This window comes from Amycolatopsis sp. H20-H5, assembly GCF_035828755.1.
In the GTDB taxonomy this organism is placed as follows: domain Bacteria; phylum Actinomycetota; class Actinomycetes; order Mycobacteriales; family Pseudonocardiaceae; genus Amycolatopsis.
Genome location: NZ_JAYMZS010000066.1, coordinates 1 through 49,223 on the forward strand (window position 1 = coordinate 1; position 49,223 = coordinate 49,223).

General features: G+C 68.9%; 40 protein-coding genes, 1 tRNA gene, 1 rRNA gene and 2 pseudogenes. 23 read left to right on the top strand and 21 right to left on the bottom strand.

Features of this window, described 5'->3' with window-relative positions; all coding sequences use genetic code 11:
• Positions 1 to 480 (top strand): annotated as a pseudogene (locus QMK34_RS29445) (pyridine nucleotide-disulfide oxidoreductase); the annotation flags it as partial.
• Here QMK34_RS29445 and QMK34_RS29450 read toward each other — a convergent pair.
• Positions 481 to 2,220 carry a hypothetical protein gene (locus QMK34_RS29450; protein WP_326417766.1) on the bottom strand — a complete coding sequence of 580 codons (1,740 nt, stop codon included), beginning with the start codon at positions 2,218 to 2,220 and terminating at the stop codon, positions 481 to 483.
• 256 nt (positions 2,221 to 2,476) lie between these two features.
• On the opposite strand from QMK34_RS29450, the gene QMK34_RS29455 reads away from it, so the two are divergent.
• From QMK34_RS29455 to QMK34_RS29465, 3 genes are all read left to right on the top strand, one after another.
• A complete protein-coding gene (locus QMK34_RS29455; protein WP_326417767.1) occupies positions 2,477 to 2,995 on the top strand; it encodes a DUF3145 domain-containing protein in 519 nt (172 codons plus the stop codon).
• A gap of 61 nt (positions 2,996 to 3,056) precedes the next feature.
• The gene (locus QMK34_RS29460) at positions 3,057 to 3,650 is read left to right on the top strand and encodes a hypothetical protein (RefSeq protein WP_326417768.1); all 594 of its coding nucleotides are present in this window, start codon (positions 3,057 to 3,059) and stop codon (positions 3,648 to 3,650) included.
• A 68-nt stretch (positions 3,651 to 3,718) separates the two neighbouring features.
• Positions 3,719 to 6,067, top strand: a complete 2,349-nt coding sequence (locus tag QMK34_RS29465) for an HAD-IC family P-type ATPase (protein ID WP_326417769.1) — start codon at positions 3,719 to 3,721, stop codon at positions 6,065 to 6,067.
• A gap of 68 nt (positions 6,068 to 6,135) precedes the next feature.
• Here QMK34_RS29465 and QMK34_RS29470 read toward each other — a convergent pair whose 3' ends face one another.
• From QMK34_RS29470 to QMK34_RS29490, 5 genes are all read right to left on the bottom strand, one after another.
• Complete coding sequence (locus QMK34_RS29470) at positions 6,136 to 7,386, bottom strand: beta-ketoacyl-[acyl-carrier-protein] synthase family protein (protein ID WP_326417770.1); 1,251 nt, start codon at positions 7,384 to 7,386, stop codon at positions 6,136 to 6,138.
• 30 nt (positions 7,387 to 7,416) lie between these two features.
• Complete coding sequence (locus QMK34_RS29475; protein ID WP_004559006.1) at positions 7,417 to 7,662, bottom strand: acyl carrier protein; 246 nt, start codon at positions 7,660 to 7,662, stop codon at positions 7,417 to 7,419.
• Between the two features lie 83 nt (positions 7,663 to 7,745).
• A complete protein-coding gene (locus QMK34_RS29480) occupies positions 7,746 to 8,729 on the bottom strand; it encodes a beta-ketoacyl-ACP synthase III (protein WP_326417771.1) in 984 nt (327 codons plus the stop codon).
• The gene (locus QMK34_RS29485; protein ID WP_326417772.1) at positions 8,726 to 9,649 is read right to left on the bottom strand and encodes an ACP S-malonyltransferase; all 924 of its coding nucleotides are present in this window, start codon (positions 9,647 to 9,649) and stop codon (positions 8,726 to 8,728) included. The genes QMK34_RS29480 and QMK34_RS29485 overlap by 4 nt, the downstream gene beginning before the upstream one ends.
• A 641-nt stretch (positions 9,650 to 10,290) precedes the next feature.
• Positions 10,291 to 11,505 (bottom strand): PucR family transcriptional regulator, encoded by a 1,215-nt coding sequence (locus tag QMK34_RS29490; protein WP_326417773.1) that lies wholly within the window; start codon positions 11,503 to 11,505, stop codon positions 10,291 to 10,293.
• Between the two features lie 155 nt (positions 11,506 to 11,660).
• Between QMK34_RS29490 and QMK34_RS29495 the strand changes: the two genes are divergently transcribed.
• The 4 genes from QMK34_RS29495 (at position 11,661) to QMK34_RS29510 (ending at position 15,717) form a co-directional block, all read left to right on the top strand.
• Positions 11,661 to 12,572 (top strand): ABC transporter ATP-binding protein, encoded by a 912-nt coding sequence (locus QMK34_RS29495; protein WP_326417774.1) that lies wholly within the window; start codon positions 11,661 to 11,663, stop codon positions 12,570 to 12,572.
• Between the two features lie 29 nt (positions 12,573 to 12,601).
• On the top strand, positions 12,602 to 13,789 hold the full coding sequence (locus tag QMK34_RS29500) for an ABC transporter permease (protein WP_326417800.1): 1,188 nt from the start codon (positions 12,602 to 12,604) through the stop codon (positions 13,787 to 13,789).
• 312 nt (positions 13,790 to 14,101) lie between these two features.
• The gene (locus tag QMK34_RS29505) at positions 14,102 to 14,881 is read left to right on the top strand and encodes a mechanosensitive ion channel family protein (protein WP_326417775.1); all 780 of its coding nucleotides are present in this window, start codon (positions 14,102 to 14,104) and stop codon (positions 14,879 to 14,881) included.
• Between the two features lie 194 nt (positions 14,882 to 15,075).
• Positions 15,076 to 15,717, top strand: a complete 642-nt coding sequence (locus QMK34_RS29510) for a nicotinamide mononucleotide transporter family protein (protein WP_326417776.1) — start codon at positions 15,076 to 15,078, stop codon at positions 15,715 to 15,717.
• On the opposite strand, the gene QMK34_RS29515 is transcribed toward QMK34_RS29510, so the two are convergent.
• The 3 genes from QMK34_RS29515 to aceE form a co-directional block, all read right to left on the bottom strand.
• On the bottom strand, positions 15,698 to 17,314 hold the full coding sequence (locus tag QMK34_RS29515; protein WP_326417801.1) for an L-lactate permease: 1,617 nt from the start codon (positions 17,312 to 17,314) through the stop codon (positions 15,698 to 15,700). The two genes, QMK34_RS29510 and QMK34_RS29515, sit on opposite strands and share 20 nt — an antisense overlap.
• Before the next feature lie 445 nt (positions 17,315 to 17,759).
• Positions 17,760 to 18,971 (bottom strand): alpha-hydroxy acid oxidase, encoded by a 1,212-nt coding sequence (locus tag QMK34_RS29520; protein ID WP_326417777.1) that lies wholly within the window; start codon positions 18,969 to 18,971, stop codon positions 17,760 to 17,762.
• 137 nt (positions 18,972 to 19,108) lie between these two features.
• A complete protein-coding gene (gene aceE, locus QMK34_RS29525; protein WP_326417778.1) occupies positions 19,109 to 21,904 on the bottom strand; it encodes a pyruvate dehydrogenase (acetyl-transferring), homodimeric type in 2,796 nt (931 codons plus the stop codon).
• 417 nt (positions 21,905 to 22,321) lie between these two features.
• Here aceE and QMK34_RS29530 point away from each other — a divergent pair, with 417 nt between their 5' ends.
• The 3 genes from QMK34_RS29530 to QMK34_RS29540 all read left to right on the top strand — a co-directional run bounded on the left by QMK34_RS29530 (position 22,322) and on the right by QMK34_RS29540 (position 23,402).
• Positions 22,322 to 22,750 carry a DUF3052 domain-containing protein gene (locus QMK34_RS29530; RefSeq protein ID WP_326417802.1) on the top strand — a complete coding sequence of 143 codons (429 nt, stop codon included), beginning with the start codon at positions 22,322 to 22,324 and terminating at the stop codon, positions 22,748 to 22,750.
• A 71-nt stretch (positions 22,751 to 22,821) separates the two neighbouring features.
• On the top strand, positions 22,822 to 23,283 hold the full coding sequence (locus QMK34_RS29535; RefSeq protein WP_326417779.1) for a peroxiredoxin: 462 nt from the start codon (positions 22,822 to 22,824) through the stop codon (positions 23,281 to 23,283).
• A 47-nt stretch (positions 23,284 to 23,330) separates the two neighbouring features.
• Positions 23,331 to 23,402: transfer RNA gene (locus tag QMK34_RS29540), tRNA-Val, on the top strand.
• Positions 23,403 to 23,563: 161 nt separating this feature from the next.
• Here the strand turns inward: QMK34_RS29540 and QMK34_RS29545 are convergent.
• Positions 23,564 to 24,109: a carboxymuconolactone decarboxylase family protein gene (locus QMK34_RS29545; protein ID WP_326417803.1), complete on the bottom strand. Its 546-nt coding sequence runs from the start codon at positions 24,107 to 24,109 to the stop codon at positions 23,564 to 23,566.
• A gap of 43 nt (positions 24,110 to 24,152) precedes the next feature.
• Between QMK34_RS29545 and QMK34_RS29550 the strand changes: the two genes are divergently transcribed.
• The 3 genes from QMK34_RS29550 to QMK34_RS29560 are packed head-to-tail and all read left to right on the top strand — an operon-like array spanning position 24,153 to position 26,415.
• Positions 24,153 to 24,644 (top strand): MarR family winged helix-turn-helix transcriptional regulator, encoded by a 492-nt coding sequence (locus tag QMK34_RS29550; protein ID WP_326417780.1) that lies wholly within the window; start codon positions 24,153 to 24,155, stop codon positions 24,642 to 24,644.
• 58 nt (positions 24,645 to 24,702) lie between these two features.
• Positions 24,703 to 25,227 (top strand): hypothetical protein, encoded by a 525-nt coding sequence (locus tag QMK34_RS29555; protein ID WP_326417781.1) that lies wholly within the window; start codon positions 24,703 to 24,705, stop codon positions 25,225 to 25,227.
• Positions 25,228 to 25,275: 48 nt separating this feature from the next.
• Positions 25,276 to 26,415, top strand: a complete 1,140-nt coding sequence (locus QMK34_RS29560; RefSeq protein WP_326417782.1) for an acyl-CoA dehydrogenase family protein — start codon at positions 25,276 to 25,278, stop codon at positions 26,413 to 26,415.
• A 27-nt stretch (positions 26,416 to 26,442) separates the two neighbouring features.
• Here QMK34_RS29560 and QMK34_RS29565 read toward each other — a convergent pair whose 3' ends face one another.
• The gene (locus QMK34_RS29565; RefSeq protein ID WP_326417783.1) at positions 26,443 to 27,057 is read right to left on the bottom strand and encodes a TetR/AcrR family transcriptional regulator; all 615 of its coding nucleotides are present in this window, start codon (positions 27,055 to 27,057) and stop codon (positions 26,443 to 26,445) included.
• Between the two features lie 70 nt (positions 27,058 to 27,127).
• Entirely contained in the window at positions 27,128 to 28,315 is a 1,188-nt protein-coding gene (locus tag QMK34_RS29570) for an aminotransferase class V-fold PLP-dependent enzyme (RefSeq protein ID WP_326417784.1), read from the bottom strand.
• 45 nt (positions 28,316 to 28,360) lie between these two features.
• Between QMK34_RS29570 and QMK34_RS29575 the strand changes: the two genes are divergently transcribed.
• Positions 28,361 to 28,990 carry a GntR family transcriptional regulator gene (locus QMK34_RS29575; RefSeq protein ID WP_326417785.1) on the top strand — a complete coding sequence of 210 codons (630 nt, stop codon included), beginning with the start codon at positions 28,361 to 28,363 and terminating at the stop codon, positions 28,988 to 28,990.
• Between the two features lie 5 nt (positions 28,991 to 28,995).
• Entirely contained in the window at positions 28,996 to 29,760 is a 765-nt protein-coding gene (locus tag QMK34_RS29580) for a phosphodiesterase (RefSeq protein WP_326417786.1), read from the top strand.
• 9 nt (positions 29,761 to 29,769) lie between these two features.
• On the opposite strand, the gene QMK34_RS29585 is transcribed toward QMK34_RS29580, so the two are convergent.
• From QMK34_RS29585 to QMK34_RS29630, 9 genes and pseudogenes are all read right to left on the bottom strand, one after another.
• Positions 29,770 to 31,392, bottom strand: coding sequence for a CocE/NonD family hydrolase (locus QMK34_RS29585; RefSeq protein ID WP_326417787.1), 1,623 nt, complete (start codon positions 31,390 to 31,392; stop codon positions 29,770 to 29,772).
• 49 nt (positions 31,393 to 31,441) lie between these two features.
• On the bottom strand, positions 31,442 to 32,833 hold the full coding sequence (locus QMK34_RS29590) for an aspartate ammonia-lyase (protein ID WP_326417788.1): 1,392 nt from the start codon (positions 32,831 to 32,833) through the stop codon (positions 31,442 to 31,444).
• Positions 32,830 to 33,759: an asparaginase gene (locus QMK34_RS29595; protein ID WP_326417804.1), complete on the bottom strand. Its 930-nt coding sequence runs from the start codon at positions 33,757 to 33,759 to the stop codon at positions 32,830 to 32,832. The genes QMK34_RS29590 and QMK34_RS29595 overlap by 4 nt, the downstream gene beginning before the upstream one ends.
• A 50-nt stretch (positions 33,760 to 33,809) precedes the next feature.
• Positions 33,810 to 35,147: an amino acid permease gene (locus tag QMK34_RS29600; protein WP_326417805.1), complete on the bottom strand. Its 1,338-nt coding sequence runs from the start codon at positions 35,145 to 35,147 to the stop codon at positions 33,810 to 33,812.
• Positions 35,148 to 35,250: 103 nt separating this feature from the next.
• On the bottom strand, positions 35,251 to 35,922 hold the full coding sequence (locus QMK34_RS29605) for a FadR/GntR family transcriptional regulator (RefSeq protein ID WP_326417806.1): 672 nt from the start codon (positions 35,920 to 35,922) through the stop codon (positions 35,251 to 35,253).
• Positions 35,923 to 36,452: 530 nt separating this feature from the next.
• Positions 36,453 to 36,852 (bottom strand): annotated as a pseudogene (locus tag QMK34_RS29615) (nitroreductase/quinone reductase family protein).
• A 79-nt stretch (positions 36,853 to 36,931) separates the two neighbouring features.
• The gene (locus tag QMK34_RS29620; RefSeq protein ID WP_326417791.1) at positions 36,932 to 37,192 is read right to left on the bottom strand and encodes a zinc finger protein; all 261 of its coding nucleotides are present in this window, start codon (positions 37,190 to 37,192) and stop codon (positions 36,932 to 36,934) included.
• Positions 37,189 to 37,419 (bottom strand): hypothetical protein, encoded by a 231-nt coding sequence (locus tag QMK34_RS29625; protein ID WP_326417792.1) that lies wholly within the window; start codon positions 37,417 to 37,419, stop codon positions 37,189 to 37,191. The genes QMK34_RS29620 and QMK34_RS29625 overlap by 4 nt, the downstream gene beginning before the upstream one ends.
• On the bottom strand, positions 37,419 to 37,559 hold the full coding sequence (locus tag QMK34_RS29630) for a hypothetical protein (RefSeq protein WP_326417793.1): 141 nt from the start codon (positions 37,557 to 37,559) through the stop codon (positions 37,419 to 37,421). The genes QMK34_RS29625 and QMK34_RS29630 overlap by 1 nt, the downstream gene beginning before the upstream one ends.
• Before the next feature lie 101 nt (positions 37,560 to 37,660).
• Here QMK34_RS29630 and QMK34_RS29635 point away from each other — a divergent pair, with 101 nt between their 5' ends.
• From QMK34_RS29635 to QMK34_RS29665, 7 genes are all read left to right on the top strand, one after another.
• Positions 37,661 to 38,605: a helix-turn-helix domain-containing protein gene (locus QMK34_RS29635; RefSeq protein ID WP_326417794.1), complete on the top strand. Its 945-nt coding sequence runs from the start codon at positions 37,661 to 37,663 to the stop codon at positions 38,603 to 38,605.
• Positions 38,602 to 38,787 (top strand): DUF397 domain-containing protein, encoded by a 186-nt coding sequence (locus QMK34_RS29640; protein ID WP_326417795.1) that lies wholly within the window; start codon positions 38,602 to 38,604, stop codon positions 38,785 to 38,787. Before QMK34_RS29635 ends, QMK34_RS29640 begins: the two co-directional genes overlap by 4 nt.
• Before the next feature lie 200 nt (positions 38,788 to 38,987).
• Positions 38,988 to 41,462 (top strand): GH92 family glycosyl hydrolase, encoded by a 2,475-nt coding sequence (locus tag QMK34_RS29645; protein ID WP_326417796.1) that lies wholly within the window; start codon positions 38,988 to 38,990, stop codon positions 41,460 to 41,462.
• Positions 41,463 to 41,894: 432 nt separating this feature from the next.
• Positions 41,895 to 45,482, top strand: coding sequence for a DNA polymerase III subunit alpha (gene dnaE / locus QMK34_RS29650; RefSeq protein ID WP_326417797.1), 3,588 nt, complete (start codon positions 41,895 to 41,897; stop codon positions 45,480 to 45,482).
• Positions 45,482 to 46,966 carry an MFS transporter gene (locus QMK34_RS29655; protein WP_326417798.1) on the top strand — a complete coding sequence of 495 codons (1,485 nt, stop codon included), beginning with the start codon at positions 45,482 to 45,484 and terminating at the stop codon, positions 46,964 to 46,966. Before dnaE ends, QMK34_RS29655 begins: the two co-directional genes overlap by 1 nt.
• A gap of 504 nt (positions 46,967 to 47,470) precedes the next feature.
• Entirely contained in the window at positions 47,471 to 48,664 is a 1,194-nt protein-coding gene (locus tag QMK34_RS29660; RefSeq protein ID WP_326417799.1) for a low temperature requirement protein A, read from the top strand.
• 351 nt (positions 48,665 to 49,015) lie between these two features.
• A 16S ribosomal RNA gene (locus tag QMK34_RS29665) occupies positions 49,016 to 49,223 on the top strand; the annotation flags it as partial.

Here is a 49,223-nt window from a genome sequence, read left to right on the forward strand (position 1 = left end):
GTCACCGGCCGCGCGCCGCTGACCCACCAGGGCAAGTACGCCGCCCGCGCCGCCGGGGACGCGATCGCCGCACGGGCGAAAGGCGAGACGGTCACTTCGGAGCCGTGGAGCGCCCACGCGGCGACGGCCGATCACCACGCCGTGCCCCAGGTCGTGTTCACCGATCCGGAGGTGGCTTCGGTGGGCCTGGCCGACGCCGAAGAGGGCAAGCCGCACCGGGTGGTCGACATCGACATCGCGGTGGCCGGTTCCTCGCTGCACGCCGACGGCTACGCGGGAAAGGCGCGCATGGTCGTCGACACCGAACGCGAGGTGCTGCTCGGCGTGACCTTCGTCGGCCAGGACGTGGCCGAGCTGCTGCACTCGGCGACCATCGCCATCGTCGGCGAGGTCCCGCTGCACCGGCTCTGGCACGCGGTGCCCTCGTTCCCCACCATCAGCGAGGTCTGGCTGCGCCTGCTGGAGGAGTACGGCCTCTGATCAGGTGTTGACCGGGAGGTTCAGCGCGGCCTTCGCCGCGCGGACGAGGCCCGGATCGTCCGGAGCGGACGGTCCGGGCACCCACACCACCTGCACGAGCCGGACCGACTTGCCGTCGATCAGGCTCTGGTAGGCGGCGCCATCGAACCGGGGCGCCTCGGCCTCCCACTGGCCCGTCTCGGTGGCGAGGTCGAGGAGGCCGCCGCTACCGGGGGTGTCGGCGACGTCCTTGAACGCGCTCGCCTGCTCGGCGCTGGCGAACTCCACGATCCCGACCGACACCGCCGCTTGGCGTCCGTCGATCGTCGCGGCGAAGCTCGCCCGCCGTACCTCCGCGCAGCTGGTGCGCTGCAGGCTCGCCTGGACGTCGCCGAACCCGTGCGACGCGCACTTCTGGTCCGCGGCGATCGCGCGCGAGGTGAACTGGATGTTCTCCACCGGACGGCTCGTGCTGGTCGGCGGGGCGCTGCTGACCGGAGCCGGCGGCGGTGTCGTGGCCGGGGCCGCGGTGTCGTCCCCGCTCGAGGCGACGCTGATGGCCGCGACGAGCAGGACGGCCAGCAACCCCAGCGCGGCCAGCGGCAGCCAGCGGACCGTTCGTGACCTCCTCGGCTGCCCTGGCCTCGATTTCGTGGAGGCGGGCGCCGCGGGCAGCCCGGCCGAAGCGGAACCCCGTGAGGCCTGCTGTGCCGGTGCCGGGGGAGTGACCTGCGGCTGCCGCTGCGGCGTCCCGGTGGACGAGGACGGCTGAGCGGGGGCCGCGGGCCGCGCGGGAGCCTCGGCTGGCGGATTCTGGACGGCCGGTCGCGCGGGAGTCCGAACAGCCGGAGTCTGAACAGCGGGACTCGTGACCGCCGGAGCTTGCGCGACAGCGGCGCCGGGCGCCTTGACCGCGGGAGTGTGAACGGCCGCAGCGGTCTGGGCGGCACCGGGAGCCTGACCGGCGGCGGCAGCCTGGACAGGGACGGCTGGCGGCTCGACCGGCGGCCGCACGGCTCGCACGGTGGCGGCGGGTCTCTTGGCCGGGGTCTTCGTCTCGGCCTCGGCCTGCGGTTTCCCGGGATGGGCGGCCGGGACGGTGGGCGTGATCCCGGCGAGCGGGTTCTCCCGGATGATCGTCGGCTCGTTGTCGGAGAAAGCGCTGAACCCCTCGCCGAGCAGCATCTCGTCGGTCAGCGGCGGCGCGTCGGGGGCGAGCACGCCGATCAGCGCGCGGGCCTGCTCCACCGACCGCGGCCGGGCGGCCGTGGCGAGTGAGACGGTCGCGGCCAGCATCGTGGTCGGCGTCGGGTAGAGCACCCGGACCGTGCCAGCGAGGTCCGCGGGCGGCTGGTCGACGGCGTCGACGTACGGGCCCACCGCGACGATCGTGCCCACCGGCCCTGCCCCCGGCGCGACCGAACTGATGCGGCGCGCGCATTCGCGCGAGAGCTCCAGCGCCTCTGTCGCCGGGTTGACCCGGTCGTCCCCGTGCACCAGCGGCCAGCCGTCGGCCTTCCAGGGGCCGTCGAGCGGGGCCTCCAGCAGCATCGCCGGATCCGGCAGGTCCACCCCGATGACGATGAGGACGCCCTGGGGGAGCACCACCACGGCTTCGAGGATGCGGTCGGCGCCGAACGGGCGGGCACCGACCAGCGCCACCCCACCCACGACCGTGCTACCCCGTCCGAGTGAGGCGAGCGCCGCTCGGACGTCCTCGGCCACCCGGGACGGCTGCTGTGCAAGGCGAACCAGTCGCACCGAAACCCTCCCCATCTCCTCGCGGTCTCGGTGCACCACGCTAGCGCGCCGATGCCGCCGAATGGCGCAAGACGCCACGGCCCGTCCGGGCGACGTCCGGGTGAGCACGTCACCCGGCTGCGACTTGTGGTGTTCGTGTGGCCAAACAGCATGGTTGGGGTGCACAATGTGCTCAACGCGTACCGGGAAGAGCCAGGAGAACCACCGGGCCGGCGCAGCTCGCGAGGTCGTAGGGGAAGACGCCCCTCGTCGAGTAATGCGGAGGTCAGCAGTGAGCACCCGTGGCAACACCCGTGGCGTGGTGTACGTCCACTCGTCGCCGTCTGCGGTATGTCCGCACGTCGAGTGGGCCATTTCGGGCACCCTGGGTGCCCGCGTAGACCTGAAGTGGACGGCACAGCCGGCCAGCTCAGGTCAGCTTCGCGCCGAATGTGGCTGGCGCGCGCCTTCGGGCACCGGCGGCAAGTTGGCGTCGGCGCTCAAGGCGTGGCCGATGCTGAGGTTCGAGGTCACCGAGGAGCCCAGCGCGGGCGTCGACGGTGAACGGTTCTGCTTCGCGCCGGGACTCGGCCTGTGGCATGGCCGGACCAGCGCCAACGGCGACATCGTCGTGGGCGAGGACCAGTTGCGCGCGCTCGTCAGCCAGAGCCGCGCGGGTGAGTCGCTCGCGCACAAGCTCGACGAGTTGCTCGCGGCCAACTGGGACGAGGCACTCGAGCCGTACCGGCACGCCGGCGACGGCGCACCGGTGACCTGGCTGCACCAGGTCGGTTGAGACTTGAGCGGCAGCGGGTGAGGTCGGGGACACGGGAAGGTCATTGGTTAACCTCTTGAGGGTGACCGCAGATCAGCCCGCCCCGTCCCGCCAGCGGTGGCTCATCCCCGTCCTGGTCGTGGTGCTGTCCCTGACCGTGGGCGGCGGGCTGCTGGCGCGCGAGCTCTACCGCCGTCCCGAGGCGCTGCCCCCCGAACCGATCGCGGAGTCGACGCCGACCTCGCTCGCACCCGGGCAGGAACCGGGGCTGCGCGAGGTCGAGATCACCCAGGACGTCGCCACCCACCCGCTGAACGACCCGGTCCGCCAGGTCGTCCAGACGTACTTCGACGCCATCATCGACCGGAACTACGACCAGTGGAGCAAGGTCGTCACCCAGGAAAGGCTGGCCGGCAAATCGCGCGCCGACTGGCTGCACGACTACCGGTCGACCAAGGACGGCAGCATCCTGATCTACCGCATCGAGCCGGGTTCACCGGGCTCCCTGCGAGTGCTCGTCGGATTCACCAGCACCCAGGACCTCGCCGACGCGCCGCCGTACTTCCAGGAGCGGTGCATCCGCTGGCGCCTCGTCCTGCCGCTGATCCTGGAGTCCGGGCGGTGGAAGCTCGACACGGTCGAGGGCGGTACCAACCCCGAACACGACAAGTGCTGACTTTCGTCATCCGGTGGTCGTCCCGAAGGGTGACGCGAAAGTAGGCCATCCGGTTCTAGGGTCGTCCCATGGGAGTAGATCATCCGGCCCTCGTCGTCGACGACGTCCGCGGGCTCACCGCCGGGGAAGTCGCCCGGCGGGCGGCGGCCGGCGAGACCAACGCCGCCACGACCAGGACCAGCCGCACCACCGGTGAGATCATCCGCGCGAACGTGTTCACCAGGATCAACGCGATCTACGGGGTGCTGTTCGTCATCATCCTGTCGACCGGCTACCTGATCGACGCGCTGTTCGGCGGGCTGATCATCGTGAACAGCGCGGTCGGCATCGTTCAGGAGCTGCGCGCCAAACGCACCCTCGAGCGGCTCGCGATCGTCGGGCAGGCGAAGCCGACCGTGCGCCGTGACGGCCGCAGCGTCGAGATCCCGCCGGAGGAGGTCGTCCTCGGCGACGTGATCGAGCTCGGGACCGGCGACAAGATCGTGGTGGACGGCCCCGCACTGAGCACCGACGCCCTCGAGATCGACGAATCGCTGCTCACCGGCGAGTCCGACCCGGTGGTCAAGCAGCCGGGTGACCCGGTCCTGTCGGGGAGTTTCGTGGTCGCGGGCAGCGGCGCCTACCGCGCCGACAAGGTCGGCAAGGAGGCGTACGCGGCCAAGCTCGCGGCCGAGGCCAGCAAGTTCACGCTGGTGAAGTCTGAACTGCGCACCGGGATCGACAAGATCCTCAAAGTCATCACCTACCTGCTGATCCCGGCGGGCGCGCTGACCGTCTACAACCAGCTCGCCGGCGACCAGGCGCTGCCCGACGCGCTGCGCGGCATGGTCGCGGCGCTGGTCCCGATGGTGCCCGAGGGGCTGGTACTGATGACCAGCGTCGCGCTCGCGGTGGGCGTCATCCGGCTCGGCAAGCGGCAGTGCCTGGTCCAGGAGCTGCCCGCGATCGAGGGGCTGGCCCGCGTCGACGTCGTCTGCGCGGACAAGACCGGCACGCTCACCGAGAACGCGATGCGGCTCGCTGAGGTCCGTGAGCTGGCCCCCGGGGTCGCGGCGGGACCGGCGCTCGCCGCACTCGCGGCCGCCGACCCGCGGCCGAACGCCAGCCTGCAGGCCATCGGCGAGGCGTACGGGGACGATCCGGGCTGGCGAGTGTCGACGACCATGCCGTTCTCGTCGGCGCGGAAGTGGAGCGGCGCGTCCTTCGGCGGGCACGGTCATTGGGTCCTGGGTGCGCCCGACGTGCTGCTTCCCGCGGGCGAGCAGCGAGCCGAAGCCGAGCGGATCGGCGCCCGCGGGCTGCGGGTGCTGCTGCTGGGCAGGGCCGAGCGGGTGGTCGACGCGGCCGACGGGCCGGGCCGCATCGAGCCGATCGCGCTGGTCCTGCTGGAACAGAAGGTGCGCGAAGACGCGAAGGACACTTTGGACTACTTCGCGCACCAGGACGTGAAGGTCAAGGTCATCTCGGGCGACAACGCGGTGTCCGTCGGCGCGGTCGCGGCCTCGCTCGACCTGCCGGGCGCCGAGCATCCGGTCGACGCCCGGGACCTGCCGGAAGACCAGGAGAGCCTCGCCTCGACACTGGAGGACCGCGCGGTGTTCGGCCGGGTCAGCCCGGCGCAGAAGCGAGCGATGGTCGGCGCGCTCCAGGCGCGGGGGCACACCGTCGCGATGACCGGCGACGGCGTCAACGACGTCCTGGCGCTCAAGGACGCCGACATCGGCGTCGCGATGGGGGCGGGCAGCCCGGCGACCCGGGCGGTCGCGCAGATCGTGCTGCTGGACAACAAGTTCGCCACCCTGCCGCACGTCGTGGCCGAGGGCAGGCGGGTGATCGGCAACATCGAGCGGGTGTCGAACCTGTTCCTGGTGAAGACCGTCTATTCGGTGCTGCTGGCGCTGATGGTGGGCGTCGCCGGAGTGCCGTTCCCGTTCCTGCCCCGGCACGTGAGCATCGCCGCGTGGTTCACCATCGGCATCCCGGCGTTCGTGCTCTCACTGGCGCCCAACAACGAGCGCGCCCGCAGCGGGTTCGTCGGCCGGGTGCTGCGGATGGCCATCCCGGCGGGCGTGGTGATCGCGGTGGCGACCTTCGTCAGCTATCTCCTGGTGTACCAGGGCACCGCGGCGACGGACCTGGACAAGACACAGGCGGGGACGACGGCCCTGATCACCCTGATGACCATCGCGCTGTGGGTGCTGGGCATCGTCGCGCGGCCGTACGCGCTGTGGAAGGTCGGGCTCATCACCGGCATGACGATCGTGACGGCGCTGTTGTTCCTGGTGCCGCTCACCCAGCGCTTCTTCGAACTGGACCCGAGCGTCGCTTCGTACACGCTGAGCGCGTTCGCCTGCGCGGCCGTCGGCATCGTGCTCGTCGAAGCCGCGTGGTGGCTCGGGCGCCGCTTCCGTACCTGACGTGACAGGAAAGGGCCTTTCAGGACAATTTTTGTCCTGAAAGGCCCTTTCCTGTCACTTGTGGCTGCCTACACCGCGGGGGTGAAGAGCAGCGCCGTGTTGTGCCCGCCGAAACCGAACGAGTTGCTCAGTGCCGCGGTCAGCTCGGCCTTGCGCGGCTCGCCCGCCACGATGTCGAGGTCGACCTTCGGGTCCTGGTTCTGCAGGTTGAGCGTCGCCGGGATCAGGCCGTGGTAGAGCGCCAGGATCGTGGCGATGCCCTCCACCGCGCCGGCGCCGCCGACGAGGTGACCGAGCGCGCCCTTGGACGCGGTGACGATCGTGTGCTCGCCGATCGCCGCGCGGATGGCGGCCGCTTCGCCGATGTCGCCGACCACCGTGGAGGTGGCGTGCGCGTTGACGTGCCCGATGTCCGAGGCGGACAGCCCGGCCATGGTGATCGCCGCGCGCATCGCCGCGATCTGGCCGATGCCCTCGGGGTGGTTGCCGGTGATGTGGTAGCCGTCCGAGGTGATGCCGAACCCGGCGAGCGTCGCGTAGATCCGCGCGTTGCGGGCCTTCGCCCGGTCCGCGCGCTCGAGGATCACGACACCGGAGCCCTCGCCGAGCACGAAGCCGTCCCGGTCGGAGTCGAACGGCCGTGAAGCCGCCGTCGGGTCGTCGTTGCGGGTCGAGACCGTTCGTGCCTGGGCGAAACCGGCCAGGGTGATCGGGTGGATGCAGGCTTCGGCACCCCCGGCGACCACGACGTCGGCCCGGCCGGACCGGATCATCTCGTAGCCCGCCGCGATGCCCTCGGCGCCGGAGGCACACGCCGAGGCGGGCGAGTGCACGCCCGCCCTGGCCTTGAGCTCGATGCCGACGTGCGCGGCCGGACCGTTCGGCATCAGCATCGGCACGGTCAGTGGCGACACCTTCCGGATGCCGTGCTCCCGGAGCAGTTCGAACTGGTTGACGAGGGTGACCGGCCCGCCGACACCGGTTCCGATGGTCACCCCCAGGCGCTCGGGTTCCACGTCCTGGTGGTCATCGTCGGGCACGGTGAAGCCGGCGTCCGCCCAGGCTTCCCGTGCGGCGATGACCGCGACCTGCTCGCAACGGTCCAGCCTGCGCGCCTGCACCCGGGGCAGTCGCTCGCTCGGATCCTGGGCGAGCTGGGCGGCGATCTTGACCGGCAGGTCGAACTGCTCGGTCCAGTCGGCCACGAGGGGACCGATCCCGCTCCGCCCTGCCAGCAGGCCGTCCCAGGTGGACGCGACGTCTCCGCCAAGGGGCGTGGTGGCGCCCATCCCGGTGATCACGACGTCGATGTTGCTCATGGACTCTCCCAAGGTCGGCGCCTATCGGACTTACTTGGAGTTGGCGGAGACGTAGTTGACGGCGTCGCCCACGGTCTTGAGGTTGGCGAGCTCGTCGTCCGGGATCTTCACACCGAACTTGTCCTCGGCCTGGACAGCGATCTCCACCATGGACAGTGAGTCGATGTCGAGGTCGTCCACGAAGGACTTCTCGGCGGTGACGTCGTCCTGCGCCACACCGGCGACCTCTTCGACGATCTCGGCGAGGCCGGCGAGGATCTCTGCGTTGTCTGCCACTGGGGTGTTCCCTTCTCGGTTTTCTCTGGTTTTTTCTTTGTCCGCCTCGCGGGCGCTGAAGCTGCCCGCGAGGGAAGTATTCATCACGGGCAGATGAAGGCTTGCCCGGCGTAGGAAAGCCCGGCTCCGAAGCCGACCGCCAGGACGATGTCGCCCTTTTTCGCGGTGCCCGCCTTGCGCATGTGGTCCAGCGCGATGGGGATCGAGGCCGAGGAGGTGTTGCCCGAGTAGCGGATGTCGTCGGCGACGACCATGTCCTCGCGGGCGCCCTTGGCGCGCAGCTTCTTCGCGATCGCTTCGACGATGCGCAGGTTCGCCTGGTGCGGGATCAGGACGTCCACATCGGACGGTTCAAGTCCGGACAGCTCCAGCGCGCGCAGCGCGATCGGCGCGATCTGCGTGGTCGCCCAGCGGAAGACCGACTGGCCCTCCTGGTAGATGTACTTGTCGTCGCGCATGTAGATCAGGTCGACCTGGTCGCCGGCGCTGCCCCAGGTGACCGGGCCGATCTCGGCCTCGTCGGCACCGCCGATCAGCACGGCGCCCGCGCCGTCGGCGAAGATGATCGCGTTCGAGCGGTCGAGCGGGTCGACGGAGTCGGTCAGCTTCTCGGCGCCGATCACCAGCACCTTGCCCGACGAGCCGGCGCGGATGAGGTCGGAGGCGACACCGACGCCGTAGCAGAACCCGGCGCAGGCGGCGTTGAGGTCGAACGCGCCGGGCGCCTTGATCCCGATCCGGTCGGCGACCTGGGCCGCGGCGTTGGGGATCTGGGAGGGCATCGTGCAGTTCGGCACGATCACGGTGTCCACTTCGGACGGATCGACCCCCGAGTCGGCCAGCGCGGCGGCACCCGCCTTGACGGCCATGTCGACGAGCGACTCGTCCTTGTCGGCGAAGCGGCGCTCGATGATGCCGACGCGCTCGCGGATCCATTGGTCGTTGGTGTCGATGACCTGGGAGAGGTCGTCGTTCGTGACCACCCGGTCGGGCTGCGAGCTGCCCACACCGAGGATGCGCGTGCCGCTCGGGCCCTGCTTTTGCCGCAAGGTGGGTCGGTTGGTCACGAAGCGTCCTCCTGCCCGTGAAGCTTCGCCAGCTCGGCTGGCGTCTTCAGCGCGATGGTCGTGGTCACGATGCCCTTGAGCTGACGCTTGACCAGACCGGTCAGCGTGCCCGCCGGGGGGAGCTCGAGCGTACTGGTGACCCCGAGGGACGCCAGGCCGTCCATGGTGAGGTCCCAGCGCACCGGGCTGGTGACCTGCTTGACGAGCCGCTCGAGGTAGTCCGCGCCCCCGGTGACGACCTGGCCGTCGGCGTTGGACAGCAGCGGGCGGGTCGGGTCGGCGGGGGTGATCTTCGCGGCGTGGGCGCGCAGCGCCTCTTCGGCTGGCGCCATGTACGAGGTGTGGAACGCGCCCGCGACCTTGAGCGCGCGGACCTTGGTGCCTTCGAGGGGCTCGGCGACGATCTTCGCGATCGCGTCGGCGGCGCCGGAGGCGACGATCTGGCCGGCGCCGTTGCGGTTGGCGGCGGCGAGGCCCTGGTCGGCGAGCCAGGCGACGATCTGCTCGGGGTCGCCCAGCATGACCGCGGCCATGCTGGTCGGCTCGAGTGCGCAGGCTTTGGCCATTTCGGCGCCGCGGATGGCGGCCAGCGCGACGGCGTCCTCGGCGGACAGCACGCCCGCGATGGCCGCGGCGGCCAGCTCGCCGACGGAGTGCCCGGCCACGGGGGCGTCGGGTGAGACGAGCTTCTGGAGCTCGAGCTGCTCGTAGGCCAGCAGTGCGAGTGCGACGACCAGTGGCTGGGTGATCGCGGTGTCCTGGATCTCCTCGGCGTCGGCTTCGGTGCCGAGGCGCACGAGGTCGAGTCCGGTTCTGGCGGACCAGGCTTCGAGGCGCTCGCGGGTGCCGTCGAGTTCGAGCCAGGGGGTGAACATGCCGGGGGCCTGGGAACCCTGGCCGGGAGCGAGGACTGCAGTCACTCCCTAAGAGAACACGGCGGGCCGGGGTGTCGGGGATGTCGACGCTCACCAAGTACGGCGTCGGTAATTGGAGGAAACCTCCAAAGACTCAGGGCTGATCCTGGTCCGTAACCCAAAAGCCTTGTCGGGTTCAACCAGCTTTCGCTATGAAGTCGGTCACCCCAACCCCAACCCTAACCCCAACACCCCGCCCATCACCAGACACCAAGACCGAACAGCGTCCGCGACCACCAGCCCAGCCCCGACAGTCACCAGCTACCAAGACTTCCCAGTGTGCGAAACCGCCCAGCCCCGACAGCTACCAGCGCCAAGACTTCACGGTATGCGGAACCGCCCAGACTCAGCCCCACCAGCCACGGTCCATCCACACTCGCCCCCAACACGCACCACTAAAACCCAGCCACCGCCGTGGTCCGGGACCACAGCGTCTCCGCGAGCCCTGCGAGTGGAGACTTCACCGCCGCGCGCCCTCTTTCGCGGCCGCCAGGCCGCCCCAACTCGCGACGGCAGGTCGCCCCCCTTCAAGCAAAAGCCGCACTTACGTACGGTGCCAGGGGCGACCTGGCGGCGCGAGTTTGTGAGCGCGCTGGCCAAAAAACACAGGCTTCTAGCCGCACCTCAGGACTAAACCAAATAGTCCCTCACCACGTCCCCCGCCCCCGTGCGAGCCGCCCCACCGTCAAAGCGATCCGCAGCACCAGAGCGTCCCGTGGATCAGCCGCATACCGCCCGGTGAGTTCCGCGGCCTTCCGCAATCGGTACCGCACAGTGTTGGGGTGCACGAAAAGAGCCCGTGCGCACGTCTCCAGCACGCCGCCGCTTTCAAGGTAGGTCTCAACGGTCTGCAGCAGCGAAGGTCCGGCGTCCTCCAGCGGTTTCGCGATCTGCTCGATGAGCAGTCGTTCGGCCTCGGGATCCCCCGAAAGTGCCCTCTCAGGCAGCAGGTCCACCGACCGAGCGGGTCGCGGCGCCCCAGGCCAGCCCACAACCGCCCGTAGCCCGGAAAGCGCCTCGACGGCGCTGTGGTGTGCCTCCGCCAGTGTCGGCACGGTAGGCCCGGCCACCACCGGCCCGTCGGCGAACGCGACGGACAGTTTGGCCAGGATCTCGCTGTTTTTCACGCTGCCCTCGGTGGGGCCGCCGACGACGACGACCAGCCGGGAGCCCTGGACTGACAGCAGTACCGGCCTGCCCACGCGGGCGGCGCGGCTGCGGACCTCGAACACCACGGTCGGGGGATCTTCTGAGGAGGGGGTGCCGACGAGGGCGGTGGCGTTGGCCGCCGGGTCCCAGCCCAGCGCGGCGGCGCGGGAGAGCACTGATTCCTCGGCGTCGCCACGGACGATGCCGTCGACGACGAGCGCCTCGAGCCGCGCGTCCCAGGCGCCTCTCGCCTCGGCCGCGGCGGCGTAGGAGTTGGCGGCGGCGAAGGCGATTTCCCTGCCGTAGCGCAGGATTCCCTCGATGAGCGCGGCGCGTTCGGCCTCGTTCGCGGCGAACTCGGGCAGCTGTTCCTCGAAGACCTCGATGGCGAGGCGGACCATGCCGACGGCGTGGCGCAGGCTGATCCAGCGGGACAGCTCCGTCGGCGCGCCGCGGAACGCCTCGGTGGTCAGCTTGAGCGCCTCGCCGGAGTCGCGCAGCCAGTCCACGAAGCCGGCGGCGCCCGCCTGGGTGATCAGCACGACGCTGGCCCGCTGCTCGGCGGGGAGCCGGGCGAACCAGCTCAGGCGCTGTTCCATCGCCGCGACGCTCGCGCTGGCGAGGCTGCCGGAGGCGTGTTCGAGCCGCCGGAGGGTCTTGGCGGACAGCCCGTGGTGTTTCGGGACGCGGCGTCCGGGGTTCGCTTCTGCCATGGTCGGCCGATCCTAGTTGAGCATTGTGGACCCACCGGGATGCTTCGGGGCGCAACTTTCGACGGCGGACACGCAACCGGTGACGCTAGGCGAGCTCCGGCGCGGCTCCTAGGGTCGGGGGATCGAAGTGTGCCGACGGTGACGGGGGAGAGGCAGTGCCGGAACAAGTACTCGAGATCGACGCGATCTCCAAACGCTACGGCGACGTGGTCGCCTTGCGGGAAATGACGTTCGACGTGCGGGCCGGTGAGCTGTTCGGGTTCGTCGGCAGCAACGGCGCGGGCAAGACGACGACCATGCGGATCGCGCTCGGGGTGCTCAGTGGGGACGCCGGTCAGGTGCGCTGGGCGGGGGAGCCCATCACGCACGAGACCCGGCGCCACATCGGCTACATGCCGGAGGAGCGTGGCCTCTATCCCAAGATGAAGGTCGCCGAACAGCTGGTCTACCTCGCGCGGCTACACGGGATGTCCGTCGCGGCGGCCAACCGGTCGGCCACGGTGTGGACCGAGCGGCTGGGGGTCGCGGCGCGCCGGGACGACGAGGTGCAGAAGCTCAGCCTCGGCAATCAGCAGCGCGTCCAGCTGGCCGCGGCGCTGGTGCACGATCCGCGCATCCTGGTGCTCGACGAGCCGTTCTCCGGGCTGGATCCGGTCGCGGTGGACGTGATGAGCGAGGTGCTGCGCGAGAAGGCCGACGAGGGCGTGCCGGTGGTGTTCTCCAGCCATCAGCTCGATCTGGTCGAGCGGTTGTGCGACCGCGTCGGAATCGTCCGGAGTGGACGGATGGAGGCCGACGGCACCGTGGCCGAGCTGCGTGCCGGTGGTGCCGTGCGCCTGCTCGTCGACGCTCCCGAGGCGCCCGACGGCTGGGCCGCCGGTCTGGCCGGGATCACCCAGCTGGGGCGCAAGGGGTCTGTGACCGAGCTCGAACTCGGCGCGGGCGCCGACGACCAGGCGGTGCTCAGGGCCGCCCTCGCGACCGGTCCCGTGCATGAGTTCGCCCGTCGCCTGCCCTCGCTCACCGAGTTGTTCCGCTCCGTCGTCAGCCAGGAGGTCCCCGCGTGAACGCGCCCGTTCCCGGTCCCGATGTCCGGATGAGCCCGCTATCCGCGGTCGGCCTGGTGGCCTCGCGCGAGATCAGCACCCGGGTCCGGACGAAGGTCTTCCGGGTGACCACGACCCTGCTGCTGGTGCTGATCGTCGCGGGCATCCTGCTGACGAAGCTGATCAGCGGCAATGGCTCCGACGCGACGGTCGGCTATACCGCCGAGACGGCCGCGATCGCCGCGCCCCTGCAGGTCAGTGCCAGGACGATCGGCGAGGACGTGGCGACCACGCAGGTCGCGAGTGAGGCCGAGGGCGAGGCGAAGGTCAAGGACGGGTCGCTCGACGCGCTGCTCGTCCGCGGGGCAGGCGGGGTGTCGGTCGTGGTCAAGAAGGACCTCGACAGCAAGCTCGGCAACGCGCTGAACGTGCTCGCCGGGCAGGTCGCGCTCAACCAGCAGATCGGTCAGCTCGGGGGAGACCCGGCGAAGGTGTCGGCCGCGCTGGCGGCGGCCAAGGTCGAGGTGCGCCCGCAGGAGGAGCCGTACTCCTACAACGGCAGCCAGCTGGTGCTCGGGTTCGTCGCCGGGCTGCTGATCTACATGTCGCTGATGCTCAACGGCCAGAGCGTGGCGCAGGGCGTGGTCGAGGAGAAGACCAGCCGGGTGGTGGAACTGCTGCTCTCGACGATCAAGCCGTGGCAGCTGATGGCCGGGAAGGTGCTCGGGATCGGCACTGTCGGGCTGATCCAGATGGTGCTGATCGGCGGTGTCGGCATCGGCGCCGCCCTCGCCACCGGCGCCCTGACCATCTCGGTGTCGGCCGCGATCGGCGCGCTGGTCTGGCTGATCGTCTGGTATCTGCTCGGGTTCTTCATGTATTCGATCGTGTTCGCCGCGCTGGGTGCGCTCGTTTCGCGGCAGGAGGACGTCGGCGGCGCCGTCATGCCCGCGCTCATGTTCGTCATCCTGGGGTACGTGATCGGGGTTTCGGTGCTGCCCGCCGACCCCGGCAACAGTTTCGTCGAGGTGCTCTCCCTTATCCCGGTGTTCTCGCCGACGCTGATGCCGATCCGGCTGGCGATGGGCGGGGTGCCGGCGTGGGAGGCGGTGCTGGCGGTGCTCCTGGTGCTCGCGATGATCCCGGGGCTGATCTGGCTCGCCGCCCGGATCTATCGCAACGCTGTCATGCGCACCGGTGCGAAGGTGAAACTGCGCGACGCGCTTCGCGCTGCCTGAAAATCAGCTGCCTGAGAACCACACGAAGCGGGGCCCGCCGAAGTACGGCGGGCCCCGCTTCGTGCTTTGTTGGCAAAGGGCTAAGAAGCGCCGGGGGAAATAACTCGAGGCCGCCCGGCACTGGCGTTTTACGCTGTGCCGGACGGCCTCGTCTCCCCGGTCCCCACCGGTAGGACAAGTATGGATGTAGTGGATCTTCCGGCGCTACTCCACTCACTCGATCGTGGAGCCGAGTTGCTGCGACCTGGGTGCTGTTCAACGATCTTCCGCGACAGGCAACAGTTCGGTGAAGCAACGGTGAAGGGAGCTATCGTGGGCCAGCAACTCAAGGACGGCCTGGGGCAGGCTTGGAATCTGGTGGCCACGTTTGTGCCCAAACTGATCTTCTTCCTGATCATCCTGCTGATCGGCTGGCTCATCGCCAAAGCCGTGTCAAAGGCGCTCACGCTCGTCCTCGGCAAGCTCGGATTCTCGAAGGTGATCGAGAAGACCGGCCTGAACGGAATGCTCAGCGGCGCGAATGTGGACGCGACCGGGATCCTGGTCAAACTCGTCTACTACTTCATTCTGCTGATCGCGCTGCAACTCGCGTTCGGCGTCTTCGGGCCGACCAATCCGGTCAGCTCGCTGCTCAACGACATCATCGCCTTCCTGCCGCGGATCCTCGTCGCGCTGGTGCTGATCATCGTCGCCGCGGCGATCGCGAAGGTCGTGCGCGACCTGGTCAGCGGCGCGATGAGTACGCGCCCGGCCGGCAGGCTGCTCGGGACCGTCGCCTACTGGCTGATCATGGCGTTCGGCATCATCGCCGCACTCGGTCAGGTGAATATCGCGACCGCGGTGACCGGACCGGTCCTGGTGACCGTGCTCGCCACGATCGGCGGCGTCATCGTCGTCGGCTTCGGCGGCGGGCTGATCAAGCCCGCACAAGAGCGCTGGCACGGCTGGCTCGCGAGCCTGCAGGGCCAGCTCGGCACGGGCGAAGCCGGGGGCAACGGCCACGGCGACCCCGCCACCCGGCAGTTCGCCGGGCACCGGGCGGGGATGGACACCCCCACCCCGCCCGCCGGGACCAACCGCGTCGACGGCTGACACCTCCGCTGCATCTCGCGCGGGTCCGGTGTTCGAGGAAGGCACCGGGCCCGCGCGGGTCCCAGTCGGTATAGAGCCCCGCCCTCTTCTCCCGTGCGCAGTGGTCCCGCCGGTCGGGCGGTGTTCCTCACACTCGCTAGGGAATGCCTCTTCCGGGGAGCATGTTGAGAGGTGGAGACGGAAGGGGCGTCCTCGTGGAGTTCATGCTGCACCACGGTCTGACGGTGTTCGGCCAGTGGATCTCGATCGCGGAGCTGGCCGGGCAGGTGTTCGCGCTGGCCGTCGTCTTCCTCGCCCAGCGGCGCACCTTGTGGACGTGGCCGGTGCAGGTCGGCGCCACCGTGTTGCTGTTCTCCGTCTACCTCTCCGCGCATCTCGGCGGGCTCGCGACCAGGCAGGTCGCCATTCTCGCCATTTCGGTCTACGGCTGGTGGGCGTGGTCGCGCCGCAGCGATCCGGTGTACGGCGTGGTCGTGCGCAAGGGCAGTCTCACCGAACGGCTCGTGATGCTCGGCGCGTTCGCCGTCGGCACCACCGCGATGGCGCTGGTGCTGGACGCGCTGCATGCCTCCTGGGCGCCCTGGCCGGACGCCGCGATCTTCGTCGGTACGCTGGTCGCCTTCGCCGCCCAAGGCGCGGGTCTGGTGGAGTTCTGGCTGGTGTGGCTCGTGGTGGACGCCGTTGGCGTGCCGCTGCAGATCCAGTCCGGGCTGTACTTCTCCGCCGCCGTCTACGTGGTGTTCGCCGGACTGGTCGTGCACGGCTGGTGGAGCTGGAACCGCTCGGCGAGGGTCGCCGCGGCCCGCGAGCCCCAGGTCATGGCAGCATCCAGCTGAGCACCGGCGTGCTCTGACCGACCACGATCAGGCACATCACCAGCAGCAGCCCGACGCTCCACGGCAGCACCTTCCGCAGGAGTTTGCCCTCTTCGCCGGGCAGGTTGGCGGCCACGCAGGCGATGGTCAGGTTCTGCGGCGAGATCATCTTGCCGAGCACCCCGCCCGAGCTGTTGGCCGCGGCCAGCAGGTCCGCCGGAAGCCCGGTCTTGTTCGCCGCGGTGACCTGCAGCGCGCCGAACAGTGCGTTCGCCGAGGTGTCCGAGCCGGAGACCGCCACCCCGAACCAGCCGAGCACCGGGGACAGGAACGCCAGCCCCGCGCCGGCCGCGGCGATGAACGTGCCGATGGTGCTGTTCTGGCCGTCCAGGTTCATTACGTACGCCAGCGCGAGCACGCCGGTCACCGTCAGGATCGCGAACCGGAGCTCCTTGACCGTCGCCAGCCATTCGGCCGCCGTGTCGCTTGCCGAGACCTTCAGCGCGATCGCGGTCAGGATGCCCGCGAGCAGCACGAGAGTGCCACCGGTGTTCAGGAACGGCAGTGAGAAGACGTTGCCGGACACGGGCTTGCCCGTCGGACCGGCGATGTCGAGAAAGGGCCAGTGGAACTTCCAGGTCGCGGAGTCGAGCAGCTTCTTGATCGGCGGCAGCTGGCCCAGGGAGAAGATCACGATGATCAGCGCGTACGGCAGGTACGCCAGGACGATCTCGCGCCGCTCGTCGGGCCGCTCCAGTGTCGCCGTCCGCGTGCCGGTGAGCACCGAAGTCCGGACCTCCTCGGCGGCGGGCTTGCGGGAGGCGGGCAGCGCCACCAGCGCCGCGGCCCCGGCCAGTGCGGCGCCGATGTCGGCCAGCTGTGCGGAGACGTAGTTCGAGGCCAGGAACTGGACCACGCCGAACGCGACCCCGCAGACCAGCGCGGGCAGCCAGGTCTGGCGCAGCCCGCGTTTGCCGTCGACGATGATCACCAGCAGCAACGGCACGAACAGTGCGAGCAACGGCGTCTGCCGTCCGACGATCGACGCGACCTGGTCCAGCGGGAGGCCGGTGACCTGCGCGAGCGTCACCACTGGCGTGCCCATCGCGCCGAACGCCACCGGCGCGGTGTTGGCCACCAGCGCGACCACGGCGGCCTTGACCGGGCTGAAGCCGAGCGCCACCAGCATGACCGCGCTGATCGCGACCGGGGCACCGAACCCGGCGAGTGCCTCCATCAGCGCGCCGAAGCAGAACGCGATGATCAGCGCCTGGATCCGCGGATCGTCGGAAACCCGGCCGAACGAGCGGCGCAGGACGTCAAAATGGCCGGTCCGCACGGTGATCCGGTAGATCCACAGCGCGTTGACGACGATCCACAGGATGGGGAACAGCCCGAACGCGGCACCTTGCAGGCCGCCGGAGACGGCCTGCCCGACGGGCATGCCGTACACCGCGATGCCGACGACCAGCGCGACCGCCAGCCCGATCAGTGCGACGACGTGCGCTTTCATCCGGACGACCCCGAGCAGCACCAGCACGGTGGCCAGCGGGAGGATGGCGACCAGCGCGGACCAGGCCAGGGACCCCGCGAGCGGTGCGAGCTGCTGGACGAACAAGAGCCACCTCAGTTCCACGATGCGAAACCTGACTTTCACGACGTGGGCGAGATCCTCCTCACAACTTCGACGATCCGTCAACCGCCAGTAGTAGGTCACTGCCCGGTGAGCTCAATGGAGTAGCGCGGTGGCGGTGGATTCGCCGGAGTCGGGCGGCGGTCGGGAATTACTCGCCATCGCCGCGGATCCCTCACCTCGGCACGCCTCGCGATCATCGACGCCGCGGACGTCGTTTTAGCACGATCGCGCTAAAACCTGCGGAGTTGGAGACAGTGCGGCTGTATCGGAACTCGGGAGCCTGGAAATAGCACGGCTGGGCTAAAAACAGCGCTACCGGAAATAGCGCGGCCGCGCTAAAACCTGCCGGGGCCGTAGCGGTCTGCGGCGCTTCGCTGCCGAGACCCTGTTTTTAGCGCGGCTGTGCCAAAAAGAACCGGAAGTCGTCTCAGCGCAGAGTCGCGTGGGTCGGCCGCAGGTCGGCGATGGTGCGGACGCCCAGCAGCTGCATCGTGCGGGTCATTTCGGTGCGCAGGATGTCCACGGTCCGCTGGACGCCACGCTCGCCGCCGGCCATCAGGCCGTACAGGAACGCGCGGCCGATCAGCACCGCGTCGGCGCCGCGGGCCATGGCCGCCACAATGTCGCCACCCGACAGGATGCCGGTGTCGACCCAGACCTCGGCGTCGCCGTTGATCTCGTCGAGCGCGCGCGGGAGCAGCTCGAGGGGCGTCGGCGCGCGGTCGAGCTGGCGGCCGCCGTGGTTGGACAGCAGCACCGCGTCGGCGCCGTGCTTGACCACGTCGCGCGCGTCGTCGACGTTCTGGATGCCCTTGACCACGAGCTTGCCCGGCCAGGTGGACCGCACCCAGTCGAGGTCGTCGAAGTTCAGTGTCGGATCGAACAGCTTGTTGAGCAGCTCGGCCACGGTGCCGTCGAAATGGCTCAGCGAGGCGAACGTCAGTGGCTCGGTGGTCAGCAGATTGAACCACCACGCCGGGTGCATCGCCCCGTCGACGAAGGTCTTGAGAGTGAGCGCGGGCGGGATGGTCAGGCCGTTGCGCACGTCGCGCAACCGTGCCCCGGCGACCGGGGTGTCCACGGTCAGCATCAGGGTGTCGTAGCCGGCTTCCCAGGCCCGATTCATCAGATCTTCGCCCGCGCCGTGGTCATGCCAGACGTAGAGCTGGAACCATTTGCGAGCCTCGGGTGCGGCCTTCGCGAGGTCCTCGATCGAGGTCGTCGCCATGGTGGACAGTCCGATCGGGATGCCGTTGCGCTGCGCGACCCGCGCGACGGCGCTCTCGCCCTCGTGGTTCATCATCCGGGTGAACCCGGTCGGCGCGAAGGCGAACGGCAGCGCGGAGCGTTTGCCGAGAATCTCCACGCTTGTGTCCACATCGGACACGCCGCGGAGCACGTTGGGGTGGAATTCGATGCTGCGAAAGGCCTGCCTCGCCCGGCGCAGGCTGTCCTCGAGCTCGGCGGCGCCGTCGGTGTAGTCGAACGCCGCGCGCGGGGTGCGCTTGCGGGCGAGCGTGCGCAGGTCCGCGATCGTGTGCGCGTTGGCCAGCCGCCGGTCGGTCGGGTTGAGTACGATCGGCTTCGGGCGCAGCAACTGCTTGAGCTCGCTGGGCCGAGGCAAACGACGCTGGGTCACTCGATCATCCCTTTCCGACACGCATCGGCATACATCCGATGTCTAGCTTAGCTCCCCGGATTCCCGGCTGACGTGAACGGACCGTTTATGGCGGAATCTGCCATAAACGGTCCGTTCACGTCGCTTGAGCGCGGTGCTTACGCGGAGCCGGAGTCCGATGTTTGCGGACCCGCGGCGGAGATGTCGTCGATGCGGTACTTGCGGGCCGCTTCGACCACCTTCTCCTGGGCGATCTCGCCGCGCTTGGCGAGCGCGGTCAGCGTGCCGACCACGATCGACTCGGCGTCCACCAGGAACTTGCGGCGCGCTGCCGGGCGGGTGTCGGAGAAGCCGAACCCGTCCGTGCCGAGCGTCAGCATGTCGGTGGGCACCCACGGGCGGATCAGGTCCGGCACGGCGCGCATCCAGTCGGACACCGCGACGACCGGTCCGTTCGCCTTCGACAGCACCTCGGTCACGTACGGCACACGGACCGATTCGGCCGGGTGCAGCAGGTTGTCGTGATCGATCTCCACGGCTTCGCGGCGAAGTTCCGTCCACGAGGTCGCCGACCAGACCGTCGCCCGCACGCCCCACTCCTGCTCCAGGAGCTTCTGCGCCCTGAGCGCGTCGGGCATGGTGACGCCGGAGACCAGGATCTGCGCCTCCGGGCCTTCGCCCGTGGGGGCGTCGGCGTAGCGGTAGAGACCGCGCAGCAGGCCGTCGATGTCGAGGTTCTCGGGCTCGGCGGGCTGCTGGTAGGGCTCGTTGTAGATCGTCATGTAGTAGAAGATGTTCTCGCCGTTGCCGTCCGGCCCGGTCTCGCCGTACATCCGGCGCAGCCCGTCCTTGACGATGTGCGCGATCTCGAAGGACCACGCCGCGTCGTAGGCCACGACGGCCGGGTTGGTCGACGCCAGGAGCAGAGAATGCCCGTCGGCGTGCTGGAGACCTTCACCCGTGAGGGTGGTTCGGCCGGCCGTCGCGCCGATCACGAACCCGCGGGCCATCTGGTCCGCCGCCGCGTACAGCCCGTCACCGGTCCGCTGGAACCCGAACATCGAGTAGAAGATGTACATCGGGATCATCGGCTCGCCGTGCGTGGCGTACGAGGTGCCCACGGCGGTGAACGATGCCGTGGAACCGGCCTCGTTGATGCCTTCGTGCAGGATGACGCCCTGCTCGGACTCCTTGTAGGCCAGCATCAGCTTGGCGTCCACGGACGTGTAGGTCTGCCCGTGCGGGTTGTAGATCTTCGCCGTCGGGAACATCGAGTCGAGGCCGAAGGTGCGGGCCTCGTCCGGGATGATCGGCACGATCCGCTTGCCGATCTCCGGGTCCTTCGCCAGCTCGCGGATCAGCCGGACGAGGGCCATCGTGGTGGCCACCTCCTGCTTGCCCGAGCCCTTGCGGATGCCCTCGTAGAGCTTGTCGCCCGGCAGGACGAGGGCCTTCGACGACTTCGGGCGCCGCTCCGGCAGGTACCCGCCGAGCGCCTTGCGGCGGCCGACCAGGTACTCGATCTCGGGCGATTCCTTGCCAGGGTGGTAGTACGGCGGCAGCTTCGGGTCCCGCTCGAGCTCCTCGTCGCTGATCGGGATGCGCTGGGCGTCCCGGAAGAGCTTGAGGTCGTCGAGGGTGAGCTTCTTCATCTGGTGCGTGGCGTTGCGGCCCTCGAACGACGAACCGAGGCCGTAGCCCTTGATCGTGTGCGCGAGGATCACGGTCGGCTGGCCGTGGTGCTCCATGGCCGACTTGTACGCGGCGTAGACCTTGCGGTAGTCGTGGCCACCGCGCTTGAGGTTCCAGACGTCCGCGTCGGACAGGTCGTTGACCAGTTCCTTGGTCCGCGGGTCGCGGCCGAAGAAGTGCTCGCGGACGTACGCGCCGTCGTTGGCCTTGTAGGTCTGGTAGTCCCCGTCCGGGGTGGTGTTCATCAGGTTGACCAGTGCGCCGTCGCGGTCCGCGTGCAGCAGCGAGTCCCACTCGCGGCCCCAGATGACCTTGATGACGTTCCAGCCGGCGCCGCGGAAGTACGACTCCAGCTCCTGGATGATCTTGCCGTTGCCGCGGACTGGGCCGTCGAGTCGCTGCAGGTTGCAGTTGATCACGAAGGTCAGGTTGTCGAGGCCCTCGCCGGCGGCCACGTGGATCAGGCCGCGCGATTCCGGCTCGTCCATCTCGCCGTCGCCGAGGAACGCCCAGACGTGCTGGTCCGAGGTGTCCTTGATGCCGCGGTCGCGCAGATAGCGGTTGAACCGCGCCTGGTAGATCGCGTTCATCGGGCCGAGGCCCATGGACACCGTCGGGTTCTCCCAGAACTCCGGCATCAGCCGCGGGTGCGGGTACGACGGCAGGCCGCCGCCCTCACCGGCGTGCGAGTACTCCTGGCGGAAGCCGTCGAGCTGCTGCTCGGTCAGCCGGCCTTCGAGGAACGCGCGGGCGTAGATGCCGGGGGAGGCGTGGCCCTGGATGAAGATCTGGTCGCCGCCGCCGGAGTGGTCCTTGCCGCGGAAGAAGTGGTTGAAGCCCACCTCGTACAGCGCAGCGGACGAGGCATAGGTCGAGATGTGCCCGCCGACGCCGACGCCGGGCCGCTGAGCGCGGTGCACCATGATCGCCGCGTTCCAGCGGATGTACGCACGGTAACGACGCTCGATCTCTTCGTCACCGGGGAACCAGGGTTCGTTCTCGGTCGGGATGGTGTTGACGTAGTCCGTCGAGGTGAGCGACGGGACGCCGACGTTCCGCTCCCGGGCCCGCTCCAGCATCCTCAGCATCAGGTATCGGGCGCGCTGCTGACCACCCCTGGCCAGCGCCTCGTCGAATGAGTCGAGCCATTCGGCTGTCTCTTCCGGGTCGATGTCGGGCAGGTGCGCCGCCAATCCGTCTCGGATTACGCGGACGCGTGCCGGGCTCTCCTTGCCGGAGGCGCCGTCGTTCTGCGGGGCCAAGGGGTCTCCTTGCGAAAAGTTGTAGCTGGTCATGCTCGTACGCGGGTGTGTTCGCCTGTTACATGTTCGTCGCCGGTCCGGCTCCCGTCATCGCTACTTGGCGGTAACTTGGCCGACCCGGCTGCGCCACGCCCCGCGCGCGGTTGTATCGCGCGCGCGTTTTCTCTACCAGACTAGGGGAGAGGTGTGCGGGGGTATCGAGCGCGGCACCCGAGAGCCCCCGAATTGGCGTCGCGGGAGTGGGGGGAAAGCCCGTACGCTGCGACACGAGTTGTCGAAGATCCGGTGTGGACGGTTGCGCGCAGCGCCTCACCAGTGTTCGCTATCGGCATCCGTGTACCCGAGTGTGGTGGCTTGCCCGGTCCGTTGGGCTGAACAGGGCAGCACATTCCGTCGTAAGTTGGAGGAGTGACAGCAGTGGTCGCCGCTGGAGACGCTGATCAGAACAGCGTCGCCGAAAGGCTTGGGATCAAGCCCGACATGGTGGTCCAGGAGATCGGCTGGGACGAGGACGTCGATGACGATCTTCGTGCCGCCATCGAAGAGCAGATCGGCGGTGACCTCCTCGACGAGGAAGCCGACGAGGTCATCGACGTGGTGCTGCTGTGGTGGCGCGACAACGACGGTGACCTCGGGGATGCGCTCATCGACGCCCGGACCCCGCTCAACGAGCACGGAGTGATCTGGGTACTGACCCCCAAGACGGGACAGCCAGGGCACGTCGAGCCGAGCGAGATCGCCGAAGCGGTGCCCGCAGTCGGGCTGTCGCAGACCGCCAACATCAGTGCGGGCCCTGGCTGGGCAGGTACGAGGCTGGTGTCGCCGAAATCGAAGACCAAGCGGTGAGACGAGGCGGGCGATCCTGACACGATAGGGTTGCCGGGAAGACTTGTCCGCTCTGGAGAGGAATCCCCGGTATGGCCGTCGAGGTCGGGTCGCAAGCCCCGGAGTTCAAGCTCAACGACTACAACAAGCAGCCCGTCGCGCTGTCGTCCTTCCGCGGTGACAAGCCCGTCCTGCTGGTCTTCTACCCGTTCGCCTTCAGTGGAATCTGCACGGGCGAGCTGTGCCAGCTCAGGGACGAGTTCGCCGAGTACGACGGCCAGGGCGTGCAGATCCTCGGCGTGTCGGTCGACACCCCGTTCGCGCTCAAGGCGTGGGCGGAGCAGCAGGGCTACCAGTTCCCGCTGCTGTCGGACTTCTGGCCGCACGGCGACGTCGCCAAGGCCTACGGCGTGTTCCACGAGGAAGCGGGCCTGGCGGTCCGCGGCACGTTCCTGATCGACAAGGAAGGCGTCGTCCGCTACGCCGAGGTCAACGGACCTGGCGAGGCGCGCGACCAGCAGTCCTGGAAGAAGGCCGTGGCCGAGCTGGTCTGAGCCTTTCGGGTGACGTCCTGGAGTACCTCCGGGGCGTCACCCTTCCCGGGCGCATAGCTCAGCGGGAGAGCACTCGGTTTACACCCGAGCGGTCGTAGGTTCGATCCCTACTGCGCCCACCCACCCGGCTTCGCCGAGCTCGTGCCACCCCGCGGCGTTCGACATGTTCGTGACCATCGCTGCGGAAACGGCCGCCAAGGCGCGGCATGACCCGCGCTCGAACGGTCACACGTCTCCTGCGACGGGCTGATCTGGCGGGCGTTCTTCGGCGAACGAACCGTCAGGCCGCGTGCCAGGCGAACGGCTCCAGCGCTTCGTCCAGCGGCGCGCGGGTGAGCCGGTTCGCGAGCGTGGACATCGTGTAGGTGCCGATGCCGAGGACGACCTCCAAGGCGTTTTGGACGGTGTAGCCGTGGTCCAGGAACGCTCGCACCTCGGTGTCGCCGACGTCTCCTGCGGTCGCGAGGACCTCCAGGGTGAAGAGCCGGACGGCCTCCAGTCGCTCGTCCGGTAGGGGTTTTCCGTCCCGCAACGCGGCGACGAGCTCGGGACTCGCGGCGAGCGACGTCAGCTTCGCCGTGTGCATGGCGACGCAGATGTGGCAGGCGTTGCGGGTCGCGACGGTCATCACGACGACCTCGCGGGCCATTGGCTCCAACGTCGTCGATTCGAAGAGCTTGGAGAGCTTGAGGAAGCCGTTGAGCAGTTGCGGTGAGGTGGCCAGCCGGGCGACCGCGATGATGACGCGCCCACCCGGGCTGGCGGTGGCGCGTAGGGCGGGGACGGCCGCGGGTGGGGCGGACTCGAAAGTGTGGTCGGGGAACAGGGACGGTGACAAGGATTCCTCCAGGGAAGGTAGATTCGACAACGTGGTTGACGAAAAGGTAAACCAAGTTGTCGAATCTGGCAAGGGCTTCGAGTTGCCTCTGCTGCTGTTCGCGGGGTTCCGTTCGCTCATCGACGAGCTGCACGCCGAGCTGGCGCGCCAAGGGCATCCGGATGTGCGCCCCGCGTACGGGTTCGCGATGCAGGCCATCGGCCTGGCCGGGGCGACCGCCAGCGAGGTGGGCAGGCGCCTGGGCGTGTCCAAGCAGGCCGCGGGCAAGACGGTGGACCGGCTGACGGCGCTTGGGTACGCCGCACGGGTGGACGACGCGGCGGATGCCCGACGCAAGCTCGTCCGGCTCACCCCGCGCGGGGTCGACGCGCTCGCCCGCTCGGCCGCGATCTTCGACGAGCTGTGGGCGCGCTGGGCCCGGACGCTGGGCGCCGGGCGGGTCCGGGCGCTGGAGTCGGACCTGCGTGCCGTCGTCGGGCCTCGCGGGTTCGGGCTCGACGTCGCCGGGTGGTTCGGTGGCTGAGGGCGATCCTCGCGTGACCGCGCTGGCAGCTCGGTCCGGCTTCGGGTTGGGTGGGAGCGTGAGTTACTGGAATCCGCTGCCCTCCGCGCGCGATCTCGTCGGCCGGCGCGAGCGCGGCCCGTGGTTCGAGGGTGTCTGGGCGGAACGCAACCCGCGCAACGTGCCGGGCCCGTTCTACGGGGCGAGCACCGACACGTGCTGGACCGGCCGGCTCGAGGCGCCGCACAATGTTCTCTACGACGAAAACGGCAGGGAGTTCGTCTACCGGCAGCCCGGCACGGCCGCTGAGGTCAGCGCCGTGCTCTCGGCCGCCGAGAGTGAGGCGTTCTGTGGTTACGCCGCAGACGGCGACCTCCACTGGACCCCGGATCTGGTCCGTGGCTGGTGGGGTGAGCGGGCGGGGCTGCGGGAGTGGATCGATACGCGGATCCCGCTGGCGGAAGAGCTCCAGGACGTGGCCGGTGCGCTGCGCGACTTCCGGCAGAGTCTGGACGGGGAGCTGGAGGGCCGGCTGCGCGCGTATGTTTTTTGGCTCGTGGAGCGACGTACACCACGCGAAGGCGAAGCGCTCCCAGAGCTCTAGGCGGCGTAGCGTGCCTGGCAGGAACGGGTTACGGCGATCGGAGACCAGGTGGACGCGGAGGACTTCGGTCAGGTGCTCGCGGCGGTGCGCGAATTCGTCCGCAAGGAGGTCGTGCCGCGCGAGACGGAGATCGACGAACGGGACGAGATCCCGGCCGTGCTCCGCGACAAGGCCGCCGAGCTCGGCCTGTTCGGCTGGGCGCTGCCCGAGGAGTACGGCGGGCTCGGCCTGCGCATGGCCGAGGACGTGCGGCTGGCGATCGAACTGGGCTACACCACGCCCGCCTTCCGCTCGCTATTCGGCACCAACAACGGCATCGCCGGGCAGGCGATCGTCAACTACGGCACCGAGCAGCAGCGTGCCCGCTGGCTGCCGCGGCTCGCGGCCGGTCAGGCGATCGCGTCGTTCGCGCTCACCGAGACCGAGGCCGGTTCCGATCCGAGCGGGCTGAGCAGCCGCGCGGTGCGCGACGGCGATCTCTACCGGCTCAGCGGCACCAAGCGGTTCATCACCAACGCGCCGCTCGCCGAGCTGTTCGTCGTGTTCGCCAGGACCGGACCGGAGCCGACCGGGCGGCACGGGATCACCGCGCTGCTGGTGCCATCGGGCTCGGCCGGGGTCACCGTCGGCCCGCACGACGCCAAGATGGGACAGGCAGGCGCGTGGACGTCGGAGGTGTTCTTCGACGACGTGGAGGTCCCGGTCGACGCGGTGATCGGGGATGAGGGCCAGGGATTCCGCATCGCCATGGCCTCGCTGGCCCGCGGCAGGCTGCACATCGCGGCACTGTGCGTCGGCATGGCCGAGCGGGCGCTCGCCGAGGCCGTCGAACACGCCAGGACCACCCGTCAGGGTGGCAAGCCGATCGGGGAACACCAGCTCGTCCAGGCGCTGCTGGCCGAATCCCACGTCGAGCTGGTCGCCGGGCGCGCGATGGTGCACGAAGCGGCCGCGGCCTACGACTCCGGCGAGGATCGCAAGCTCGGGCCGTCCTCGGCGAAGCTGTTCTGCACCGAGATGCTCGGCCGGGTGGCAGACCGGGCGGTGCAGGTGCACGGCGGGATGGGCTATATGCGCGGGGTCACCGTGGAGCGCATCTACCGCGACGCCCGGCTCTTCCGCATCTACGAGGGCACGAGCGAGATCCAGAAGCTCGTCATCGCCCGGCAGCTGCTCGACCCGCGCTGACCGCCACGGAATCGGCGGCTCGGCCCGCTAGCGCCGGAGCGAATCCAGGTGACGCCGGAGCACGCGGACCATCAGCTCCGGCGAGGTGTGTTCGGGCCGGTCCGTGGCGGCCATCGCGAGGCCCTCAAGCAGGACGGCCAGGCGTTCCGTCTCCAGATCGACGTCGAGCTTCTTGATCAGATTGCCGCCACGGGCGGCCTCGGTCAGCAAGCGCTTCACCAGTGCCCGGGTGCCCTTGGGCACTTTCGCGGTGTCTTCGGCGAGCTTCGGCTTGGTGCGGGCCACGGCCGAGAACGCGAGCCAGACCTCGGTCTCCGCCAGCCGCTCCGCGTCCAGCGGCAGGAGTTCGCCGAGCAGCCGCTCGGTCAGCTCCATCCGCTTCTCCCGGGTGCTGGCCGGTGCCTTCAGCTCCTCGACGTGCGCGTACAGCCGGACGAGCACCCGCTCGACCAGGATCCGCACGGCGAAGAGGATCAGTTCGTCGTGACTGACGAAGTAGTGGCGGATCGAGCCGACGACGAGGCCGGCCTCCACGGCGACGCCGCGGAGCGACGCCTGTGCGAGCCCGTCGCGACGGATCACCCGGTAGACCGCTTCGGCGATCTCGATCCGCCTGGCCGCTGAATCCACGATCTTGGGCATGGTGGCTTTTATAGCACGATCGTGCTTCTATTTATTTAGCACGATCGTGCCATAAAATGCGGAGGAGGGCTCAAGCCAGTTTTTCGACCTCCCGCACCAGCAGGTCGACCTCGTCCTCGGTGTTGAAGTAATGCACCGACGCCCGGATCATGTCGGGAAGCTCCCTGGCGGTGAAGTCGTATTGTGCGGAGGAGCGTGAGGAGACGCTCGTGTTGATCCGCGCTTCGCTGAGCCGGGTCTTGACCTCGGCCGCCGGGGTGCTCGCCACGCTGAACGTGACGATTCCGCAGCGGCGTGCACCCTGGTCGTGGACCCGGACACCGGACAGCTCACCCAGCCGCGTGCGTAGTGTCGCGGCCAGCGCGGAGACCCGCTCGTCGATCGCGGACAGACCCCAGTCCAGCGCGTAGTCGACGGCGACGCCGAGCCCCAGCATGGCGGCGAAATCCCTTTCCCAGGACTCGAACCGCTTGGCCGTCGGGTTGAGTTCGTATTCGGTGGGGGAGACCCACTGCGCGGAGTGGAGGTCGAGCATCGCGGGCTCCAGGCTGTCGCGCAGCTCGGGGCGCACGTAGTGGAATCCGGTGCCGCGTGGTCCGCGCAGGTACTTCCGGCCGGTGACGCTCAGCGCGTCGCACCGGATCCGCTGCACGTCGAGGTCCAGCTGGCCCGCCGACTGGCAGGCGTCGAGCAGGAACGGGATCCCGGCCGCCGCGGCGACCTCACCGATCTCTTCGGCGGGATTGACCAGGCCGCCCTGCGTGGGCACGTGGGTCACCGCGATCAGCTTGACCCGTCCGTCGAGCCGCCGGCGCAGGTCCGCGACGTCGAGCTGGCCGCTCTCGTCGTCGTCGACCACCTCGACCGTGGCGCCGGTTCGCCGGGCCACCTGCAGGTAGGCGATCGCGTTGCTCGCGTACTCGGACCGGCAGGTCAGGATCCGGTCGCCCGCGCCGAACCCGAGTGCGTAGAAGATCGACTGCCACGACCTCGTCGCGCTGTCGGTGATCGCGATGTCCTCGGCCTGGGCGTTGAGCAGCCGTGCGAGCGACACGTAGACGCCGTCGAGTCGCTCGGCGACGTCCGCCGCCGCCTCGTAACCGCCCTTGACCGACTCGGCGCGCAGGTGCTCGATCACGGTCTCGGTCACCCTGGCCGGGGGCAGCGAGGAGCCGGCGTTGTTGAAATGGACCACCTCGGAACAGCCCGGAGTGTCCGCGCGGGCCCGCTGGACGTCTGCTTCCTGAATGCTGGTCATATTTACTGAATACAGTACGACTCAACTGCATGCAATACTGTGGACATGCCTAAAGACCTTCTGCGCCGCGACCTCGCCGAGGAGGTCACCGCCCGCGTGCTCGACGGACGGCTGGCGGCGGACAGCCGGGTCAACGAGGTGCACCTCGCCCGCGAGCTCGGTGTCAGCCGGACGCCGCTGCGTGAGGCCATGATCGGCCTCGCCGATCGTGGACTGCTCGTGTCCGCGCCCGGGCGCGGCTTCCTGGTGCCCGCGTTCGACCTCGCGGAGGCTCGCAGGCTCTACCCGCTGGTCGCCGAGCTGGAGGCGCTCGGCCTGCGCTGGACCTCGCCCGAGGACCTCACCGGGGTCACCGACGGGCTCGACCGGATCGCCGACGAGATGGCCGCCGCGTGCACCGCGTCGGCCGATCTGTCCGAGATGGACGACCGCTGGCACACCCTGCTGCTCTCGCGGTGCACCAACTCGCACCTGCTGAGGCTGATCGCGCAGACCAAGCCTCTGCTCAAGCGCTACGACACCTCGTACTTCGGCGGGCCGGAGCGGGCGCTGGAGAGCGTCGAGGAGCATCGCCGGATCGCCGAGCTGATCCGCGCATCGGACCTGCCTGCGGCGTCCGCGCTGCTGGTCCGGAACTGGGTGAAGACGGTGGCTTTTCTGGGAACGGGGGACTGAACGCGATGATGGTGCTGGCACAGCTGAGTGACATCCACCTCGACGGCGGGTCTCGCGCGGACGAACGCGCGGCCCGCGTGATGGCCTACCTCGAGGCGCTGCCGACACCGGTCGACGTCGTCCTGGCCACCGGCGACCTCGCCGACCACGGCGAGCTCGACGAGTACCGCCGCGCCGCGGAACTGCTGAAGTCATCGTCGTTCCCGGTGTTCACCTGCCCGGGAAACCACGACCGGCGCTCGGCCTACCGGGAGGCGCTGCTCGGCGTGCCGCCCAGCGAGGAACCGGTCAACGAGGCGCACCACGTCGACGGCGTGCTCTTCGCGCTGTGCGATTCGAGCGTCCCCGGCAAACCCGAAGGGTTCCTCTCCGACGAGACACTGGAGTGGCTCGACCGGGAGCTCACCGAGTCCGAGGGGCCCGCGTTCGTCTGCTTCCACCACCCGCCGGTCGAGCTCGGCATCCCCGCCGTCGACGCGATGCGGCAGTTCGGCGAGGAGCGGCTCGCGGCGGTCATCGAGCGGCATCCGCGCGTGTCCGCCCTGCTCTGCGGGCACGCCCACACCCCGGCCGCCACCACCTTCGCCGGACGGCCGCTGCTGGTCGCGCCCGGTGTCACCTCGACCACGCGGCTGTTCTTCGAGCCTGGCGGAGCGCGCGGCTGGGCTGACGGCGGTCCGATCGACCACGACCTGCCGCCGATGCTTTCGCTTCACCTGCTGCACGACGACGGCAGGCTGACCACGCACCACCGGGTCGTCACCGCTTGACCGGTGGGGTCAGCCGGTGAAGACCGGCAGCGTGATCTGTGACGGACGCGCGGGATCGTGGAACAGCTCGAACCGGCACGGTTTCCCGTCGACGGCCTCGCCCGCCGGCTGGCCCGTGCCGTGGTTGCGGACGAACCGGGGGAACGCGCCACCGGCGACCTGCAGCCGCAGCCGGTGCCCGCGCCGGAACCGGTACGCCGTCGGGGACAGCGAGACCTCGGCCGTCACGACACCGTCCGCGTCGGCCTCCGGCGCACCCGGGCGCAGCCGCAGGATGCCGTCGGTGACGTTGCGCGAGACGCCCCGCTTGTCGACGTCGCACAGCCGCACGAACACGTCCGCGTGCCCGAGATCGGTGCGCAAGTACACCCTCGCGCTCACCTCGCCGATGACGTCGAGGTCGTTGTCGAGTGGGGTGCCGGTGAACACCAGCACGTCGTCGCGCGCCTCGACCGCCTGGTTGTCGCGCTGCTTGTTGGCGCCCATCAGCAGCGGGCCGCCGACCGACGGCGTCGGGTCCGCCGGGTCGTAGGTGAACCGGTCGGGCGTCGACTCGGCGGGTTCGTGCGCCAGTCCCCCGATCGAGCGCAGGTACAGCGGGGTGGCGGTGGACTTCGGCGGCCAGTGGTCGAAGTCGAGCCACCGCGACGCCTGCTGCAGGTAGAGCCGGACCGGGGACTGCTGGAGCTGGCTGCGATCGTCCAGCAGATGCGCCGAAAGCCAGGAGACCTGGTCGCCGATCAACGTCTTCAGGCTCGCCGGCTCGCCGTGGGACCAGGGCCCGATCGTGATCCGGCTGGTCCGCCCGGCCGCCCGGAGTTCCTTGAAGTCGCGCAGCTGCCCGGAAAGGAACAGGTCGTACCAGCCGGTCACCATGCTCGTCGGCGTCGTCAGCCCGGCGACGGTCCCGCGATGGTCGGACGGTGCCCAGAACTCGTCACCGGGTTCGCCGTGCGCCGCGACGTCCTGCAGGAACCGCACCGGCCTGCCGATCGCGGCGACGTCGGCGGCGTTGACCGGCAGGTGCGCCATCGCCCGGCGGGTCCGCCTGTCCTGCACCGGGTTGGGCAGCCCCGCGAACCGTTCTTCCTGACGCCCGATCAGCGCGGACCACGACACCATGTCGTCGGCCGCGAGCACCCCGCCGGGGTAGAAGGCGGACGTGAACTCGGAGGCGGTGATGGCCAGGCACATCGCTTCGAGCGGCGGGTCGAGGTACCCGGCCACGGCCCATTGCGTGTGGCCGAGATAGCTGGCGCCCGCCATGGCGAGCCTGCCGTCGCACCACGGCTGCGCCCGCAGCCAGTCGATCGTCGCCAGCCCGTCCTCGCGTTCGAGGTGGAACGGGCGGAATTCCCCACCGGAGCCGAACGTGCCGCGCGTGCTCTGGATGACCGTCTGCAGCCCGCGGCGGGCGAAGGACTGGCCGAACAGCTTGCTGAGCAGCCCTCGCCTGCCGTACGGGGTGCGGATCAGCACGACCGGCCTCGGCTCGCCGCCCGGCGTCGTGTGCCGGTCGGCGAGCAGCCGCACGCCGTCGGGCATCGGGATCTCGAGGTCCCGCAGTACGACGGGGTTGGGTACTTCGGCCTCGGGCAGGCCGAGCACCCGGTCGACTAGTCTTTCCAGCACGTGAGGTCGCCTTTCGCCACGGATGATCAAGCTCCCCCCGGTTTCGACGTTACCTGAGCTTCGCGAGTGTCTCCGGCTTGAGCAGTTCGGCCAGCCTTTCCGCGGGCAGCAGCCCCCGTTCGATGACCAGCTCGGCCACCCCGCGCCCGGTTTCCAGCGCCTCCTTGGCGATCTCGGTCACCGCCGCGTAGCCGATGCTGGGGTTCAGCGCCGTCACCAGCCCGATCGAGTTCTCCACGTAGCCGCGCATGACCGCGGGGTTGGCGGTGATGCCGGAGACGCACCGCTGCGCGAGCACCACACATGCCGACCGCAGGTGGGTGATGCTCTCGGAGAGCGAGTGCAGGATCAGCGGCTCGAACGCGTTGAGCTGCAGCTGCCCGGCCTCGGCGGCCATGGTGATCGCGACGTCGTTGCCGATCACCTCGAAGGCGACCTGATTGACCACTTCGGGGATGACCGGGTTGATCTTGCCGGGCATGATCGACGACCCCGCCTGCACCGGCGGCAGGTTGATCTCGTTGAGTCCGGCACGCGGGCCGGACGAGAGCAGCCGGAGGTCGTTGCAGCTCTTGGACAGCTTCACCGCGATGCGCTTGAGCACCCCGGACAGGTGAACGAAGGCGCCGCAGTCTTGGGTCGCCTCGATCAGGTCGGCCGCGGTGACCACCGGCAGCCCGGTGATCTCCGCGAGATGGCGGCAAGCCAGCTCGGCGTAGCCCTCGGGCGCGTTCAGGCCGGTGCCGATCGCGGTGGCGCCAAGATTGATCTCGTGCAGCAGGGTGACGGCCTCGGTCAGCCGCAGCCGGTCCTCGCCGAGCATCACCGCGTAGGTGCCGAACTCCTGGCCCAGCGTCATCGGCACGGCGTCCTGCAGCTGCGTGCGGCCCATCTTCAGCAGGTCGTGGAACTCGACGGCCTTCGCCGCGAACGCCTCCTGCAGCACGATCATCGCTTCGGACAGCTCGCGCACCGCGATGATCGTCGCGACGTTCACCGCGGTGGGGTACGCGTCGTTGGTCGACTGGCTGAGGTTCACTTGCTCGTTCGGGTGTACGCGGGCGTAGTCGCCCTTGGCGTGGCCGAGCAGCTCCAGCGCCCGGTTCGCGATCACCTCGTTGGCGTTCATGTTCGTCGAGGTCCCGGCACCGCCCTGGATGACGTCGACGACGAACTCGCCGTGCAGGGCGCCGCCGCGAATCTCCCGGCACGCGCCCACGATGGCGTCCGCGATCTCCGGGCTGAGCAGGCCGAGTTCGGCGTTCGCGCGGGCGGCGGCCTCCTTGACCGACGCGAGCGCCTCGATCAGGTGCGGGTACGCCGAGATCGTGGTGCCGGTGATGGGGAAGTTCTCCCGCGCCCTGGCGGTGTGCACGCCCCAGTAGGCGTCGGCGGGAACGTCCTTGTCCCCCAGCAGGTCGTGCTCGACTCGGGTGCTCATATCCGGCTTTCCGTGTTCGAAGGGGAGTGGTCGGCCAAGGTGCCGGTGACGCGCAGGTTCGCGTCGCCGGAGAAGTGGGCGAGGGCGGCGCGGTCGACGCCGCAGAGCGCGAGCGCCGCCGCGAGCACGGGCTTACGCGCGCGGTCGGCGCCGTCGGCGATCTTGATCGCGACCGCGGTGCCGTCGGGCAGCGCGGCGACCTGGACCGCCTCGAAGCCGTCCTTGGCGATCAGGCCGGGTACCGCCTTCATCAACGCGGTCACGTCCCGCCGGGTCCCGGCGACCAGCTCGGGGTGCTGCCGGATCGCCTGTGCGACAAGCCCTTCGGCGGTCTCCGGGCCGCCGGCGGCGATCTTGCCGATCGCCGTTGCCAGGCCACGCAGCGACAGCGCGAACAGCGGCGCGCCGCAGCCGTCGACGGCTACCTTGGCGATCGGCTGCCCGGTCAGGTCCGCCACCGTGTCCGCGATGGCCCGCTGCAGCGGGTGTCCGGGGTCGAGATAGTCCGCGGTGGACCAGCCGTTGACCCGGCAGGTCGCGAGCATCGCCGCGTGCTTGCCGGAACAGTTGTGCGCGATCCGGCTCGGCGCCCGCCCGGCGGCGATCCACGCCTCGCGCTCGGCCACGTCGAACGGGAGGTCCTCCGGCGTGCGGAGGTCGTCCTCGGTGAAGCCGAATTCCCCGAGCACGGCACGCACCTTCTCGAGGTGGAAACGCTCACCGGAGTGACTCGCCGCGCTCAACGCCGTCGCGGCTGTGTCCAGCGGGGTCCCGAGCCTGAGCATCGCCGTTGCCTGCAACGGTTTCGCCGCGGAACGCGGGTAGAACGCCACTTCGGCGTCGCCCGCCTGGAACAGCGTCGAGCGGTCCGGCCCCAGCACGAGCGCCGAGCCGTGGTGCACGCCTTCGACCATGCCCTCGCGCATCAGGTGCACGAGCGGCTCGTGGACGGGCGTGCGGATCTCGGGAGCGCCGGTCACGAGTCCGCCTTCTCGAACGCGCTCATGTCGATGCGCTTACGGACACCGAACCAGCCCGCGACCAGCGCCAGCGCGATGACCGGCAGTGCCAGCAGGGTGATGCGGCCGGTCTCGTCGAAGCCCATCAGCACTACGACCCCGGCCAGGAACACCAGCGTGACGATCTCGGTGACCGGCGAACCCGGCAGCTGGAAGCTCGGGCGCGTCAGCTTGCCCTCCTTGGCACGACGGACGAACAGGAGGTGACAGATGATGATGATCGCCCAGGTCGCGAGGATGCCGATCGCGGCGAAGTTCAGCACGATCTCGAAGGCCTCCGCGGGCACCAGGTAGTTCAGGCCTACACCCAGCACACAGACGGACGCGGTGAGCAGGATCCCGCCGTAGGGCACCTGGTTCTTGTTCATCACCCCGGTGAACCTCGGCGCCGACCCGGCCATCGACATCGAGCGCAGGATGCGGCCGGTGGAATACAGACCGGAGTTGAGGCTCGACATCGCGGCGGTGAGCACCACGAGGTTCATCACGCTGCCCGCGGACGGCACGCCGATGTGCGAGAGCACGGTGACGAACGGGCTTTCCTTTCTGTTATAGGCGTCCCACGGCATGAGCATCGCCAGCAGGACGACGGAGCCGACGTAGAAGACGGCGATCCGCCACATGATCGAGTTGATCGCCTTCGGCATGATCTTCTCGGGGTTCTCGGTTTCACCCGCGGCGACGCCGACCAGCTCGATCGCGGCGTAGGCGAACACGACGCCCTGCACGATCAGGATCATCGGGATGATGCCCGCGGGGAAGATTCCGCCGTGGTCGGCGATCAGCTGCGGGCCGGGCGTGGCGCCGTCGATCGGGTGCTGGGTGACCAGCAGGAAAATGCCGATCAGCATGAAGATCACCAGCGCGGCGACCTTGATGATGGCGAACCAGAACTCCATCTCGCCGAACAGTTTCACCGAAACGAGGTTCAGCGTCAGCACGACCGCCAGCGCGATCAGCGCGAGCACCCATTGCGGGATCGGCGTGAAGAACGACCAGAAGTGCGCGTACAGCGCGATCGCGGTGATGTCGGCGATACCGGTGGTCGACCAGTTGAGGAAGTGCATCCAGCCCGCGACGAACGCGCCCTTCTCGCCCATGAACTCCCGCGCGTAGGACACGAAAGCGCCTGAGGACGGGCGGTGCAGGATCAGCTCGCCGAGCGCGCGCACCACGAAGAACGCGAAGAGCCCGCACACGGCGTAGACGATCGCGAGCGCGGGGCCAGCCTGCGCGAGACGTCCGCCCGCGCCGAGGAACAGCCCGGTGCCGATCGCGCCGCCGATGGCGATCATGTTGATGTGCCGGGCTTTCAGCGACTTGCTGTAGCCCGCGTCGCCGGCGTCGACGTGCTGGGATTTTTGGCCGGGTTGGTGGGTGATCTGGTCGGTCACGGTGTTACTCGTCCCCGTTCGGGTCTTTCGCGTGGCCAGGCCGCACGATGGTGGTGAGGGTGTCCTCGACGTGCTGCAGGTGATCAGTCATCGCGTCGATCGCCGACTGTTCGGAGCTTTCGGCGATCGCGGTCACGATCCGCCGGTGCTCGACGTTCGACCGCCCGCGGCGGTCGCCCAGCTGGTTGAGAAACGAGGACTGCCGCGCGAGGGCGTCGCGGATCTCTTCGATGACCTTGCCGAACACGGGGTTGCCCGAGGCCTGGGCGATGGTGATGTGGAACAGCGAGTCCAGCGCGACCCAGGCGGTGTTGTCGGTTTCGAGGTCCATCCGCTCGATCAGGTGCCCGAGCAGGTCGAGGTCGTCGGAGCTGCGCCGCAGCGCCGCGTAGCCGGCGACCGGGATTTCGACGTGGCGGCGGACCTCGAACAGGTCGCGGGCCGAGTACGGCCCGAAGGTCGGGTTCTCCGCGGGACCGTCCGCGGTCACGAAAGTGCCGATGCCGGTGCGCGAGACAGTCAGGCCGAGCGCCTGTAGCCCGCGCAGCGCCTCCCGGATGACCGACCGGCTGACCTCGAACTCTTTCGCGAGGCTCACTTCAGAGGGCAGTTTGTCGCCGACGGCGTAGTCGCCCCGCTCGATCCCGCCGCGGAGATAGGCCAGGACGGCCTCCATGGCACTCACTCGCCGGAGACCCTGTCCGGCTGTCTGGCTGTCAGACAGGTTCATGAGACGAGATCCTGTGTCCCGGTGGACACGTTGTCAAGTGTTAGTGACGGTTAACTTCGGGGCGAGAGTGCGCGCACCCAGGTGGCGGCCAGGAATGGGAAGCCCGTGGTGAGCGCTCTGGCAGGTCCGGAGGTCGGGTTCCCCGGCCAGGCCAGCCGCGTCCTCTGGCAGGAGCTCGTCCGTGCCCGGCCAGCGTGGGGAGACCGAACCTGCCGGGCGCGGGGGACTGCGTGGCACGGCCCGGCGCCCTGCTGCCCAGTCAGGCGGCGACGGATTCAGTGAGTCCGTCGCAGCCTGATGATGTCGGCGGTCGCGTGGTCGTGAACGACGCGCCCGGCAGCGTCAGGTCGGTCACCGGCGAAATCGCCGCGACGCCGTCACGTGGTCGTTCACTCGTTGCCGGGCCGCGCGCGCATGCACGCTCGCTGCCCAGGTCCGCGCCGTGGAGGTGAAGCCGCAGTCGTGGGCGACCGTCGTCATCCGCGGCTCAGTGCGATCACCGGGAACGGCCGAGCGGTCTTGGCCTGGTGTTCGGCCAGCTTCGGGAACGCCGCCGCCTGGGCGGCGAACAGCCGTTCCCGCTCGTCATCGGCCACTTCGGCCGCCCGTGCTTCGAACGTCTCGCCGTTCGCCTACCGTGACGAGCGGCTGGGCCGTCAGGTTCCGGTGCCAGTCCGGGTGGCCGGGCGCGCCGCCGTTCGCGGCGAACACGACGAACCGGCCGCCGTCGGCGAGGTAGAGCATCGGGGTCGTGTGCGGGTTCCCGGTGCGCGAGCCGGTGGTGGTGAGCAGCAGCGTCGGAGGCCCGTCGCCCTGGCCGCCGTTCGCGCGGAAGTCCGCGATCACGCGGTGGTTCATGGCTCGCAGGTCGATCATCGGTGCCCCTTCATCCGACCGGACTTCAACAGTGTTGAACTCTGCTGAACCCCGTTCGGGTTGTCAACCGGATTCGGTCTCATCGACCTCCGTCGAGACCCGGATGATCGCGCGGCACGGCGATGCCCAGCTGCCGCCGGTAGACGAGATCGCAGCCCCAGCAGGTCAGCAACAGTGACGCGCGCTCGGCCAGGGCGCCGTACGCGACCGGTTCGACCCGGCCGCACAGGGTCGTGATCTCCTCGCCGGGGTCCGGCATCCGGCGCAGGTGGGCGCGGTGCCAGCGCCCGTCGAACACCGGGTGGACCCGGTCGAGGTCGACGTAGATCCGGGCGGTCACCGGTCGCCCCGCTCGTTGATGACCTCGCCGCAAGCGGCGCACTCGGCGCGGCCGTCGACCGGGCCGTCGAAGTCGATCTGCTCGGACCGGTGACGCAGCCCGCGGTCCGAGTACGCGTCGCAGGCCGGGATCAGCCAGAACCGGCCGGGATCAGCCAGTTCGTCCGCCGGGTAGCGGTGGACCAGTCCGTCGCCGTGGAAGAAACGCCGTTCGCGGGAAACGTCCATCAGGTTCGCTCCCGGAGGACCTGCCGGATGTTCGCGATCAGCTCGGCCGAGGCCTGGGTGGGCAGGATGACGGGCTCGCCGTCGCCGACGCGCAACGCCACCTGTGGCCTGTCCGCGCCGACGATGAGCAGTCCCACCACGACCTGACTGGATCGTCCCCCCACTGTCCGCGCCGGCGCGATCAGGCTCGACCGCCATCTCAGGCCATCCACCGAAACCTCCACTATGACAACTGCCGCCAGTGATTGACATCAATGTCATCGCTGGCATCGTCGAGCCGCAATGGCACGTTCGGGTGATGCTGGGGTGGCCGTGGACGTGCCATAACATGTGGTGCATGGCTGGCAGCACTCGAACTCAGACCGCGATCGCCCTCGGTGCCGCCCTGAAGTCGACGCGCGAAGAGCGCGGGATCTCCCAGCGGAAACTGTCCGAGCTGATCGGCCGGGCGTCCGGCCTCGTGTCCCGGTGGGAGTCCGGCGAGCGGACAGCCAAGCCCGAGGATGTCGCCGAGATCATCGAGGCGCTCGGCATCGAGGGCGACGAAGCGGCCGATCTGATGGCGGTGGCGAACGGTGCTGGCCACGCTCAGTGGCTGGCCGTCACATTGCCCGAACGACGTCAGCAGCTCGCCGCGTTGCTGGCCGCTGAGCGCACCGCCACGAAAGTCACCCACGTGGCGCCATTGCTCATTCCCGGCGTCCTTCAGACGAGTGACTTCATTCGCTCGATGATGACTGAAGGCGATGTGCCCGTGGACGAAATTGATGAGCGGGTCGCGATGCGCATCGGGCGACGCGACCTCATCACTCGCCGTGACCCCGCGCGTCTCGATGTCCTTCTCGACGAAGCTGCCATTCGTCGCATTGTCGGTAGTCGGCAGATCATGGCGGATCAGTTGCGCTATCTGCTGGAGATGTCTGACCTGCCCAACGTCGAAATTCGCGTTGTGCCGTTTTCGGCGGGTTTCACCCCCGCGCTGACCGGTTCCTACATCTTGCTTGATTCCGATGAGGCGCCGTCGATCGTCAGCTTGGAAATGCAGCGAAGCGGGCTGATCTTGCATGACGCTGACGATGTCGCAGGCTATCGGCGAGCTGCCGAGACAGTGAGGGAAAAGGCGATGAGCATCGAGGCCACTCGCGAGCTCATCACGGATCTGCTGACTGAAATGGAGACGAAATGACCTCTCTTAGCCCTGGTCCGTGGTTCAAGTCAAGCAAGAGTACGGAAACACAGGACTGTGTCGAGGTGAAGCTCGGTGCGGTGGTGGCCGTGCGTGACACGAAAGACCGTCACAGCGGCGTTCTCGCCGTCGACGGGTGCGGCTGGTCTGCGTTCCTCGGCGCGGTCAAACGCGAGGGCTGAGCTCCAGGAGCTTGAGCACCGGCACCGCTCGCTCGGGGTGAGTCTCCCGGGCGCCGACATTGGGCCCTGACATCGAGCCCTGACAACAGGACAGAACCGGCGCAGCTCGTTGACCGGCGAATTCGCGTGTCGGTAGCGTCACGGGCAGTGAATACCTGACAACGTTGTCAGGCCGTTGTCACCTGCCTGGAGGTTGGCGCATGCGTGCCCGGAGACTGCTCACTGCGCTGCTGGGGGCCACCCTGCTGGCCGGGACCACGACGCCAGCCGGAGCGACCACGCTGCTGGTCGCCGACCCCGTCTCGTACGTCGATCCGATGATCGGCACCACCAACGCGGGCAACGTGTACCCGGGCGCGACCCGGCCGTTCGGGATGATCGCCTGGAGCCCGACCACGACCAAGGGCAACCAGGCGGGTTCCGGCGCGGCGGGTGGCTACCAGTACGACGTGACCCGCCTGCGCGGCTTCAGCCTTACGCATCTCAACGGCACCGGCTGCACGCCGGGGGCCTCCGGTGACGTACCGATCATGCCGTTCCCCGGCGACGTGCGGACCTCGCCGTCGGCGGACAGCAAGGACGAGGTCTTCGCGAGCTCCTTCTCGCACGCCAACGAGACCGCCGAGCCGGGCCACTACCAGGTCGGGCTCGACAACGGCGTCGGCGTCGATCTCGCCGTCACCGACCGCGCGGGCCTCGGGAGGTTCAGCTTCCCGCGGGACAAGCCCGCGAACCTGCTGTTCCGCACCTCGAACTCCCTGCCGGGCAGCAAGGACGCCTCGATCCAGATCGACGCGGTACACAACCGGGTGACCGGTTCGGTGGACTCCGGCGGCTTTTGCGGACGCACCACCGGTGGCGAGGAGAACCAGCGCTCGTACTACACGCTGCATTTCAGCGTCCAGTTCGACCAGCCGATCATCGGACAGGGCACCTGGGTCGACGGCACGCTGCGACCCGGCACCAGCCGGGCGACCGGCGGAGAGGGCTTCACCGATGCCGCGCGGCCGGGCAAGGGCTCCGGCGGCTACGTCGGTTTCGACGCGAGCAAGGGCCCGGTCACGGCGAAGATCGGCATCTCGTACGTCAGCGCTCGCAACGCCCAGAGCAACGTCGACACCGAACTGCCCGCAGGCACGTCGTTCGGCCAGGTCCGCTCGGACGCCCGCAAGGCCTGGCAGACCGAGCTCAACCGGATCTCCGTCGGCGGCGGCACGCACGCGCAGCTCACGACCTTCTACACCGCGCTCTACCACGCGTTCCAGCAGCCGAGCCTGTTCAACGACGTCAACGGCGAGTACCTCGGTAGCGACCGCGAGACCCACAAACTCGCGAAGGGCCAGAAAGCGCAGTACGGCACCTTCTCCGGCTGGGACGTCTACCGCGCGCAGGTGCAGCTGCTCGCGTTCCTCGACCCCGCGCGGGCGGGTGACTACGCGCAGTCCCTCTACAACTTCGCCGGGCAGAACGGCGGCGAATGGGACCGCTGGCTGCACAACAACGGCGGCACCCATGTGATGAGCGGCGACCCGTCGGCGCCCGCGCTGGCCGGGATGTACGCCTTCGGCGCGACCGGCTTCGACGTCAAGGGCGCCTTCGACTCGCTGGTCCGCGCGGCGACGATCCCGACGGCGCACGATTCGGCCGACAACGGCTGCGCGATCCAGTGCGTCGGCCAGCGGCCCGGCCTCGCCGACTACCTCAAGCTCCACTACGCGCCCGACAACGCGTGCCACTGCTGGGGCTCGGCCGCGGAGACGCTCGAAGACTCCGTCGCCGACTACGCGCTCTCGGACTGGGCGTCCCGGCTCGGCCGCGATCCCGAGCGGGCGGCTTTTTTAGCACGGTCGAGCTATTACCGTGACGTTTTCAACCCGAAGGCCACCGAACACGGTGGCTACCTGCAGGCCCGCAACGCCGACGGCTCCTGGGTGGTCCCGTTCACCCCGACGACCGACGTCGGTTTCGTCGAGGGCAGCAGCTCGCAGTACACCTGGATGGCGTCGCACGACGTGCGCGGCCTCGGCCAGGCACTCGGCGGCACGCAGCCGACCGTCACCCGGCTCGACGCCTTCTTCCACGACGCCGCGGGCAACTGGGCGCTCAAGGGCCTCGACGACGAGCGCTACAACCCCGGCAACGAGCCCGACATCAACGCGCCCTGGCTCTACGACTACCTCCAGCGGCCGTGGAAGACCCAGGAGACCGTGCGCCAGCTCGTCACCACCGTGTACGGCGCGGGCACCGACGGCCTGCCCGGCAACGACGACCTCGGGACCATGTCCTCTTGGTACGTCTTCGCCGCGCTCGGCATGTTCCCGCAGATCCCGAGCCGCGCCGACCTGGTGCTGGCGAGCCCGCTGTTCCCGAAGGCGGTCGTGCACCGCGGCAACGGCGCGACCATCACCATCGACGCCCCACGCGCCTCGGCGGCCACCTTCTACGTGCAGAACGTCCAGGTCAACGGCATGGCTACGAGTCGGCCATGGGTATCGGAGGCCTTCGTCGCCAACGGCGGCACGATCTCCTACGACCTGTCCACCCAGCCGAACACCACCTGGGGCACGGCCGCCGCGGACGCGCCACCGCAGGCCCAGCTCCCGGACTACCGGCCCGTCCAAGCGCCCGCCGCTGCGGTCGCGAAGGCTGGGCCGCGCGTCACGTCTGTCCGTTGACGGCCACTTCGCCCGCACCGTGGACACCACCGGCTCGAACTCTCGGCGCGTGACCTCCGGGCGCGCGCGCCGGACCCGGCTCGCCGAAGCGCCCCGGGCCGTTCTGGATCCTGGGCTGCGCGATCCTGGTCCTCGTGGCGGTGATCGCGCGGTGGCCGTTCTGATCGCCGCGCTCGTGAAGCCGGACGCGCACACTGACAGGGCCGGTGCCTGCGCGGGTTCACCGGCTGCCCACGGCCGATCACTCACCGTCGGACGATCACCCGGCGGAGGGTTTCACCCTCGGTCCGGCGGCATGTCGGGGCGCGTCCAGGACGGCGAAGGGGCAGGATCCCCCAGAGCCGCACCGCGCTCAGGGCGGGGCATAGGGTGAGAGTCCCGATCGCTTCGTCAGGAGACCGGGACCCGTCTGCCTAGGGGAGGTTTTCGCTGGTGTCGAACGATTCCTTCGTCCACCTGCACGTCCACACCGAGTACTCGATGCTCGACGGTGCGGCGAAGATCGCCCCCCTGTTCAAGGAGGCGGCGCGCCTGAACATGCCCGCGGTCGGGATGACCGACCACGGCAACATGTACGGCGGCGACGAGTTCTACCAGCAGTCGATCAAGCACGGGCTGAAGCCGATCATCGGCATCGAGGCCTACGTCGCGCCGGAGAGCCGCTTCCACAAGAAGCCGGTCTTCTGGGGCCAGTCGAACCAGCGCGGCGCGGACGAACTGGGTGAGGGCGGCGACGTCTCGGGCGCCGGTGCGTACACCCACATGACGATGCTCGCCGAGAACGCCACCGGCCTGCGGAACCTGTTCAAGCTCTCCTCGCTGGCGAGCATGCAGGGCTACTACCGCAAGCCCCGGATGGACCGCGAGCTGATCTCCGAGAACCACACCGGCATCATCGCGACCACCGGCTGCCCGTCGGGCGAGGTGCAGACCCGGCTGCGGCTCGGGCAGAAGGAAGCGGCGATCCAGGCCGCGTCGGACTACAAGGACATCTTCGGCGCCGACAACTTCTTCCTGGAACTGATGGACCACGGGCTGCCGATCGAGCGCTCGGTCCGTGAGGGGCTGCTCGAGGTCGGCAAGCTGCTCGACCTCAAGCCGCTGGCCACGAACGACTCGCACTACGTCACCAAGGACCAGGCCGACACCCACTCGGCGCTGCTGTGCGTGCAGGCGGGCAAGACCCTGAACGACCCGAACCGCTTCAAGTTCGACGGTGACGGTTACTACCTCAAGTCCGCCGAGGACATGCGCGAGTACTGGGACAAAGAGGTCCCCGGCGCCGCCGACTCGACGCTGTGGATCGCCGAGCGTGTCCAGTCCTACGCAGACGTCTACGCGCACAAGGACCGGCTGCCGTTCTTTGAGGTCCCCGACGGCTACGACCAGGGCACCTGGCTGCGCGCCGAGGTCGACAAGGGCCTGAAGTGGCGTTTCCCGGACGGCGAGCCCGAGGGCTACGCCGACCGCATCGAGATCGAGCTCGACGTCATCATCGGGAAGGGCTTCCCGGCCTACTTCCTCATCGTCGCCGACCTCATCAACTACGCCCGCAGCGTCGGCATCCGCGTCGGCCCCGGCCGTGGTTCCGCCGCCGGTTCGCTGGTCGCGTACGTGCTGGGTATCACCAACCTGGACCCGATCCCGCAGAAACTGCTGTTCGAGCGGTTCCTGAACCCCGAGCGCGTGTCCATGCCCGATATCGACATCGACTTCGACGACCGCCGCCGCGGCGAGATGATCCGGTACGCCACCGACAAGTACGGCGTCGACAAGGTCGCCCAGGTCATCACCTTCGGCACCATTAAGACCAAGGCCGCGATCAAGGACTCCGCGCGGGTCCACTTCGGCCAGCCCGGTTACGCCATCGCCGACCGGATCTCCAAGGCGCTCCCGCCGCCGATCATGGCGAAGGACATCCCGCTCTCCGGCATCGTCGACAAGACCCACGAGCGCTACGCCGAGGCCGCCGAGGTCCGCGCGCTCGTCGAGACCGACGAAGAGTGCAAGACGATCTTCGACACCGCCCGCGGTCTCGAGGGCCTGATCCGCAACGCCGGTGTCCACGCCTGCGCGGTCATCATGTCGAGTGAACCGCTCACCAACGCGATCCCGCTCTGGCAGCGTGACGACGGCTCGATCATCACCGGCTGGGACTACCCGTCCTGCGAGGCCATCGGCCTGCTGAAGATGGACTTCCTCGGCCTGCGGAACCTGACGGTCATCGGCGACGCGATCGACAACATCAAGACCAACCGCGGGGTCGACATCGACCTCGACACCCTGGGTGTCGAGGACCCGGAGACGTACAAGATGCTGTCCCGCGGTGACACGCTCGGCGTGTTCCAGCTGGACGGCGGGCCGATGCGCGACCTGCTGCGCCGCATGCAGCCGACCCTGTTCGACGACATCGTGGCGGTGGGCGCGCTGTACCGCCCCGGCCCGATGGGCATGAACGCGCACAACGACTACGCCGACCGCAAGAACAACCGGCAGAAGGTCAGCCCGATCCACCCCGAGCTCGATGGTCCCTTGAAGGAGATCCTGGCCGACACCTTCGGCCTGATCGTCTACCAGGAGCAGATCATGCAGATCGGCCAGAAGGTGGCCGGGTACTCGATGGGCCGCGCGGACGTGCTGCGTCGCGCGATGGGTAAGAAGAAGAAGGAAGTCCTCGACCTCGAGTACGAGGGCTTCGAGGCCGGGATGAAGGGCAGCCCGCTGCTCGACGGCGGCTTCTCGCCCGAAGCGGTCAAGGCGCTGTGGGACACGATCCTCCCGTTCGCGGGGTACGCGTTCAACAAGAGCCACGCGGCCGCGTACGGCCTGATCTCGTACTGGACGGCGTTCCTCAAGGCGAACTTCACGCCGGAGTACATGGCCGCGCTGCTCACGTCGGTCGGGGACAACAAGGACAAGTCCGCGATCTACCTGTCCGAGTGCCGCCGCCTCGGCATCAAGGTGCTGCCGCCGGACGTCAACGAGTCGGCGCTGAGGTTCGCGGCCGTCGGGGACGACATCCGGTTCGGCATGGGCGCGGTGCGCAACGTCGGCGCGAACGTCGTCGACTCGATCATCAAGACCCGCGCGGAGAAGGGGAAGTACTCCTCCTTCACCGACTTCCTCGACAAGTCCGAGCTCGTGGCCTGCAACAAGCGGGTCATCGAGTCGCTGATCAAGGCGGGCGGGTTCGACTCGGTCGGCAACTCGCGCCTGGCGATGATCCAGGTGCACGAGGACGCGGTGGAAGCCGTGGTCCCACTCAAGCGCCAAGAGGCGATGGGCCAGTTCGACCTGTTCGGCTCCGGTGGCGGCGGGGATGGGGATGGCGCGGCGGCCGCGTCCTCTTCCCCCCTCGCCCACCTGAAGTTCGGCGAGGACGAGTACCCGCGCAAGCAGCTGCTCGCCTACGAGCGGGAGATGCTGGGCCTGTACGTCTCGGCGCACCCGCTGGACGGCGCCGAGCGGATCCTGCGCAAACACGCCCCCAAGGCGATCGCCAGCCTGCTCAACGACCCGCCGAAGGAGGGCGAGGTGGTCATCTCCGGGTTGATCACCGCGCTTGAGCGGCGGGTCAACAAGAAGGGCGAGCCCTGGGCGATCTGCACGGTCGAGGACATGGACGCTTCCCTGGAGGTCCTGTTCTTCGCCAAGTCGTACTCGATGTTCGCCGCGGACCTCATCGAGGACAACGCGGTGCTCGTCAAGGGCCGGGTCAACTGGCGCGAGGACAAGATGTCCGTCTTCGGCGGCGGCCTGGTCCCGCTCGACCTGTCCGAGATCGGCAACGGCGTCGACGACCCGCCGCTCGTGCTGCTCGCCGCGGCCGAGAAGATCGACCAGTCGGTGGTCAGCGAGCTGAAGTCGGCCCTGCTGGCGCACAAGGGGGAGACCCCGGTGCACCTCAAGCTGGTCGGCAAGAGTCAGACGGTGTTCGCCCTCTACGACTACCCGGTCAAGGTGAGCTCGATGCTGATCGGTGAGCTCAAGAGCATCCCCGGGATCACCGCGAACACCTGATGGCCGACTACGAACCCGATCCTCGCCGCTGGAAGGCGCTCGCCGTCTCGCTGGCCGCCGGTTTCATGGGCCTGCTCGACGTCAGCATCGTCAACACGGCGCTGCCGTCGATCCAGCGGGACCTGCACGCCACCAGCGGCGGAATCCAGTGGGTCGTCTCGGGCTACGCGCTGGCGTTCGGGCTCGTGCTGGTCACCGGCGGGCGGCTGGGCGACGCACTCGGCCGTCGCCGGATGTTCCTCGCCGCGCTGGCCGGTTTCGTCCTGACCAGCGCGCTCGCGGGCGCCGCCCCGGACGAGACGACGCTGGTGATCGCCCGGCTGGCGCAGGGCTGCGCGGCGGGCATGCTGACCCCGCAGAACACCGGCCTGATCCAGGACCTGTTCCGCGGCCCCGAGCGCGGTCGGGCGTTCGGCCTGTTCGGCGCGGTGGTGGGGATCTCGACGGCCGTCGGCCCGGTGCTCGGCGGGGTGATCCTGGCCGTGTTCGGCGACCCGAACGGCTGGCGCTGGGTGTTCTACGTCAACGTCCCGATCGGCGTGCTGGCGTTCATGCTGGCGCTGCGTCTGCTGCCGAAGGCCCGCCCCGAACGTCGCCCGCTGCTTGAGCAGATCGACTTCGTGGGCATGGTGCTGCTCGCGGTGGCCGTGCTCGGGGTGCTGCTGCCGCTGATCGACTCCGACGTCGGCGGTCTCTGGTGGCTCTTCGTCGTCGCGGTGGTTTTCGGCTTCCTGTTCATCCGCTGGGAGCACCGGATCGTGCACTGCGGCCGCTCGCCGCTGCTGGACACCCGGCTGTTCACCCAGACCCCGGGGTACTCCTCCGGCGCGGCAGTGGGCGCGATCTACTTCTGCGGGTTCGCCGGGATCTGGCTGGTCTTCGCGATGTTCTTCCAGCAGGGTCTCGGGTATACGCCGCTGCAGTCCGGGCTCGCGGTCACCCCGTTCGCGCTCGGCTCGGCGGTGTCCGCGGCGGTCGCCGGGCGGCTCGTGCCCCGGTTCGGGCGGCGGCTGACGGTGACCGGCCTGAGCCTGGTGATTCTCGGGCTGGTCGTGGTCGCGCTGGTGGCCGGGCGGGTCCCGGCCGGTGACGTCGGGCTGGTGATCGCCCTGCCCCTTCTGCTGGCCGGGATAGGTGGCGGGATGGTCATCTCGCCGAACACGACGCTCAGCCTCGAATGCGTCCCGACGTCGATGGCCGGGGTGGCCGGTGGCGCGCTGCAGACCGGGCAGCGGATGGGCACGGCGATCGGCACCGCCGTGCTGGCGACGGTGTTCCACTCGGTGGTCGGGACGAATCCGGACGGTGGTCGCTACCCCGCCGCGCTGTCGGTGGCGATGGCCTGCGCCGCCGGGCTCACCGCGGTCGCCCTCGTGCTGGCGGTCCTGGAACTGCGGGCCCGTCGTCACCGTGCGCGGGCCGACGAGCGGGAACAGGGCCGGCGCGAGGCTGAGAACTCGTCGGCGGACATTCAGCGCAGTTGAACGCTCCCTGCTCGACAATGATCACCCGGACTAGTGACAGAGCTACTCTGAGCAGGAATCAATGCTCCATCCGAGTGACTCGCGTCAGCAGGGTCTAGCGCTACTCAGAGCAACCGAGTAGACCTTATGGAGCCCTGGCTGCGGCTTTTCAGCTACCTACAGTGGCATTCCGCTCGGCAACCCGGGGATGGGGTTACCGGTCGGTTCGATCGTGCGTTATCCGGAGTTCCACGGAATGGGTACGCACGGTCACGGTCCAGTTTCATGTCGTCGGCGTCCGCGGGGGACCGTTCGGCGGCATCTGGACTCGGCCACGGCGGCACGATCAGCGCGGTGAAGGCGAAGGTGCGGACAGGTCCGGGCAGGGGAGCCGGGTCTGTCCGCACTCTCATTTCCCGGTGAGCTCTTCCTCCCGCATGACCTCCGGCCCGTCGTCGCGCCGAGTTCGCCCGATCGTGCTGGGATGACGGCGGATCCCATCGGGTGAGCACGAGGAGCGTGGGGATGTCCGAGACGGCGTCGCGGCCGGGAAACCGGCTCCGGGTCTGGTATCGGCCGATGCGGTCGCGCGACAGCGGGGAAGGCCATCGCGTCTCGACCCCGCTCGAGCTGCTGTTCGACCTCTGTTTCGTGGTCGCGGTCGGCCAGGCCGCCGCGCAGCTGCACCACGCGCTGGGCGAGGGCCACTACGGACACGGCGTGCTGAGCTTCGTGCTGGTGTTCTTCGCGATCTGGTGGGGCTGGCTGAATTTCAGCTGGTTCGCCTCGGCCTACGACACCGACGACGTGCCCTACCGGATCGCGACCCTCGTCCAGATCGCGGGCGGTCTGGTGGTGGCCGCGGGGGTGGACAGTGCCTTCGAGCGCGACTTCCAGGTGATGGTGGTCGGGTACGTGCTCATGAGGCTGGCGATGGTCAGCCAGTGGCTCCGCGCCGCGAGGTCCGACCCGGAGCACCGGGTCAACGCGCTGACCTACGCCGCCGGTATCACGATCGTCCAGCTCCTCTGGATCGTTCGGCTGACCCTGCCGGAGTCGTGGGCGCTGCCCTCGTTCTTCGTACTGGTGCTCGCCGAGTTCGCGGTCCCGATGATCGCCGAACGGCGCAACGGGACGACCTGGCACCCGCATCACATCGCCGAGCGCTACGGCTTGTTCACCATCATCGTGCTGGGCGAATCGGTGTTCGGCGCGACCAACGCCATCAAGGAGGGCATGGCAGACGGCGAGCACATCGCCGGTCTGGCCTCGCTGGCCGGCGCCGGACTGGTGCTGGTCTTCTCCCTGTGGTGGCTGTATTTCGACCAGCCGGGGCACGCGCGGATCACCCGAGGTCGCACTTCCCTGCTGACGTTGTCCAGCTGGGGCTACGGGCACTTCCTGATCTTCGGTTCCGCGGCCGCGATCGGTGCCGGACTGGAGCTCTCGGTCGACTACGACACCCACACCGCGCACATCGCGGGTCTGCCGGCCGGGATGGCGACCACGATCCCCGTCGCGATCTATCTGCTCAGCGTGTGGCTGCTGCACATCGGCCCGACCAACGAATGCCGTCCGATCGCGATCGGCTTCCCTGTCACCGCGGTGCTCGTGCTGGCCGCTTCTTTCGGTCCCGCGCCGATCCACGTCACCGCGGTGCTCGTGGCCGCGCTGGTCACGCTGACCGTCATCGCCACCCGCGGCGCGCGGATTCCATGATCACCGCAGGTCAGAAGCGTGCGAATCCCTTGAGGTACCCCCCTGTTCCAGGGGGTATGTGGCCATGTAAAGTTCTCCAAGTCGCCAGGGAAACCGGGTGGCTGCGGGACACAAACCAAGCTCTCAGCTTCGGCTGGTTGAGTGGGTGTTCCAACACAAACTGCTAGGAACAATTCGCTTCAGGTAAGGCCTCGTGGTGGGGCGCGATCTGCGGTGTGTTGCTTGAGAACTCAACAGTGTGCTAGTGAACTAAGCCAGTAGAGCTTATGTATTTTAACCTCGTTTGAGGTTCCTTTGAGATTGAGAATACTGTTCTTCATTGAACAAATTTAGTCTCGATCAAACAATTCATTGTTGGAGAGTTTGATCCTGGCTCAGGACGAACGCTGGCGGCGTGCTTAACACATGCAAGTCGAACGATGAAGCTCTTCGGGGTGGATTAGTGGCGAACGGGTGAGTAACACGTGGGCAATCTGCCCTGTACTTTGGGATAAGCCTTGGAAACGGGGTCTAATACCGGATATCACTTCTCTGGGCATCCAGGGTTGTTGAAAGTTCT

Excerpts from the sequence above, each read along its gene's own strand:
- QMK34_RS29455 (WP_326417767.1), top strand. The coding sequence starts at position 2,477 with ATGCGGAGGTCAGCAGTGAGCACCCGTGGCAACACCCGTGGCGTGGTG.
- QMK34_RS29465 (WP_326417769.1), top strand. The coding sequence starts at position 3,719 with ATGGGAGTAGATCATCCGGCCCTCGTCGTCGACGACGTCCGCGGGCTC.
- QMK34_RS29470 (WP_326417770.1), bottom strand. The coding sequence starts at position 7,386 with ATGAGCAACATCGACGTCGTGATCACCGGGATGGGCGCCACCACGCCC.
- QMK34_RS29490 (WP_326417773.1), bottom strand. The coding sequence starts at position 11,505 with ATGGCAGAAGCGAACCCCGGACGCCGCGTCCCGAAACACCACGGGCTG.
- QMK34_RS29500 (WP_326417800.1), top strand. The coding sequence starts at position 12,602 with ATGAGCCCGCTATCCGCGGTCGGCCTGGTGGCCTCGCGCGAGATCAGC.
- QMK34_RS29535 (WP_326417779.1), top strand. The coding sequence starts at position 22,822 with ATGGCCGTCGAGGTCGGGTCGCAAGCCCCGGAGTTCAAGCTCAACGAC.
- QMK34_RS29565 (WP_326417783.1), bottom strand. The coding sequence starts at position 27,057 with ATGCCCAAGATCGTGGATTCAGCGGCCAGGCGGATCGAGATCGCCGAA.
- QMK34_RS29570 (WP_326417784.1), bottom strand. The coding sequence starts at position 28,315 with ATGACCAGCATTCAGGAAGCAGACGTCCAGCGGGCCCGCGCGGACACT.
- QMK34_RS29575 (WP_326417785.1), top strand. The coding sequence starts at position 28,361 with ATGCCTAAAGACCTTCTGCGCCGCGACCTCGCCGAGGAGGTCACCGCC.
- QMK34_RS29580 (WP_326417786.1), top strand. The coding sequence starts at position 28,996 with ATGATGGTGCTGGCACAGCTGAGTGACATCCACCTCGACGGCGGGTCT.
- QMK34_RS29590 (WP_326417788.1), bottom strand. The coding sequence starts at position 32,833 with ATGAGCACCCGAGTCGAGCACGACCTGCTGGGGGACAAGGACGTTCCC.
- QMK34_RS29595 (WP_326417804.1), bottom strand. The coding sequence starts at position 33,759 with ATGCGCGAGGGCATGGTCGAAGGCGTGCACCACGGCTCGGCGCTCGTG.
- QMK34_RS29600 (WP_326417805.1), bottom strand. The coding sequence starts at position 35,147 with ATGATCGCCATCGGCGGCGCGATCGGCACCGGGCTGTTCCTCGGCGCG.
- QMK34_RS29605 (WP_326417806.1), bottom strand. The coding sequence starts at position 35,922 with ATGGAGGCCGTCCTGGCCTATCTCCGCGGCGGGATCGAGCGGGGCGAC.
- QMK34_RS29625 (WP_326417792.1), bottom strand. The coding sequence starts at position 37,419 with ATGGACGTTTCCCGCGAACGGCGTTTCTTCCACGGCGACGGACTGGTC.
- QMK34_RS29640 (WP_326417795.1), top strand. The coding sequence starts at position 38,602 with ATGACCTCTCTTAGCCCTGGTCCGTGGTTCAAGTCAAGCAAGAGTACG.
- QMK34_RS29645 (WP_326417796.1), top strand. The coding sequence starts at position 38,988 with ATGCGTGCCCGGAGACTGCTCACTGCGCTGCTGGGGGCCACCCTGCTG.
- QMK34_RS29655 (WP_326417798.1), top strand. The coding sequence starts at position 45,482 with ATGGCCGACTACGAACCCGATCCTCGCCGCTGGAAGGCGCTCGCCGTC.
- QMK34_RS29660 (WP_326417799.1), top strand. The coding sequence starts at position 47,471 with ATGTCCGAGACGGCGTCGCGGCCGGGAAACCGGCTCCGGGTCTGGTAT.